52 protein-coding genes and 1 pseudogene (1 of these 53 running past the window's edge) are annotated in these 56924 nt (G+C 64.7%); 28 read left to right on the top strand and 25 right to left on the bottom strand.

Annotated features, from left to right (window positions below):
* The 3 genes from sufU to AC5RVB_RS06110 form a co-directional block, all read left to right on the top strand.
* Positions 1 to 447, top strand: the 3' portion of a protein-coding gene (sufU, locus tag AC5RVB_RS06120) for a Fe-S cluster assembly sulfur transfer protein SufU (RefSeq protein WP_494142223.1). The gene continues 12 nt to the left of window position 1, outside the view; 447 of the gene's 459 nt are visible here — the last part of the coding sequence; its start codon lies off the left edge, out of view; the stop codon is at positions 445 to 447.
* A 140-nt stretch (positions 448 to 587) separates the two neighbouring features.
* The gene (gene gmd, locus AC5RVB_RS06115) at positions 588 to 1616 is read left to right on the top strand and encodes a GDP-mannose 4,6-dehydratase (protein WP_494142222.1); all 1029 of its coding nucleotides are present in this window, start codon (positions 588 to 590) and stop codon (positions 1614 to 1616) included.
* A complete protein-coding gene (locus AC5RVB_RS06110) occupies positions 1609 to 2601 on the top strand; it encodes a GDP-L-fucose synthase family protein (protein ID WP_494142221.1) in 993 nt (330 codons plus the stop codon). The genes gmd and AC5RVB_RS06110 overlap by 8 nt, the downstream gene beginning before the upstream one ends.
* A gap of 43 nt (positions 2602 to 2644) precedes the next feature.
* Here the strand turns inward: AC5RVB_RS06110 and AC5RVB_RS06105 are convergent, their stop codons facing one another.
* Positions 2645 to 3949 (bottom strand): UDP-glucose dehydrogenase family protein, encoded by a 1305-nt coding sequence (locus AC5RVB_RS06105; protein ID WP_494142220.1) that lies wholly within the window; start codon positions 3947 to 3949, stop codon positions 2645 to 2647.
* Between the two features lie 67 nt (positions 3950 to 4016).
* The gene (locus AC5RVB_RS06100; RefSeq protein WP_494142219.1) at positions 4017 to 5651 is read right to left on the bottom strand and encodes a sensor histidine kinase; all 1635 of its coding nucleotides are present in this window, start codon (positions 5649 to 5651) and stop codon (positions 4017 to 4019) included.
* Between the two features lie 158 nt (positions 5652 to 5809).
* On the opposite strand from AC5RVB_RS06100, the gene AC5RVB_RS06095 reads away from it, so the two are divergent.
* Positions 5810 to 6640 (top strand): response regulator transcription factor, encoded by an 831-nt coding sequence (locus AC5RVB_RS06095; protein ID WP_227904279.1) that lies wholly within the window; start codon positions 5810 to 5812, stop codon positions 6638 to 6640.
* Between the two features lie 105 nt (positions 6641 to 6745).
* Here the strand turns inward: AC5RVB_RS06095 and AC5RVB_RS06090 are convergent, their stop codons facing one another.
* From AC5RVB_RS06090 to AC5RVB_RS06075, 4 genes are all read right to left on the bottom strand, one after another.
* Positions 6746 to 8422, bottom strand: a complete 1677-nt coding sequence (locus tag AC5RVB_RS06090; protein ID WP_494142218.1) for a sensor histidine kinase — start codon at positions 8420 to 8422, stop codon at positions 6746 to 6748.
* Between the two features lie 98 nt (positions 8423 to 8520).
* Positions 8521 to 8895, bottom strand: coding sequence for an Hpt domain-containing protein (locus tag AC5RVB_RS06085; protein WP_227904281.1), 375 nt, complete (start codon positions 8893 to 8895; stop codon positions 8521 to 8523).
* A gap of 255 nt (positions 8896 to 9150) precedes the next feature.
* The gene (locus tag AC5RVB_RS06080) at positions 9151 to 9612 is read right to left on the bottom strand and encodes a VanZ family protein (protein WP_227904282.1); all 462 of its coding nucleotides are present in this window, start codon (positions 9610 to 9612) and stop codon (positions 9151 to 9153) included.
* Positions 9613 to 9614: 2 nt separating this feature from the next.
* Positions 9615 to 10193, bottom strand: a complete 579-nt coding sequence (locus AC5RVB_RS06075) for an arsenate reductase/protein-tyrosine-phosphatase family protein (protein ID WP_227904283.1) — start codon at positions 10191 to 10193, stop codon at positions 9615 to 9617.
* Between the two features lie 213 nt (positions 10194 to 10406).
* Between AC5RVB_RS06075 and AC5RVB_RS06070 the strand changes: the two genes are divergently transcribed.
* From AC5RVB_RS06070 to AC5RVB_RS06050, 5 genes are all read left to right on the top strand, one after another.
* Complete coding sequence (locus tag AC5RVB_RS06070; RefSeq protein ID WP_227928929.1) at positions 10407 to 10919, top strand: alternate-type signal peptide domain-containing protein; 513 nt, start codon at positions 10407 to 10409, stop codon at positions 10917 to 10919.
* An 85-nt stretch (positions 10920 to 11004) separates the two neighbouring features.
* Positions 11005 to 11556, top strand: a complete 552-nt coding sequence (locus tag AC5RVB_RS06065) for a hypothetical protein (protein ID WP_227904285.1) — start codon at positions 11005 to 11007, stop codon at positions 11554 to 11556.
* A 17-nt stretch (positions 11557 to 11573) separates the two neighbouring features.
* On the top strand, positions 11574 to 12368 hold the full coding sequence (locus AC5RVB_RS06060; RefSeq protein ID WP_494142217.1) for a signal peptidase I: 795 nt from the start codon (positions 11574 to 11576) through the stop codon (positions 12366 to 12368).
* Positions 12368 to 13279, top strand: a complete 912-nt coding sequence (locus AC5RVB_RS06055) for a hypothetical protein (protein WP_227928930.1) — start codon at positions 12368 to 12370, stop codon at positions 13277 to 13279. Before AC5RVB_RS06060 ends, AC5RVB_RS06055 begins: the two co-directional genes overlap by 1 nt.
* Positions 13276 to 13890, top strand: coding sequence for a hypothetical protein (locus AC5RVB_RS06050; RefSeq protein WP_494142216.1), 615 nt, complete (start codon positions 13276 to 13278; stop codon positions 13888 to 13890). Before AC5RVB_RS06055 ends, AC5RVB_RS06050 begins: the two co-directional genes overlap by 4 nt.
* On the opposite strand, the gene nhaA is transcribed toward AC5RVB_RS06050, so the two are convergent.
* The 4 genes from nhaA to AC5RVB_RS06030 form a co-directional block, all read right to left on the bottom strand.
* Complete coding sequence (gene nhaA, locus AC5RVB_RS06045; RefSeq protein WP_494142215.1) at positions 13887 to 15260, bottom strand: Na+/H+ antiporter NhaA; 1374 nt, start codon at positions 15258 to 15260, stop codon at positions 13887 to 13889. The genes AC5RVB_RS06050 and nhaA overlap by 4 nt on opposite strands.
* A 173-nt stretch (positions 15261 to 15433) precedes the next feature.
* The gene (locus tag AC5RVB_RS06040; protein WP_227904289.1) at positions 15434 to 15655 is read right to left on the bottom strand and encodes an SCO4848 family membrane protein; all 222 of its coding nucleotides are present in this window, start codon (positions 15653 to 15655) and stop codon (positions 15434 to 15436) included.
* Between the two features lie 8 nt (positions 15656 to 15663).
* Positions 15664 to 16167 (bottom strand): DUF2505 domain-containing protein, encoded by a 504-nt coding sequence (locus AC5RVB_RS06035; protein WP_227904290.1) that lies wholly within the window; start codon positions 16165 to 16167, stop codon positions 15664 to 15666.
* A gap of 109 nt (positions 16168 to 16276) precedes the next feature.
* Entirely contained in the window at positions 16277 to 16954 is a 678-nt protein-coding gene (locus AC5RVB_RS06030; RefSeq protein WP_227928931.1) for a hypothetical protein, read from the bottom strand.
* A 304-nt stretch (positions 16955 to 17258) separates the two neighbouring features.
* On the opposite strand from AC5RVB_RS06030, the gene AC5RVB_RS06025 reads away from it, so the two are divergent.
* On the top strand, positions 17259 to 18929 hold the full coding sequence (locus AC5RVB_RS06025; RefSeq protein WP_494142214.1) for a M28 family metallopeptidase: 1671 nt from the start codon (positions 17259 to 17261) through the stop codon (positions 18927 to 18929).
* Between the two features lie 195 nt (positions 18930 to 19124).
* Positions 19125 to 22724 carry a transcription-repair coupling factor gene (mfd, locus tag AC5RVB_RS06020; RefSeq protein ID WP_494142213.1) on the top strand — a complete coding sequence of 1200 codons (3600 nt, stop codon included), beginning with the start codon at positions 19125 to 19127 and terminating at the stop codon, positions 22722 to 22724.
* Positions 22725 to 22755: 31 nt separating this feature from the next.
* Here mfd and AC5RVB_RS06015 read toward each other — a convergent pair whose 3' ends face one another.
* From AC5RVB_RS06015 to deoC, 3 genes are all read right to left on the bottom strand, one after another.
* The gene (locus tag AC5RVB_RS06015; RefSeq protein WP_227904294.1) at positions 22756 to 22893 is read right to left on the bottom strand and encodes a hypothetical protein; all 138 of its coding nucleotides are present in this window, start codon (positions 22891 to 22893) and stop codon (positions 22756 to 22758) included.
* 161 nt (positions 22894 to 23054) lie between these two features.
* Positions 23055 to 23306, bottom strand: coding sequence for a hypothetical protein (locus AC5RVB_RS06010; RefSeq protein WP_227904295.1), 252 nt, complete (start codon positions 23304 to 23306; stop codon positions 23055 to 23057).
* A 41-nt stretch (positions 23307 to 23347) separates the two neighbouring features.
* A complete protein-coding gene (gene deoC / locus AC5RVB_RS06005; RefSeq protein WP_227904296.1) occupies positions 23348 to 24022 on the bottom strand; it encodes a deoxyribose-phosphate aldolase in 675 nt (224 codons plus the stop codon).
* 497 nt (positions 24023 to 24519) lie between these two features.
* Here deoC and AC5RVB_RS06000 point away from each other — a divergent pair, with 497 nt between their 5' ends.
* The 3 genes from AC5RVB_RS06000 to AC5RVB_RS05990 all read left to right on the top strand — a co-directional run bounded on the left by AC5RVB_RS06000 (position 24520) and on the right by AC5RVB_RS05990 (position 27722).
* Positions 24520 to 25548, top strand: coding sequence for a hypothetical protein (locus tag AC5RVB_RS06000; RefSeq protein ID WP_494142212.1), 1029 nt, complete (start codon positions 24520 to 24522; stop codon positions 25546 to 25548).
* A 156-nt stretch (positions 25549 to 25704) separates the two neighbouring features.
* On the top strand, positions 25705 to 26151 hold the full coding sequence (locus tag AC5RVB_RS05995) for a DUF7793 family protein (protein WP_227904298.1): 447 nt from the start codon (positions 25705 to 25707) through the stop codon (positions 26149 to 26151).
* A complete protein-coding gene (locus AC5RVB_RS05990; RefSeq protein WP_494142211.1) occupies positions 26148 to 27722 on the top strand; it encodes a putative bifunctional diguanylate cyclase/phosphodiesterase in 1575 nt (524 codons plus the stop codon). The genes AC5RVB_RS05995 and AC5RVB_RS05990 overlap by 4 nt, the downstream gene beginning before the upstream one ends.
* Before the next feature lie 15 nt (positions 27723 to 27737).
* Here the strand turns inward: AC5RVB_RS05990 and AC5RVB_RS05985 are convergent, their stop codons facing one another.
* From AC5RVB_RS05985 to AC5RVB_RS05975, 3 genes are read right to left on the bottom strand one after another with little or no spacing between them, the layout of a single operon-like run.
* Positions 27738 to 28295, bottom strand: a complete 558-nt coding sequence (locus AC5RVB_RS05985) for a dihydrofolate reductase family protein (protein WP_494142210.1) — start codon at positions 28293 to 28295, stop codon at positions 27738 to 27740.
* Positions 28296 to 28312: 17 nt separating this feature from the next.
* Positions 28313 to 30082, bottom strand: a complete 1770-nt coding sequence (locus AC5RVB_RS05980; protein ID WP_290245397.1) for a phospho-sugar mutase — start codon at positions 30080 to 30082, stop codon at positions 28313 to 28315.
* Positions 30083 to 30124: 42 nt separating this feature from the next.
* Positions 30125 to 30925 (bottom strand): purine-nucleoside phosphorylase, encoded by an 801-nt coding sequence (locus AC5RVB_RS05975; RefSeq protein WP_227904302.1) that lies wholly within the window; start codon positions 30923 to 30925, stop codon positions 30125 to 30127.
* A 93-nt stretch (positions 30926 to 31018) separates the two neighbouring features.
* Between AC5RVB_RS05975 and AC5RVB_RS05970 the strand changes: the two genes are divergently transcribed.
* Positions 31019 to 32425 (top strand): NAD(P)H-quinone dehydrogenase, encoded by a 1407-nt coding sequence (locus tag AC5RVB_RS05970; RefSeq protein ID WP_227904303.1) that lies wholly within the window; start codon positions 31019 to 31021, stop codon positions 32423 to 32425.
* Between the two features lie 179 nt (positions 32426 to 32604).
* The gene (locus AC5RVB_RS05965; RefSeq protein WP_227904304.1) at positions 32605 to 34023 is read left to right on the top strand and encodes an MFS transporter; all 1419 of its coding nucleotides are present in this window, start codon (positions 32605 to 32607) and stop codon (positions 34021 to 34023) included.
* 74 nt (positions 34024 to 34097) lie between these two features.
* On the opposite strand, the gene AC5RVB_RS05960 is transcribed toward AC5RVB_RS05965, so the two are convergent.
* The 6 genes from AC5RVB_RS05960 to AC5RVB_RS05935 form a co-directional block, all read right to left on the bottom strand.
* Positions 34098 to 35903, bottom strand: coding sequence for an acetyl/propionyl/methylcrotonyl-CoA carboxylase subunit alpha (locus AC5RVB_RS05960; RefSeq protein WP_494142209.1), 1806 nt, complete (start codon positions 35901 to 35903; stop codon positions 34098 to 34100).
* Positions 35904 to 36457: 554 nt separating this feature from the next.
* Positions 36458 to 37093, bottom strand: coding sequence for a Maf family protein (locus tag AC5RVB_RS05955; protein WP_494142208.1), 636 nt, complete (start codon positions 37091 to 37093; stop codon positions 36458 to 36460).
* A gap of 118 nt (positions 37094 to 37211) precedes the next feature.
* Positions 37212 to 38663: a dicarboxylate/amino acid:cation symporter gene (locus AC5RVB_RS05950; protein ID WP_227928941.1), complete on the bottom strand. Its 1452-nt coding sequence runs from the start codon at positions 38661 to 38663 to the stop codon at positions 37212 to 37214.
* A gap of 181 nt (positions 38664 to 38844) precedes the next feature.
* Complete coding sequence (locus AC5RVB_RS05945) at positions 38845 to 40572, bottom strand: DUF885 domain-containing protein (protein ID WP_227928942.1); 1728 nt, start codon at positions 40570 to 40572, stop codon at positions 38845 to 38847.
* 45 nt (positions 40573 to 40617) lie between these two features.
* Positions 40618 to 40851: an acyl-CoA carboxylase subunit epsilon gene (locus AC5RVB_RS05940; protein ID WP_227904310.1), complete on the bottom strand. Its 234-nt coding sequence runs from the start codon at positions 40849 to 40851 to the stop codon at positions 40618 to 40620.
* Positions 40848 to 42443 (bottom strand): acyl-CoA carboxylase subunit beta, encoded by a 1596-nt coding sequence (locus AC5RVB_RS05935; protein WP_494142207.1) that lies wholly within the window; start codon positions 42441 to 42443, stop codon positions 40848 to 40850. The genes AC5RVB_RS05940 and AC5RVB_RS05935 overlap by 4 nt, the downstream gene beginning before the upstream one ends.
* 250 nt (positions 42444 to 42693) lie before the next feature.
* On the opposite strand from AC5RVB_RS05935, the gene AC5RVB_RS05930 reads away from it, so the two are divergent.
* From AC5RVB_RS05930 to AC5RVB_RS05905, 6 genes are all read left to right on the top strand, one after another.
* On the top strand, positions 42694 to 43551 hold the full coding sequence (locus AC5RVB_RS05930; protein WP_227904312.1) for an SDR family oxidoreductase: 858 nt from the start codon (positions 42694 to 42696) through the stop codon (positions 43549 to 43551).
* 81 nt (positions 43552 to 43632) lie between these two features.
* On the top strand, positions 43633 to 44496 hold the full coding sequence (locus AC5RVB_RS05925; RefSeq protein ID WP_494142206.1) for a biotin--[acetyl-CoA-carboxylase] ligase: 864 nt from the start codon (positions 43633 to 43635) through the stop codon (positions 44494 to 44496).
* A gap of 48 nt (positions 44497 to 44544) precedes the next feature.
* Positions 44545 to 45114 carry a PH domain-containing protein gene (locus AC5RVB_RS05920; protein WP_227904314.1) on the top strand — a complete coding sequence of 190 codons (570 nt, stop codon included), beginning with the start codon at positions 44545 to 44547 and terminating at the stop codon, positions 45112 to 45114.
* The gene (locus AC5RVB_RS05915) at positions 45107 to 46255 is read left to right on the top strand and encodes an adenylate/guanylate cyclase domain-containing protein (protein WP_227904315.1); all 1149 of its coding nucleotides are present in this window, start codon (positions 45107 to 45109) and stop codon (positions 46253 to 46255) included. The genes AC5RVB_RS05920 and AC5RVB_RS05915 overlap by 8 nt, the downstream gene beginning before the upstream one ends.
* A gap of 126 nt (positions 46256 to 46381) precedes the next feature.
* On the top strand, positions 46382 to 47191 hold the full coding sequence (locus AC5RVB_RS05910; RefSeq protein ID WP_227904316.1) for a PP2C family protein-serine/threonine phosphatase: 810 nt from the start codon (positions 46382 to 46384) through the stop codon (positions 47189 to 47191).
* Between the two features lie 42 nt (positions 47192 to 47233).
* Complete coding sequence (locus tag AC5RVB_RS05905; protein ID WP_227904317.1) at positions 47234 to 47554, top strand: DUF6457 domain-containing protein; 321 nt, start codon at positions 47234 to 47236, stop codon at positions 47552 to 47554.
* Positions 47555 to 47564: 10 nt separating this feature from the next.
* Here the strand turns inward: AC5RVB_RS05905 and AC5RVB_RS05900 are convergent, their stop codons facing one another.
* A complete protein-coding gene (locus AC5RVB_RS05900; RefSeq protein WP_227928947.1) occupies positions 47565 to 49907 on the bottom strand; it encodes an FdhF/YdeP family oxidoreductase in 2343 nt (780 codons plus the stop codon).
* Between the two features lie 287 nt (positions 49908 to 50194).
* On the opposite strand from AC5RVB_RS05900, the gene ligA reads away from it, so the two are divergent.
* Both ligA and AC5RVB_RS05890 read left to right on the top strand, forming a co-directional pair.
* Positions 50195 to 52435, top strand: coding sequence for an NAD-dependent DNA ligase LigA (gene ligA, locus AC5RVB_RS05895; protein ID WP_494142248.1), 2241 nt, complete (start codon positions 50195 to 50197; stop codon positions 52433 to 52435).
* On the top strand, positions 52432 to 53226 hold the full coding sequence (locus AC5RVB_RS05890) for an inositol monophosphatase family protein (protein WP_290245387.1): 795 nt from the start codon (positions 52432 to 52434) through the stop codon (positions 53224 to 53226). The genes ligA and AC5RVB_RS05890 overlap by 4 nt, the downstream gene beginning before the upstream one ends.
* Here AC5RVB_RS05890 and AC5RVB_RS05885 read toward each other — a convergent pair.
* On the bottom strand, positions 53223 to 53837 hold the full coding sequence (locus AC5RVB_RS05885; RefSeq protein ID WP_494142205.1) for a GNAT family N-acetyltransferase: 615 nt from the start codon (positions 53835 to 53837) through the stop codon (positions 53223 to 53225). The genes AC5RVB_RS05890 and AC5RVB_RS05885 overlap by 4 nt on opposite strands.
* Positions 53838 to 53893: 56 nt before the next feature.
* Positions 53894 to 54658: a class I SAM-dependent methyltransferase gene (locus AC5RVB_RS05880; RefSeq protein WP_494142204.1), complete on the bottom strand. Its 765-nt coding sequence runs from the start codon at positions 54656 to 54658 to the stop codon at positions 53894 to 53896.
* 143 nt (positions 54659 to 54801) lie between these two features.
* On the opposite strand from AC5RVB_RS05880, the gene AC5RVB_RS05875 reads away from it, so the two are divergent.
* The 4 genes and pseudogenes from AC5RVB_RS05875 to AC5RVB_RS05860 form a co-directional block, all read left to right on the top strand.
* Positions 54802 to 55248 (top strand): TraR/DksA family transcriptional regulator, encoded by a 447-nt coding sequence (locus tag AC5RVB_RS05875; protein WP_227904323.1) that lies wholly within the window; start codon positions 54802 to 54804, stop codon positions 55246 to 55248.
* 117 nt (positions 55249 to 55365) lie between these two features.
* Complete coding sequence (locus AC5RVB_RS05870; protein WP_227904324.1) at positions 55366 to 55860, top strand: GNAT family N-acetyltransferase; 495 nt, start codon at positions 55366 to 55368, stop codon at positions 55858 to 55860.
* Between the two features lie 209 nt (positions 55861 to 56069).
* The gene (gatC, locus tag AC5RVB_RS05865; RefSeq protein ID WP_146363477.1) at positions 56070 to 56366 is read left to right on the top strand and encodes an Asp-tRNA(Asn)/Glu-tRNA(Gln) amidotransferase subunit GatC; all 297 of its coding nucleotides are present in this window, start codon (positions 56070 to 56072) and stop codon (positions 56364 to 56366) included.
* 8 nt (positions 56367 to 56374) lie between these two features.
* A pseudogene (locus tag AC5RVB_RS05860) lies at positions 56375 to 56839 on the top strand (amidase); the annotation flags it as partial.
* Positions 56840 to 56924: the final 85 nt, after the last annotated feature.

The raw sequence follows: 56924 nt of genomic DNA, 5'->3' as shown, positions 1-56924 counted from the left end.
CTGCAGCAGCTTTACCAGCAGATCATTCTGGAACACGCCAAGCAGCGCCGTGGCGACGGGCTGGCGGAGGCCCCTGCCGGAACTGCGGTAGGAGAGTCCCACCAACTCAATCCCACCTGCGGTGACGAGATTACGCTGCGCGCCGTCGTCGATGGATCCACCGTGGACGGGATCAGCTGGGAAGGGCAGGGCTGCTCCATCTCGATGGCCTCAGCCTCGGTGCTGACCGGGATGATGACGGGCCTGAACCGCAGCGAGGCAGCCGGGCTGGTTGAGGAGTTCAGGACACTGATGCGCTCGCGCGGCAGCATTGAACCGGATGAGGAAGTGCTGGGTGATGCTGCCGCTTTTGCCGGCGTGGCCCGCTACCCGGCGCGGGTCAAGTGCGCCATGCTCGCCTGGGTGGCGCTGGAGGAAGCCCTCGCCAAGGCGGTGCCGGCGGCCTAGCGTGCGACGCCCCCTGTAGGTATTGCGGCAGCCGGGGCAGGTACCTAACACTCTTCCGGGAAGGCCGGACCTGAGATTGGCTTCAGGTATCTCGCCGCCCGTTCCCAAAAGGGCCGGCCTCATTCTCTCGGGGGGACATTTTGCCTAAGCGCGCAGTGATTACCGGTATCACGGGGCAGGACGGCTCCTACCTTGCGGAACTCCTGTTGAAGAAGGGGTACGAGGTTCACGGTCTTATCCGCCGGGCCTCCACGTTTAACACGTCAAGGGTGGAGCACCTCTACGTGGATCCGCACGACCCCGATGCAAAGCTGTTCCTGCACTACGGGGACCTCAGCGACGGTTCGCGCCTGGTGACGATGCTTGCGAGCCTGCAGCCGGACGAGGTCTACAATCTTGCCGCCCAGTCCCACGTGCGGGTTTCCTTCGACGAGCCGGAACACACAACGGACACTACGGGCATGGGCACTGTGCGGCTGCTTGAAGCCGTCCGGCTGGCGGGCATCGACACCAGGTTCTATCAGGCATCATCGTCCGAGATGTTCGGTGCTACTCCGCCTCCGCAGAACGAGGCGACACCGTTCTACCCGCGGTCACCCTACGGTGCCGCGAAGGTCTACAGCTACTGGATTACCAGGAATTACCGTGAGGCGTACGGCTTGTTCGCCGTAAACGGGATCCTCTTCAACCATGAATCCCCACGGCGCGGAGAGACGTTCGTGACCCGGAAGATCACGCGGGCTGTGGCCGCCATCAAGGCGGGACAGCAGCAGGTCCTCTACATGGGCAATCTGGACGCCGTCCGTGACTGGGGCTACGCCGCCGAATATGTGGAGGGCATGTGGCGCATGCTGCAGGCCGACGAGCCCGAGGACTATGTGCTGGCCACGGGCGGCAGGTACACCGTGCGGGATTTCCTGACCATTGCCTTCGAACATGCCGGCCTCGATTGGGAGGAACACGTGAAGTTCGACGAACGCTACCTTCGTCCTACGGAAGTTGACGCACTGGTTGGCGATGCTTCCAAGGCGCAGGATGCGCTCGGGTGGAAGGCCACGGTGCACACTCCCGACCTGGCCCGCCTTATGGTGGACGCGGATATCGAGATGCTCAAGCATTCGGGCCGCACCTGGATCGATACCGTGAACCTGGATTCCTGGAATGACTGAAAGAGCCCGGAGGCACGACGGTACGGGCTTCGAGCCCGGCAGCCTCGATCGGGACGCGCCCTTCTATATCGCGGGACACCGCGGACTCGTCGGGTCGGCTATTTGGCGCAGACTCGAATCCGAGGGTTTCTCCCGTCTAATGGGCCGGACCTCTGCCGAACTTGATCTCCGGGACCGCGCCGGCGTCTTCGAGTATTTTGCCCGGACCGCTCCCCGCTATGTGGTGCTGGCCGCAGCGAAGGTGGGCGGCATCCTGGCCAACGCAACGTATCCGGTGGACTTCCTCACGGAAAACCTGCAGATTCAGCTCAATGTTATGGACGCCGCCCGGGAACACGGTGTGGAACGCCTTCTTTTCCTGGGCTCGTCCTGCATCTATCCGAAGTTTGCGGAGCAGCCCATTCGTGAGGAGTCACTGCTCACCGGTCACCTGGAGGAAACCAACGACGCGTACGCGATAGCAAAGATCGCCGGCATCACACAGCTCCAGGCCGTTCGGCGCCAGTACGGACTGCCCTGGATCTCGGCCATGCCCACCAACCTTTACGGGCCGGGCGACAACTTCTCGCCGGAAGGGTCCCACGTTCTGCCGGCCCTTATTCGCCGCTACGATGAGGCTGCACGTGAGGGCCGGGCCAGCGTGACCAACTGGGGGACAGGCTCGCCCCGGCGTGAATTCCTGCACGTGGACGACATGGCTGCTGCTTGCCTTCATCTGCTGGAGCACTATGACGGACCTCAGCAGGTCAATGTGGGAACGGGCTCGGACATCACCATCCGGGAGCTCGCCGGTCTGGTCGCGGAAGCCGCGGGCTATACCGGGGACACCGAATGGGACAGCTCAAAACCCGACGGAACGCCCCAGAAACTCCTTGACGTCTCCAAACTGTCCGAATCCGGGTGGACGGCGAAGATCAGCTTGGAGGACGGCATCCGGGACACGGTGTTATGGTTCCGGGATCATCTGGCCGCGGTGGGAGGCTAGTCCCGGCCCCGGCCAGATCCCGTTCAGCGGCCTAAAGGGCCGGTCAGGGCCGGCCCATGCTCCGGTAGGTCCACCCGGCAGCCCGCCATGCTGCCGGGTTCAGGATGTTCCGGCCGTCGATGAAGTTTTTCTCCGCCACCAGGGTGCCCGTGGATTCAGGGTCCAGATTGCGGTACTCCTGCCATTCGGTCAGCAGCACCACCGCGTGGGCATTAAGGAGGGCATTTTCAGTGGCCGGTTCGTAGTTCAGCTCAGGGAAACGGCCCTTGGCGTTCTGCAGCGCCTCAGGGTCAGTCACGGTTACGGTGGCACCCTGGAGCTGCATCTGCGCTGCGGCGCTGAGGGCGGGGGAGTCCCTCACATCATCGCTTTCCGGTTTGAAGGCGGCACCCAGAATGGTGATCCGCTTGCCGAGCAAGGAACCGCCGCAGATTTCCCGGGTCATTTCCACCACCTTCGATCGGCGGCGCATGTTGATTGCGTCCACCTCACGCAGGAAGGTCAGAGCCTGGTCCGCGCCCAGTTCCCCCGCGCGGGCCATAAAGGCGCGGATGTCCTTGGGCAGGCAGCCGCCACCGAAACCGACGCCGGCGTTTAGGAAGCTTCGCCCGATCCGTTCGTCCATGCCGATGGCGTCGGCCAGGGCCGCGACGTCTGCTCCGGACGCTTCGCAGACCTCCGCCATGGCATTGATAAAGCTGATCTTGGTGGCGAGAAAAGAGTTCGCTGCGGTTTTGACCAGTTCCGCGGTGGCGTAGTCCACCACCATTCTTGGGGTGCCCGTGGACAGCGGGATGGCATAGACCCGGTCCAGGGCGGCGACGGCGGCGTCGGCATCGGTGCCGGGCACTCCGTAGACGAACCGGTCCGGATCGAGCGTGTCCTGGACAGCATGGCCCTCGCGCAGGAATTCGGGATTCCAGATGAGGACGGCGCCCGTTGCCTCCAGCTGAGGTGCCAGACGTGCAGCGGTTCCTACCGGAACCGTGGATTTACCTACCACCACGCTGCCCGGTTTCAGGTGGGGCACCAGGCCATCAACCGCGGCGTCAACATACCGCAGATCCGCCGCGTACTCGCCCTTCCGCTGGGGTGTGCCCACACAGACGAAATGAACGTCGGCGCCGGCGGCAGCGGCCGTGTCGGTGCTGAAGCGCAGGCGTCCGCTATCGAGGGCTTCGGCAAGCAGTTCGGGCAGGCTGGGTTCAAAAAAGGGCGCCCGTCCGGCCGCGAGATCCGCGACCCTGGTGGCATCGACGTCGATCCCCACCACGTCATGGCCCAGCCGGGCCATGGACACTGCGTGGACGGCACCCAGATAACCGCAGCCAATAACGGAAATACGCACTGTTCCCCTATGTTCATCGCGCTTATGCAGACCGGAACAACCATATCCTGCGTGCTGCGCCCGGTGATCAGGGCAGGTTGGGAGGCAGCTCCACCCGGAAGGTGGTGCCAACACCGATTTTTGAGCTGAAGGAAATACGTCCGCCGTGGGCTTCCACAATTGATTTGGTGATCACGAGACCGAGGCCCACACCGGGTATTGCGGCTTTCTTGACCTGGCCGGTCCGGAAGAACTTGGTAAAGACCTCCCGCTGATCGGCCTCGCTCATGCCTATACCGGTGTCCTCGACCTCCAGTAGCAGGTTTCCTTCCTCCCGGCGGGAACGCACCGTGACCCTGCCGCCGTCGGGCGAGTACTTGATGGCGTTGGAGAGCAGGTTGTCCAGGACCTGGGAGATCCGGGCCGGATCCACCGTGGCCAGCAGGTCCCTGGCACAATCGCAGTCCAGGTCCACACCAACGGCCGCGGCGCGGGGGCCGGCGGAATCCAGGGCTACGCGCACCAGTTCGGCAACGTCCGTCTCCGAACGGTGCAGGTGCATGGTTCCGGAGGCAGTGGTCAGCAGGTCCGCGACCAGCAGCAGCAGGCGTTCGGCGTTGCGCTGGGCCACCTGCAGGGCACTTTGCAGACGCGGCGGGATGCCGGGGAGCGCCTCGTCATCCAGCACCAGGTCCAAATAGCCGATGATTGAGGTCAGCGGGGTCCGCAGTTCATGCGAGACGCTGGAGACAAAGTCCTCCCTGGCGTTCAGCGCGTTGACCATCTCCGTCACGTCGCTGTAGGCCAGGACGGAGCCGGTGAATATGCCGTTTTCCCGCATGGGCCGGGCGCAGACGGCCAGGGCACGCTGGCGCTCGCCTGTTCCCACCCAGATCACGACGTCGGAAAAGGCCTCCTCCCGCATGGCGCGCTGGGAGGGGCGCAGGTCTACGGATAACGGCGTGATCTGGTCCAACCCGTAAATTCTCGCCGCACTGTCCGTGTCGCCGGCATACAAAAGCCCGGCCAGGGCATGGTTGGTGCGCTGCCTGCTGTTCATGAGGATGGTCCGGCCGGTGGCGTCCACGGCCATAACGCCCACGTCCACGGTCTCAAGCACCGCGTCCAGCAGCCGCGACCGCCTCCTGGTTTCCTGCAGGCTGGCCTGCAGCTCTGTTTCGATGGCGATCAGCCGTTTGTGCTGCGCGGTGGTATCGGTTTCCATGGTCGAGGCCACCACACAGATACCCAGCATCACAAAGGGAATCAGGAGCGGGGCCGCCAGAGTGTCCACGCTGGGAAAACCTCCGGCCTGAAAGAACAACGGGGTCCACAACACCAGCGTGGTGCAGAAATAACTGAGGAACCATGCCAGACGCGGAGCGGCGCCGGACCAGGCCATCCAGAAAACGGGAAAAACAGCAAGGAAACTCAAACCAATCACGGAGTTCCGGCCGTCGAAGTAAAGGCCTCCCACCACGGCGAAATCCAGCACTGGAATGCACCAATAGGCAAGGGGTGGGAATTTGTCCCAGGGGACCGCAACACACGCCACGGTCAGAACGGCAAGAAGTGCCACGGCAAAATGGAACCCGGCATTCCCGTAGAGCGTGGGGTCCACCACTGCCGTAATGAGAAGCGCCACGGCAACCGCGATCAGAACCGGCAGCTGGCTTACCAGTAACCGGTACCGCAGGCTGAGCTGATTAAACTGAGAGGTCATGCCCGTCAGGGTTGCCACTTGGTCTTTGAGACTGGACATGAAAAAGGAAACCCCCGGATTCCTGTAGAGATAGCTCAGATTATAGGGGTGCTCCTGTAGAATACCGAGCTAGGGGAGCGGGGAATCAGAAGGTCTCGCAGGACAGGAAAAAATACAACATGGAAATTCAACGTGTAGCCGTCATCATCGAAGATGATGCGGATATCCGCGACCTGCTTAATGCCGTGCTCCAGCAGTCGGGGTTTAAGGTCTTCACCGCTCCCAACGGCTCAGCGGGCGTTGAAGCCGTTCGGCTGCACAATCCCAGCGTGGTTACGCTGGACCTGGGTCTGCCGGACATTGACGGGTTTGAAGTCATCCGGCAGCTGCGGCAGTTCAGCGATGCGTACATCGTGATGCTTACTGCCCGGGCGGAGGAGCTCGACACCCTGATGGGGCTTGAAGCCGGTGCGGATGACTACATCACCAAGCCCTTCCGGCCGCGGGAACTGCGGGCCCGAATCTCCGCCATGCTCCGCCGTCCCCGCGGCGAAGCCGCCGCCGAACCCGCAGATTCCGCCACGCCTGCCCCCGGCGCGGCCGTCTCCGCCAATGTCCCGGCGGCTCCTGCCTCCGCTTCCTCCTTCACCGCAGCACCGGTTTCCGCCCCCGCGCCCGCTCCGGGCACACTGGCGCATAACGGCCTGACCCTGAACCCCGGCACACGCACCACGGAAATTGACGGCCTGAATGTTGAGCTGACCCGCACGGAATTTGACCTCCTTCACGCCCTCCTGGAAGGCGGCCGGCTGGTCCGCACAAAGACGGACCTGGTGCGGAGGCTGCGGGGCGAGGAATACGACACGGGCACTTTCATCAGCGACGCGGATGAGCGGACGGTAGAGGTGCATGTAGGCAATCTCCGCAGGAAGCTGGGGGATGATTCGAAGGCACCCCGCTGGCTTGAGACCGTCCGCGGCGTTGGCTACCGGCTGGCACCCCAGGGCTGATCCGCCGGCAAGATTCCCTTAGGGGGAGCAACCGGTACGAATCCTGTGCCGGGCACGCTGGTCCGGGCCGTTGCCGGCCGTAGCCGTCGGGCACTGCCGAGTCGGTTACACGACGGCAGGAAGCTCCACCGTGAAGCTGGTGCCGCTACCCAGGGTGCTCTGCACCCGGATGCTGCCGCCGTGCGCTTCCACAATGTCTTTGCTGATCGCCATGCCCAGTCCTACGCCGGGGATGCCGGCCTGCCGGACCGCGCCGGTGCGGAAGAACTTGGTAAAGACCTCTTCTACGTCCTCTGCGGTCATACCCATGCCGGTGTCCGCCACACGGAAGACCACGCGATGTGCTTCCTGCCAGGCGGTCACGGTAACAGTGCCGCCGTCGGGGGAGTATTTGATGGCATTGGACAGCAGGTTATCCAGTACCTGGGCAATGCGCTGCGGGTCCGCGACCAGCGGCAGTTCCGCGGGGGCCTCATCCAGTACTTCGACGCCGATCTCCCGCGCCCCGGCCTGAACTGCACCGACGCTGGTATGAATAAGGTCCGCCAGGCACGTGGGCTGCAGTTCCAGGGACAGCTTCCCTGACGCCGCGGTCAGAAGATCCGAGACAAGACGCAGAAGCCGCTCGCTGTTGCGCAGCGCAACCCGCAGGGACACCGGGATGCTGCCCTGCAACCGGGTGTCCTCGGCTTCGTCAAGCGCAAGTTCCAGGTAGCCCATGATGGATGTGAGCGGAGTACGCAGCTCGTGCGAGACGCTTGCCACGAAATCGTCCTTGGCAGCGAGGGCGTCAACCAGCGCCGTGACGTCGGAGAGGACGATCACCGCTCCGTTGAATCCGCCGTTGTTGTCCCGCATCACGGCCGCTGAGGTGTTCATGGCGATCTGGCCGCCGGGAGGCCCCAGCCACAGCTGGACATCACGGAAGTCGGAGCCCATTAGGGAACGGGCCACCGGGCGCTGTTCGGCGGGCAGGGGCGTGGAGCCGTCGAGGGTATAGAGGAGCAGATCGCGCTCGTGCGGGTTGGAGATTCCTTCCGGCAGAGCCTGTTGCTGCAGCAGCTGCTGGCGGCGGTTCATGTGCCGGGGTACACCGTGTTCATCCACCAGAAGGATGCCGACGTCGATGGCGTTCAACACGTCATCCAGCAGCTGTGATTTCCGCTTGCTTTCGGCGAGTGCCGCTTCGAGCAGGCGGTCTTTGTTCTCCAGGGTTTCACGCTGGGAGCGGATGTCCTCGCGCAGCACGGACACGGTCACCGCGACGCCGAGGCTGACCAGCGGAACCAGGAGCGGGGCGGTCAGGTTCCCACCGTTAACCTCATCGGTTCCAGTCAAAAGAAACGGGTGCCACACCGCGAGCAGAGGGCAGATAAAGCTCAGGTAGCGGGCGGTGACAGGAGAGACCCTGGACCAGGACAGCCAGAATACGGGGAAGACGTGGAGCAGGCTCAGCCCGGTAAGGATGCCGGCGCTGCCGTGATGAAGCTGGGCGATGGCAACGAAATCAAGCAACGGAATGATCCAGTAGGACGGGTACCAGACACGGTCCCACGGGATGGCGATACACGCGGCCGTCACCACGGCCAGGGTCACCAGTCCGGCAACAAACTCCGGGTTCTGGAACACTTCAGGCAACTGCCAGGCGGCAAGGGCGCAGATGAGCCCCACAACAATAACCAGGGGCGCCTGGCTAACCGCGGTGCGGTAGCGCAACGGCAGTTGGTGGAACTGGGAGCTGATGCCGAAAAACTTCAGCGTCGACTGCGATAACTTCGACATCCGTAACCCCCTGTAAGCACAACAGGGTCTAACGATACCGGGAGGAAGACACCCGGAATGACCGAGCGGTTTGGTGGCTTGCGAAGTGAGGGCGGCAGTTAGGCGGGGGAAAAAAGTCCGGGCTCACTGAGATACGCCATGGTTTCGATACCGCACGCATCAACGGCCACTACCATTTCCGTCAGACCGTTAAGGTCGCGGCGGGCCACGAGGTCCTGCGCGGCGGCGGCCAGTGCGGAGAGCCGTACCGCCCCGGCCATGTGGCTGGAAATCTTGATGCTGAGGACCACATCCATGGCAGCGTCAAAGTCGGGGCGCGCGACGGCCTGCTCCAGGCGGGTAAATCTGCTATCCCACATGGCCACAAAATTGGAGACAAACCGGCGGCAGGACTCGGCGCCAACCTGATCGCTCAGCCCGCGTAGCTTGTCCATGGAGATCAGCTGCGCCTCAAGGTGCTCCAGGGACGCCATTAGGGCGCGACCCTGCTGCTGGTGATCCGGGAACGGCGGACGGCAGCGACCAGCGTCTGCAGCGTTGCCGGTGCAGTGGCGGGCGGGCTCGGATGCCCGTCCGGTGGAGACTGCGGGGGAGGGGGAGACAAACAAAATATCCTTCGGAGGGTGGGGCCGCCGCGGGGCGCTAGGATCCTGGTCGGAGCCGGCCGGGTGCTCCCGGCCGATACCCCACGGTCTCACCCAAACCTCAGGAAAACTTGCCTGCAACGCTCAAGATCGAGGCAATATTGCAGTCCGCCGTGTTTGGGCTTCTCTCCGGCGCTGTGCAACGTATACGGCCAGAGCCCCAAGCGCAGCGCCCGCTGAATTGGCAAGGATGTCCTGGGCAGTGGCATAACGGGCCGGCAGAAGGAAATGCTGCACGGTTTCAATGGAACAGGAGGCAGCCACACCGGCGACGGCGGCCAACCAGGCGAAACGCCCGGGAAGGCGTGCGGCGGCGAACACGCCAAAGGGAACAAACAACACAACGTTCGCGGCAGACTCCACCAGCGGGTAGCCGACCCAGCCCGGGACGCCGGCGGAATGCAGGCCGGTGAGGAGGTGCTGGATCATGCCCGCAGATCCGGCGTCCACAGGCGAGGGCCAGAACACGATGAGGGTGAGTGCACCTGCATAGAACAGGAAAAGGAACGTCAGGCGTCTGCCCCGTCGCGGCTGCGGGATGGCCATGTTCACCGGTAGCGGCGTTCCCAGGCGAGCAGTTCATTCACTGCAGGGGTGAGCTGGCGGAGCATTTGCTGGTAGACAGCGTCGCTGCGGCGGTAGGGGTCCACCACATCATCTTCCTGCGGTCCGGCAGGATGGACGCTGCGCAGCATCAGCGCCCGGGCGAGGCCCTGCTGCCATCGCTCCTTGGACGGGGCGCCCGGGTCGGCGTCGACAAGCGGCAGCAGGCGGGCCAATTCTCGCAATGTAAAGGTACGGCGCAGCAGGCCGGGCGCCAGTTCCACAACGCTGCTCCGGTGACCCCGGGTCAAAGCAAGTACCAGGTCCTGTTCCGGGAGTATCGCCTCCGTGAGCTGCCGGGCGGTAAAACCGGTGGGATCTCCGCCGAAGATATTCACGAAACCTGCCACATGCGGTTCGATGTCCGCGCCCACGAGTGCGCCCGTGCCGGCGCTGGTGACCGAGAACTCGCCGGGGGCCATCTGGTCCAGCCCTGCCTGGAGCAGGCGTTCAGCGAGGGGGGAGCGGCAGATATTGCCGGTACAGACGGTCAGGATACGGAACGGTTCGGTGGTTGCTCTCATGTCACCAGGCTTCGGTTGGGGCCGGTTTTCCGGCTCTGGGGCAGCCGGTTTAGCTGGTGTTGAGGTTACCTTGTGTGGCGCTTGAGCTTTGCCGGAATGTTTCACGAACACTGTGTTTGGGCGGCGTTGTTTCTTGAGGGGAGGGCAGCAAAGTAATACCCAGCGGCAAGGAAAACCTTCCACCGCCGAAGTCTTTCGAACAAGGGGAACAACATGAACAAGATGGCCAAGGGTGCAATGGCAATCGGCGTCGGCGCGGCAATGCTGCTGGGCGGCGGCGGAACCCTCGCCCGCTGGAACGCGACAGAGGCTGCCAACGCCGGCACCATCGTCACCGGTAACCTGGACGTCACGGCGGCCAAGGGCGTGTGGACCAACACCAAGGGTGTGGTCATCGCGAACATCAACGATTACCGCGTGGTGCCGGGCGAGGCCCTTACCTTCACCCAGACGCTGGACGTGGACCTTCAGGGTGCCGAAATGAAGGCAACTCTCGGCCTGAACAAGCTGCCGGAAGGCACCTCGAGCAACATGTCGTTCTCCACGCCCACCCTGAAGCAGAAGGGCCAGCCGGTAAACCCGATGAGCCTGACCCAGGCCAACGACGGTGAAATGACGGCTTCCACGACCTTCACCTTCAAGGACACCGCCGCCGGTCAGCAGGACGTGAACACCCGGATCGACCTGGGCGACATCAACTACGTCCTGAACCAGGTCGCTAAGTAACCCTTCGCAGTTCCCCCTTGTTCCAACCCCGGTTGTGCGCGCCGCGCAACGCGACGCGCACAACCTGTTTCCTGGAGAAGAATCCGTGAAGAGCCTTCGAGCACTGAAAGCAGCCGGCCTGGTCCTGGCCGCCGTGGTGCTCGGGCTGATGACGGTCCAGGGAAGCTACGCACTGTGGAACGCCTCAGCACCGCAGAACGCCGGCACCGTCCAGACCGCCGACTTCAACGTCACGGTCAACGAAGCAAGCATGGCCCAGACGCCTTCGCTGGCCCTGAACCTTGAGGGCCTGACCCGCGGAACGGCTGTTTACACGTCCCTGCGGGTCACCAACGCCGTCAACGTCAGCCCCGGCTCACCGCTGGTACTGCAGCCGGCAGTCTCGGCTCCGGTCCCCAGCAGCACCTTGAACGGAAACCTGACGGTGACCACCGCCGTCGTACAGGGGAACTCAGCCTGCACTGCGGGCCTGGCATATCGGACCGGTACGCCGGCGCTTCCCGTGCTGGCAACAAAGGCCACCCAGACCATTTGCTTCAAGGTCGCACTGCATCAGAACACCCCGGCAAACCTTCTTGGCAAGCCGGTCAGCATCCCCGTGAACCTCAGCGTGGCGCAGCTCGCGCCGGCAGCTTAGTGATGGATAGGAAAACCATGTCGAGTGGCCGCAGGACAGCAGATAAGCCCGCCAGCCCGTTGAGCTTCATCGGAACCGGCCTGAGCTATATTGCCCTCTGCGCCACGGCGCTCATCGCCCTGGTCCTGGTAGTGGTTCCGCTGGCCACCGGTTCCCAGACCTACAGCGTCCTGACCAGCTCCATGGCACCGAAGTACGCTCCGGGTACGTTCCTGGTAGTAAAGCCCGTCCCGTTTGAGGAACTGCGTGTGGGCGACGTCATCACCTACCAGATTGAGTCCAACGACCCCGCCGTGATCACCCACCGGATCACTTCCATGGGGGCAACCCAGGATGGTACGCCCACGCTTATCACCAAGGGCGATAACAACGACATAACCGATCCCAAGCCGGTTCTTGAGGTACAGGTGCGCGGCAAGCTCTTCTATGCAGTGCCGTATGTAGGCTTTGCCGCCAATGCACTAGGCAACTCGGACCGCGGGGCAGCCATGCAGTGGGGTGCGGTAGCCCTGCTCGGTTACGGTGTGGTCACCATGGTCCGCGGAGCCCTGGCCAAGAAGCGCGGGGAAGGCGAAACCCCTCAGGATGGCACGGGAACGGATGAACCGGGCCTTGATTCCTCCGACGGTGGGGATTCCTCCGACGGTGGAGCCGGCGCTGCGTCCCGGTCAATGCCGGGCAGCGGAGCAACGGTTACGGACTCCTATGACCACCTGGAGACGGACGATCCGATCCTGGAAGAGTGCGATCACTGCACCCACGACGCCGCTCACCGCCACGGCAGTGCCACCCGGAAGCCTGTTGCCGTCTAATGACCTTCTCCAAGCCGTTGTGGCGCCGGCTGGTGCTCGGTGCGGTGACCGGAACTGCTGCCGCGGTCACCTTTGGTGGAATCCCCGCGGCATCGGCAGCGGAGAGCTACCTCAGTTTCAGCACCGACGGCACCAATTTCACCTCCACCCTGGCACGGCCCGTCTTTGATCAGAACCTGACCCTGGTTCCCGGAACATCCACGGCCGGAACCATCTGGGTGCGCAACGACGGCGATGACGCCGCCTACCTTTCCGCCGGTGCGGTAGCCACCCGGATGGACCCGCAGCTGGCGGGGATGCTCGGCGTCAGCGGATCGGCTCCTTCCCGAAACGGAAAGCCGGTTTATCTGGGCCCCGTCGGGGAATGTGCGGAGCTTTACCGCGGGTGGGAAATCCCCTCCGGGGATGCCGTGCGGGTAGCCCTCACCGCCGGACTCTCCCCGGACGCGCCAAACGAGGCCCGCAACCGCAGCGCCGGATTCAACGTTGTTTTCCATCTCCAGGCCATGGACGGCACCGGCACCGCCCCCGGGGCCTGCGACGCCCTGGACACTGATGCCGGGACCCCGGTTGCCCCGCCGGAAGATGAAAACGCCGGCAGCAGTACGGGTACGGACACCGGGGACGCGCAACCGTCCCGGTCCAACCAGCCGGCGGCCGGCCGGGCGCCGGAGGCTGCACTGGCCGGTTTTCCCGCCACCGGGATAGGACCTGGGCAGGCAGTGACATCGCCGGAGTTCAACAAGATTCTCTCGCCGATGGACTCGGGGCGCCCGGTGCAGGCGGTGCCTGCCGGTTTCCAGAGCACTGTTGAACCCATCATCCGTTCGCTCTCGGGTACTCTCCTGATAGTGATGTCGGTGGCGTTTTTCGCCGCCGCGGGGATCCGACTACGAAGCAGGGGCCAATGAGCAGGAAAACGCAGCAGGGGGCTGCGGAACACCCTGAAACCGGCGACGGCACGCGTCCGGGCGTGTTCGGCAGGCTCCGCAGGCAGCCGGGCTTCCGGACCGCCGTGATCGCGTTCATCGTCACGGTGGTCCTGGGATTGGGTGGCACTGCCGCCTACGCCTACTGGAGCGCCTCTACGGCAGCAACCATCACGGTGACGCCGAAGGCGAAACTGGGCACGCCGCCGGCGAAGTTCGACTGCTACGAGATGCTCACGCCGAACGAGATCCGCTGGCCTGTGGTAAGGGATGCCGACAAGGACGTGGTGTACCTGCTGACCTTTACGGTGGACGGCATCACGAAGTCCTATGCCCTCCCCAACAGTGACCGATACGTGCGGCATGGGGAGGTAGTGCTTCAGCCCTCGTCCATCAGCGCCCTGCAGGGTGCTTTCGGCCAGACCGCCCTGAAACGACGGACAATGACTGTCTCGCTGCGGACTGCAACCGTCAACCTGAACGTGGCTTCCCTGACGCCTTTTACTGAAGCGGACGTTGTGGAACAGAGCACACGGCAGGAAATGACTATGTTCTATGTGACCACCGGGTGGGCAAACTACCCCTGCCGCTAGCCGGCTTCGCCTTCCTGGTACACATCCGGAATGCCGTCCTTGTCATCATCGCGGCGCTCTTCGGCCTCGATGGCTCGGTAGCGGCGGTTCCGCACCGTGAGCAGGGCTGAGGCGATGAATGCCGCCAGCACGGAGGCCGCGAGGATACCCACCTTGGCGTCGTCGTTATGCGCTGAACCGACGGCGAAGCTGAGGTCATTGACCAGCAGGGAGACGGTGAAGCCGATGCCGGCCAGGATGCCGATGCCCAGCAGGTCAACCCAGCGCAGGTCCGGGTCCAGTTTGGCCTTGGTGCCGGCGGTGATGCCCCACGTGGTGAGCAGGATGCCGATTGGCTTGCCGAGCACGAGGGCAATGATGATGCCGATGGCTACCGGGTCGGCCAGTACGCGGCTGAGCCCGTCCCAGCCGCCAATAGCGACGCCGGCGGAGAAGAACGCGAAGATCGGCACCGCGATGCCGGTGGAGATGGGACGGAACCGGTGCTCGAAGATCTCCGAGAGCCCCGGTGCTTCCGGGTTGGCAGGCAGCTTCTGCCGGTCCGGTCCGCGGCGCAGTACGGGGACGGCGAAGCCCAGCAGCACACCGGCGACGGTGGCGTGGACACCGGATGCATGCATCAGCGCCCAGGTGGCCAGGGCCAGCGGCAGCAGGATGACCCAGGCGGGCCAGATACGGGTACCGAAGAACCGGGGTACGCGCTGGACCAGAACGGTGAACGCGGCCAGCGGCAGGAGCATCCAGAGCAGGTAAAGGGGCTGGACGTTGTCGGAGTAGAACAGGGCGATGATGGTGATGGCGATCAGGTCATCCACCACGGCCAGGGTCAGCAGGAAGATGCGCAGGGCACTGGGCAGATGGGAGCTGATAACCGCCAGCACGGCAAGGGCGAAGGCAATATCAGTGGCGGTGGGGATGGCCCAGCCCCGCAGGCCGTCGGAGCCGGCGATCAGGTTGACGGCCACGTAGATCAGGGCGGGAACAACAACTCCGCCGAACGCTGCGGCAATCGGCACGATCGCCCGGCGCATGTCCCTAAGGTCGCCGGCGACGAACTCCTTCTTCAGCTCCAGGCCCACCAGGAAGAAGAAGATGGCCAGCAATCCGTCCGCTGCCCAGGCGCCAATGCTCAGTTCCAGATGCCAGGGCTCGTAACCGATTTCGTAGTCGCGGAGAGCGAAGTAGGTGTCCGAGGCGGGGGAGTTGGCCCAGATCAGGGCGGCAACGGTCGCTATCAGGAGGAGGATGCCGCCAACGGTTTCCTTACGCAGGATTTCGCCGATGCGCAGGGTCTCGCCGTAGCTGGACCGGCCAAGGACGGTTCGCGGGCTCGGCGGCTTGGAGGGCAGGTTCTGGGGCTCAGTGGCCATTAATCAGGTTCCTTACGGATTCGGGTACGGCAAACAATTGCCGACCAGACTTCCCGGCGCACCGCAGACCAGTCTACCCGGTCTCACCGGGTATGTGTGACCGGAGGCTACCGGCCGGGCAGCAAAACGCCCCGGCAGGCATACCCGGCCGGGGCGTTGGATGTTGCTGTGGACTAGCCGACCAGGGCGCGGATACCAATCACGATGGTGGCCAGGCCAAAGACCATGGCGGTGCTGATCTTCATCAGGTTTACGGTCATGTATCGGGTGGCGGCACCGTTTTCATCGCGTGCCTTGGGGGACTTGAGGACGTCCTTCAGGAAGGCCGGCCAGACCAGGATGGACCACAGGCCGGCAATAATCAGGATGATTGCAAGGGGGGCGGGAAGGCTCATGGCGGCGGTTAGCCCTGCCGGCTTTCGATCCACTTGCCGGCCTGTCCGGCCTGGATGGTCAGCGCCTTGCCGATCATCGGTTCCGCAGCCTTGGCAATCTTGTCGCCGAGGAACGGGATGGAGGAGCCAACCTTGCCGTCTACATCCACGCGGGTGCCTTCGGCCACGGTGACCAGACGCTGTACCGCGTTGACCTTCAGGGGCACTCCGCCAACGGACAGCTCAACGGTTGCCTCGCGGGACCCGTCAGCAGCCGGTGCTGCCCATTCTTCCTTCTGGGTCACGGTGAGGGTGGCACCAACAAATTTCTTGGCGATGTCCGGGAGCCGGTCGGTGGGCATGGTGCGTACGGCGGTGAGCACAAATGCGCCGGCGGTGTTGCCTTCCACCAGGGCCGAGACCAGGGAGCCGCCCACGTGCTCGCTGATGCTGCGCAGGAACCCCTCGTCGGCAAACGTGTCCGTCACGGTGACGACGTCGTAGGGCAGGATGGTTGAAGCGTTCAGGGCCATGGGTCCTCCAGATGTGGGTGTGATGCCGGATGAATGCCGCAGGCGCTAGCCTGCCTACCGGCCAACCCTCATCCTAAACCGAGCACACAGCCGCCCATAAACAGGGAACCTAGCGGCCCAGGTTTACACATCCCGCAGCCTCACCCATTCCGTTGTTGCCGGTCACCTCGTAAATGAGGAGGGACTCACCGTCACCGTTGTCAGGCACCGTCCACGGCACGGTGCTGCTCACCGTGGCGTTGCCCGAGGGATCCGTGGTGAAGTCCAGGACGAGCCCGCCGCTGCCGGCATCCTGCGGGTCGACTTCCTCCTCCCCGGCGTCGGAGGCTGAAGCGCCACAGGCTTTCTGGTGCAGGCGGCCGGTGTAGCCGGTGTCCGGCTGGAAACCCTGTGCCTGCAGTTTCACCGTGGTGTCCGCTTCGGTTTCGGACACGGTGAGGATGGCCTCGGCATCGTCGGGGATTTGGGCGGTGTTGTAGGTGCTGGCGACGGCGCCGTCGCAGTAGCTGCCGAAGGTGCCCTCGATCAGGCCGTCCGGGCCCGGCGTCGCATCGCCCCCGCACCGGTCCGGGCTCACGGTTTCGCCGGGTATTCCGGCTGCCTGGCAATCCTGCTCGCCGGGACTGTTCGGAGACACGGTATCGCAGGAGGAAACGGCAGAGGGCGTTCCCGACGCCGGGCCGGTGGTGTTCTCCCCGCTACTGTCTCCGCTGCCGCCTGCGCACCCGGCGACGCCGAGCGCGAGTACCGCCCAGCCGGTGGCCCAAAGGGATGCTTTGCGTGCCATGGGGCAATCCTCCGTATCTCGACCAGTACGTGGCCCGTGCCATTTCAGGGTGGCAGGGCCCTGATCGAAAAACCAGATGTCCCGGCCCTCCGGGGTGCCCTGTGCCCCAGAGCGCCAAACCTGCCCACCCTAGGCGCCCGCAGGCCGGAAGGGTAGCGGACAGGGCAGTTTGTGCGTCAATAGCAGCCAACCCTGCGCAGACGTGCTTCCGCGCTTACCCAAGGCGATAGGAGTGCCGTAGTTTCGGCCTCACGGCGCCGACGGGGCACCGTATAAGCGCGGGGGATTCACTCTTAGGGGAGAAATGAACACGAGAAAAACACTGCGGACGACGGCGTTCGCGGCAGCTTTCCTGCTGGCGGCAGCGGGTGCGGCACCGGCGGTAGCCGGGGATAACCCCAGGGGCGGGGGCCCGGGCATGCAACAAGCCGGGGATGCTGCTGCTGGCAAGGGCAATCCCGGTAAGGCGAACCCCGGTAAGGGGAACCCGGGCAAGGGCAACCCCGGCAAAGGGAACCCGGGCAAGGGTCATGGGAAGCCCGACGCCAGTGAGAAGCTGCGGCAGAAGGTCACTGTGAAGAACGTGGTGCGCCACCTGGATGCCCTGCAGGCCGCGGCGGACGCCAACGGAGGCAACCGTGCCGCCGGGACGCCGGGTTATGAAGCCTCCGGCCGGTACATCGAGCAGCAGCTCCGCAAAGCCGGCTACAAGCCGGTGCGCCAGCCCTTCTCCTACGAGCAGTTTGAACTGGAGAGCGAGACGCTGGAACAGGTGAGCCCGAACGCCCGGACCTACACCGCCGGCACGGACTACTCCACCATGAGCTACTCCGGGCCGGGGAACGTCACCGCTCCGGTGACGGCCGTGGATGTGAACCTGACCGGTGACCGCGCCTCCACCAGCGGCTGTGAAGCGGCGGACTTCACCGGGTTCACGCCCGGCGACATTGCCCTCATGCAGCGCGGAATCTGCAGCTTCGAAATCAAGGTGCAGAACGCCGCCGCCGCCGGCGCCTCGGCGGCAGTGGTCTTCAACCAGGGCAACACCGTCCCCGGAGAGGACCGCACCGGGCTGCTCAACGGCACGGTGGGCACGCAGCTGTCGGCCATCCCCGCCGTCAGCGCCACCTTCGCTTTGGGTGAGGAACTGGCCGGAACGCCGGGAGCCGTGCTCCATCTGGACGTCGCATCAGGGGTGCGGGTCATCGAGTCCTTCAACATCCTGGCGGACACCCGCAGCGGCGATCCGGACCGGACCGTAGTAGTGGGCGCCCACCTGGATTCCGTCACCGAAGGGCCGGGCATCAATGACAACGGCACCGGCTCGGCAGCCACCCTGGAAACCGCCGTCCAGCTGGCCAAGACCAAGCCCGAACTGCAGAACCGGGTCCGGTTCGCCTTCTGGGGCGGGGAAGAGGACGGGCTGGTCGGCTCGGAATACTATGTCTCCCAGCTGGACGCGGCCGGCATTGCCGGCACCCTGCTGAACCTGAACTTCGACATGGTCGGCTCACCGAACTTCGGCCGCTTCATCTACGACGGCGACGGCAGCGCGTTCGGTACGAAGGGACCCGCGGGATCGGACGTGATCGAGGCGGTCTTCGAGGACTACTTCGCCTCGCAGAACCTCACCAGCGCCCCGACAGCGTTCAGCGGCCGGTCCGACTACGCCGGCTTCATTGCCAACCGCATCCCCGCCGGCGGACTGTTCACCGGTGCCGAAGGACTCAAGACCGCCGAGGAGGCAGCGCTCTTCGGCGGCACGGCAGGCGCCCCGTACGACGCCTGCTACCATGCCGAGTGTGATGACATCACCAACGTGAACCGCACCGTCCTGGACCAGATGTCCGACGCCGTGGCGCACGCCGTCGTGACCTTCGCCCTGACGGAGGAGGAGTTGCGCTCCGGGGCGCAGGCCCGGCAGCAGTCCGTCCCGGCGGAGAGCGACTACCGGGGGCATCAGCTGCTGAAATAGCGCCATCACATGCGCCGGGCACGGCGGAAACACGGCGGGAGGCTGCGCGTGCGGCCTCCCGCCGTCGTGCGTTTTCCGCTCTGAGCGGGAGCGGTCCATCCGGCTGCCGGCAACGGGTAGGGTGGAAGAAAACCCCGGGGTTCCGTCTGTGAACTTCGGGTATTTGCGTTGCGTCGTGAAGGAGAAAACACCCCCATGAGCCTGAACGGACTGCGTGCCGCGCTCGCCGAGGATCCGTCCTACGCCAGGGTGAAAACCCTTTCCTCGCGGCCGCCCGAGCGGCGAAGCGAGGATTTGCAGATCGGCGCCCCGCAGGGGATGCGGGCAGCGCTGTTGGCCGAGGTAGTGGACGGCCTCGCCGCATCCGGAACCGGCAACGGCGCCCCGCCGGTGGTCCTGGCCGTCACCGCCACCGGCCGTGAAGCCGAGGACCTGGCCGCTGCGCTGCGCAGCTATCTGCCGCTGGCCGGCATCGAGGAGTTCCCCAGCTGGGAGACCCTTCCGCACGAACGGCTTTCCCCGCGCTCGGACACCGTGGGCAGGCGGCTTTCGGTGCTGCGCCGGTTGGCGCACCCGGACACGTCACCGGTACAGATTGTGGTGGCACCCGTGCGCGCCGTTGTCCAGCCGCTGGTTGCCGGGCTGGGCGAGCTGAAGCCGGTGTCCCTGAAGGTCGGGCAGGAACAGTCCTTCGACTCCGTGGTGTCCGCCCTCGCCGAGGCCGCCTATGCGCGCGTGGACATGGTCTCCCACCGCGGCGAATTCGCCGTGCGGGGAGGCATCCTGGACGTCTTCCCGCCCACCGATGACCACCCCATCCGCATCGATTTCTTCGGCGACGAAGTGGACTCCATGCGCTGGTTCGCTGTTGCTGACCAGCGGACCCTCACCGGTGAACACATCACCCACCCCACCGAGCTCTATGCCCCTCCCTGCAGGGAAATCCTGATCACCCCGTCCGTGATGAGCCGCGCCGCCAAGCTCAAGGACCAGATGCCCGCGGCAGCGGACATGCTGGAGAAGATTGCCGGCGGCATAGCTGTCGAGGGCATGGAATCCCTGGCACCGGTGCTGGTGGACTCCATGGTTCCGCTGATGGGCGAGCTTCCGTCAGGTTCCATCGCTGTGGTGATCGAGCCTGAGAAAGTGCGGGCACGCGCCCACGATCTGGCGGCCACCAATGAGGAGTTCCTGGCCGCGGCGTGGGCGACGGCCTCCGACGGCGGTGCCGCGCCGCTGGATCTCTCCGCCGGACTCGCGGCGGACCTTGATGCCGCCAGCTTCCGCTCGCTGGCCGACACCCGCACCGCCGCGCACGCCAACAGTGTTGCCTGGTGGTCCATCACCTCGTTCAACCCCGATGACGAGACCGTGCTGGACATCGATACTTTGACCATCAATGCCCGTGAACCGCGCGGCTACCGTGGCGATGTGGCCGAGATGATGGAGTTCATCGGCGGGCGTGTCCGCGACATGTGGCGCGTAGTGGTGGTTACCGAGGGGCCCGGGCCCGCGTCCCGTCTGGCCGAGCTGTTCCGCGAGAACGACATACCGGCAGCCCTCGTGGATTCCGTCGACACCGAACCCCAGCCGGGGGTTATCGCCATCACCACGGCCAGTGCAGGCCGCGGCTATGTGTTCGACACCCTCAAGACGGGATTGCTGACCGAGGCGGACCTGCTGGGCCGTGCCAGTGCCTACTCCACCAAGGACATGCGAAAGATGCCCTCCAAGCGGCGCAACGCGGTGGATCCGCTGCAGCTGCAGGAAGGCGACTTCGTGGTGCATGAGCAGCACGGTGTCGGTAAATTCATTGAACTCATCCAGCGTTCCACCGGCGTTGGCGCGAACAAAACCGTGCGTGAATACCTGGTGCTCGAATATGCGCCGTCCAAGCGCGGTGCCCCCGGGGACCGGCTGTTTGTTCCTACCGACCAGCTGGACCAGATCACCCGGTACGTGGGCGGAGAAACCCCGGTCCTGTCCAAGATGGGCGGCTCCGACTGGGCCAAGACGAAGAGCCGGGCCCGCAAGGCGGTCAAGGAGATTGCGGGGGAGCTCATCCGGCTTTACTCCGCACGAATGGCATCCAAAGGCCATGCCTTCGCCTCGGACACCCCGTGGCAGCGGGAACTGGAGGAAGCTTTCCCTTACGTGGAGACGCCCGACCAGCTCACCACCATCAACGAGGTGAAGGCGGACATGGAGCGCGAGGTGCCCATGGACCGGCTGGTCTCCGGCGACGTGGGCTACGGCAAAACCGAGATTGCCGTCCGGGCAGCCTTCAAGGCCGTGCAGGACGGTAAGCAGGTCGCGGTGCTGGTACCCACCACACTGCTGGCCCAGCAGCACCTGGAGACTTTCGCCGAGCGCTTCTCCGGCTTCCCCGTCCGGGTCCAGACCCTGTCCCGTTTCCAGACGGCCAAGCAGGCCCGCGAGGTGGTGGAGGGCGTGAAGAACGGTTCGGTGGACGTGGTGATCGGCACGCACCGCCTGCTCTCCTCCGAGGTCCAGTTCAAGGACCTGGGCCTGGTGATTGTGGATGAGGAGCAGCGCTTTGGTGTGGAGCACAAGGAAGCGCTGAAGAAACTGCGCACCAATGTGGACGTGCTGGCCATGAGCGCCACCCCGATTCCCAGGACCTTGGAAATGTCCCTGACCGGAATCCGCGAGACCTCCACACTGGCCACCCCGCCGGAGGAACGCCACCCGGTTTTGACCTACGTTGGGCCCTACACGGATAAGCAGGCCTCCGCGGCCATCCGCCGTGAGCTGATGCGTGAGGGCCAGGTGTTCTTTGTGCACAACCGGGTTTCCTCGATTGACCGGACCGCCGCGCACCTGCAGGAACTGGTGCCGGAGGCGCGGATCGCCGTCGCGCACGGCCAGATGAGCGAGTCCAAGCTCGAGCAGATCATTGTGGACTTCTGGGAGAAGCGTTTTGACGTGCTGGTGTGCACCACCATCATTGAAACCGGCCTGGACATCTCCAACGCCAACACGCTGATTGTGGACCGGGCGGACCACTTCGGCCTCTCCCAGCTGCACCAGTTGCGCGGCCGGGTGGGCCGCGGCCGGGAACGCGCCTACGCGTACTTCCTCTACCCCTCGGAGAAGCCGCTGGGCGAGGTGGCGCTGGAACGCCTGAAGGCAGTTGCCACCCACAATGAGCTCGGCGCCGGCATGCAGCTGGCCATGAAGGACCTGGAGATCCGCGGCGCGGGCAACCTGCTCGGCGGTGAGCAGTCGGGCCACATTGCCGGGGTCGGGTTTGACCTGTACATCCGGCTGGTGGGCGAAGCCGTGGCGGACTACCGCGGCGAGGCCGAGGAAAAGGCCGCCGAAATGAAGATTGAGCTGCCCGTCAACGCCCATCTCCCTCATGACTACGTGCCGGGGGAGCGGCTGCGGCTGGAGGCCTACCGGAAGCTCGCCTCGGCCATCACCAACGAGGCGATCGACGAGGTCCTGGCCGAGCTCGTGGACCGTTACGGCGAGCCGCCGCAGGAAGTGAAGAACCTGATCGATGTGGCCCGCTTCCGGGTGGATGCCCGCGCAGCAGGCCTCACCGACGTCGCATTGCAGGGCAACTTCATCAAGTTTGCACCGGCAGACCTGCCCGAATCCCGGACCATGCGGCTGCAGCGGATGTACCCGGGGGCCCAGGTGAAACCGGCGTTGAACGCCGTGCTGGTGCCCAAGCCGAAGACTGCGAGGATTGGCGGACGCGATCTGGTGGACGCTGAGATCCTGGCTTGGGCCAAACAGGTGCTGGAGGCGGTCTTCAAGGAGTAACCGGCGGCACGAAGCCGGGCGGGCAACCCGGCTAGCCGGTAAGGGCAACCACGAAAAGCACGGCGGCAGCCACCACACAGGAGGCGAGTACCGCGTAACCGACGAACGTGATGCGCTGCTGCCGTGCCCTGTCCCGGCGCCATTCCCTGCGGGTCATCATGGTAGTCATGTGCAGAATCTAGGGAAAAGCCGTATGGGGCGCTAAGAGTAGGACCTACCTGCCTGCTAACGGGCACTACCTAGTGCTTGGACCGTGCCACTACCTGGTGCTTAAACACTGATGCACCCGGACCGCCTCGGTCCGGGTGCATCAGTGTGTGTCGGTGGTACTTACTCGTTGTGCGAGTAGCCCTTCGCCAGCTCCGTGGTGGTGTCGGAGCGGCCGATGCTGAAGGCCACGAGGTAGACGGCGGTGCCGACTACCAGCAGGATCGCCATGGGCCAGACGTTGCCCAGGGTCAGCCAGTTCAGCGAGTACAGAGCGCCGCAGAAGAGCGCGAAAAGTACGGTAAAGGTGATGAGGTTGCTGACCAGATGGCCCTCACCCGAGTGCGTCGGCTGCTTCGACCGTGTTCCAACCATGGGAGTTCTCCGTTTCAAAAAGTGTTCTGTAGCTTCGCGGGTCAGTAGTCCGACGTGGCTTTGCTTCCCTTAACAATAGCGATTCCTGAGCTTGCTCCGATACGCGTGGCTCCGGCATCGATCATTGCCTGGGCGTCTTCGAGCGAACGCACCCCGCCCGAGGCCTTCACGCCGAGGTCGGGACCGACGGTGCGGCGCATCAGGGCAACGTCCTCAGCAGTGGCACCGCCGCCGTTGAATCCGGTGGAGGTCTTGACGAAGTCCGCCCCGGCCTCAACGGATGCCTCACAGGCAAGGACTTTCTGCTCGTCATTGAGCAGCGACGTTTCGATGATGACCTTCAGGATGCCGCCGGCAGCATGCACTGCGTCGGCAACGGCGGCAATGTCGCGGACCAGAGCGGTTTTGTCATTCCGGCGGGCTGCGGCAATGTCGATGACCATGTCGATCTCGTCCGCGCCGTCCTGGAGGGCGCCCTGGGCTTCAAACACCTTGACTTCGGTGGTGGTGGCGCCGAGCGGGAACCCGATGACGGAGCAGGTGAGCACACCGCTGCCCTTGAGCGCAGTGCGGACAGTGCCGACCCAGAGGGGATTCACGCAGACGGACTTGAAACCATATTCCGCTGCCTCGGCGCAGACCTTAAGGATGTCCTCGCGGCTGGCCTCCGGCTTCAGGAGCGTGTGGTCGATGTAAGAGGCAATAGGGGTAGGCATGAATCCATTTTGCCATAGGGCAGCGCGGTTAACGGGATGCGAAGATTTCCGGGGCCGTGGGGCCTGCACGTGAAACAGCAATGGCCCGGATTCCCTAATTCGAAGGGAATCCGGGCCATTGCATCTAATTCGTTATCCGTTCGGCCACATGCCGAAAGGCTTAACCACGTTGTTAGAAGGAGAAAGCGGCGACGCAGCCGCCGTTGCCGGCGCCGCTACTCCTGCTCCTGCAATAACAGCGGCCAGTACAAGAGCTGCACCCAGTTTCTTCATTCTCTACCCCTAAAATCGGTGTAACTGTAACTACGACTCTCGAAGTATAGCTATACAAACGTTCAACCGAATATCCTCGACTGGGGACTTGTAGAAAAACTGAGGACAAGTTGATCTACGGTTGTCACACCCGAATCAGGAGGCCCCAGTTTATCGCGACGTAGTAACGCGTGCGGCTAGAGTTCAGGTTATCGATGGTTATCACAGCGAGAAAGCACCAGATAATGGATAGCAACACAGCGTTCATCCTTAACGAATACCGTGCCCGACAGGCCGAAGAGAGCAAGGACTATGGCTCGGCGATCCAGTATTCCCTAGCCGCTGCTGCTAAGGCGGCTGAAGTGGATGACAGTTGGGGGTTCTGTCGCATGACCATAAACGCGGCAGAACTCCAGCTCGCACTCGGTCTTATGGATGATTGCATCGCGCTCTGCGCCAACCTATTCGAGACTGAGGCAATTAGGAAGTACCCGGACTATGAGTCACGTGCGAAGGTTCTCGTCACCAGGGCCATGCATAACCGTGGCCAGATGGGGGACGCCCTCGAGTCTGCTCGCGAAGTGTCGAGACTTCCCACGCAGGGCTTGTCGTCGGAAGGGCGCTTGAGCGTCCAACATGTTCTTGTGGCGGCTCTGGCAGAGGAGGGGGACACAGAATCGGCGTGGGCAGAGGCCGTGCGTCTGGCCGGCATGCTGGATAAGGAGCCGCTGCCTCGTGTCGCAGGAATGGCGTATTGGGCGATAGGAAACGCGGGGTTCATGTCAGGCCGGGTCGATGCCGGATTGAATTACCATCGATTGGCGGCAGAATCGCTTGCCATGATTGACGATGTCAGTCTTTGGGGACTTTTCAACAAGGCCTCCGCACATATGCGGTTAACAGCAGGCCTAGTCACTCAGGAAACCGTAGAGTGCATTGAGCGTGCAGAGGTCGCCTACGAGGTGGTCCGGGTGACTGAAATAGACGGTTACGAGATTACAATCACGCGGGCATGGTGGGAGCTCGAGACTGGAAATCCTAACAAGGCTGACGAGCTGCTGATTCCGATAGAGGCCAAAGTAGCCGGTCCTTACCCCTTCCTCCTGGGGCGCACGCTCCAGTTGCGCGCCCGCTGCCTCGACGCACTGGGGCAGGAAGCTGCTGCCATGGAATGCGCGCAGAAAAGCGAACGCATCTTTACCGAGGTAGGAGCCGAGGTGCTGGCGGCCGATTCGCGGAAAATTAGAGACGCCCTTGGGCAGTCGGCTCGATAAGGCGAGACACGTCGCGACAATAACTCGATATTTAAGCATCGAGGGCGCACAATACAAACAGGGTTACAGGTCTGGTCAGGCAAGCTCCAATCCGTCCTCCAGACCGAAATGGCAAATCCGCTGCATTGAGGTCCTGCGCGGCGACTTGGGGGAGCTATGGCAAGACAGAATACGGTGCAGGAAAGCAGTCCCGGGAACCATCCGGAACGTATGGACGCCGCAGAGGAGATGCGTGCGGAACCGCTCGCGGAGAGTGCCCGGGTGGGTATGACAGCGGACGGCAAAATCACGCTGGTACTGCCGCCCGGACAAGTGGTTACCGGAGCCATGGCTGCAGAAGCAGCCCAGGAGATCGAGAACCTGGCCGGCGTCCGGCGCCTGCCGCTGCTGCTCACCCTGACAGGTGTGGAATCCATTTCCCGTACCGCCCGGGACATTTTCAGTGCAGCCCGTTCCCTGTCCGCCGTTGCAGTGATCGGCATATCTCCCGTGGACAGGGTGATAGCCAATTTCCTGCTGGGCGGTGAAGTCCAGCCCTGCCCCACACGGTATTTTTCCCGTGAAAAAGACGCACTGGATTGGCTGAAACGGCACGCACCATGACAGACGCACCAACTGAGTCCGGCCAGCTGCCGGAGGACCCGCGCCTTGACCGGATTGTCGAGGGCATTGTCAGCATCGCTGCCGGGAACCTGACCTCCAAGATCCCGGTTTCCCCTGCCCGTGACCAGATCGATGCTGTCAGCACCGGCATCAATCTGCTTGCCTCCGAGCTGGACGACATCTACCAGGACATGGAGCAGCGGGTGGAAACCCGGACGCTGGAACTCCGTGAAGCTCACAGGCAGATGCAGCGCATGGCCCTCTCCGATCCCTTGACCGGGCTGGGCAACCGCATCGCACTGATGCAGCATGTGCAGCAGGCACTGATGAACTGGGATGGCGGCCCATCGGCGCCCGGCGTGCTGATGATCGACCTTGACGGCTTCAAGGAGATCAATGACAGCTTCGGGCACCACGCGGGGGACGTGGTGCTGCAGGAGGTGGCAGCACGCCTGCTTGCCTCGGTGCCGGAGGGGAGCTCCGTTGCGCGGCTGGGCGGCGACGAGTTCGCCGTGCTGGTTCCCGCCGTCGGGCGCCTTTCTGCCCGCGGAGTGGCCGAACGGATCCAGAATGCACTGGGAATCCGGACCAAGGTCGAGGAACTGGATGTCTGGCCGCGCGCCAGCATCGGCGTCCACGTGGCAGAAACGGGCCAAACCGCTGACGACCTGCTGCTGTGCGCCGATACCGCTATGTACGTTGCCAAGGAAGAAGGGCCGGGTCTGGTGCGGTCCTTTGAGCCGGTCATGCTGTACGCCCGGCAGCTGCGGCGTGAAATGGCCTCTGAACTGCGCAGCGCAGTGGAGCGTGACGAGCTGCGTCTGGTGTACCAGCCCGTTGTTGATCTGGTGACGGGCCACATGCAGGGCGTGGAGGTCCTGGTCCGCTGGCAGCACCCGGCCCAGGGCCTGGTAATGCCGGACATGTTCATCCCCCTCGCGGAGGAAAGCGGTGCGATTCTGCAGATCGGACGCTGGGTGCTGCGTAAGGCGCTGGAACAGCTCGCCGAGTGGCGCAGGCACGCAGAGCACCGGGAAGATTTCCACGTTCGGGTCAACGTCAGTGCGGCCGAGCTGCAGGCCATGGACCTGGTGGACTATGTCCGCTCGGTCCTGCGCGACACGGGGGCATCACCCCAGGAGCTGGTCCTGGAAATCACCGAGAGTGCCTTTGTGGGCAGCGGGGATGTGGAGACCTACTCAATGCGCTCGCTCAAGGCGCTTGGCGTCCGCCTGGAGATTGACGATTTCGGCACCGGCTATTCCTCCATCAGTTACCTGCGCCGGCTGCCTGTGCACACGGTCAAGGTGGACCGGACGCTGATCGCGGACATCTGCGGTGACGAGGGACAGCTGAAGTTCGTGGACGCCGTGCATCAGCTGATCCGGGCGGCCGGGATGGAAGCGGTGTTCGAAGGGATCGAGACAGAACAGCAGGCGGGGAAGCTGCGCGACATGGGATGCTGCAGCGGACAGGGCTACTACTTCAGCCGGCCCATCAACGAGAAGCAGGTAGGCACCCTCCTTGCCAGTGGCAGCCGGCTGCCGCTGGCAACCGAACTGGTTGCCTAGGCGACCGCCCGGACGTCAGTTCCGCACGAGGTAGCGCAGAAACACCACCCCGTTACCCAACCGGCGCTCCTCCTGCAGGTCCAGCTCCAGCCGCAGCCCCGCAGGCAGGAAATGCCGGCCACCGCCGACAATCACGGGGGAGAGCAGCTGCTGCAGTTCGTCAACGAGCCCGCTCCGCAGCGCCTGGCCGGCGAGTTCCGCTCCGCCCACTGAGAGAGCGGCGTCGGACTCCGCCTTGAGCCGTTGCACGGCGTCCGGATCGAACTCACGTTCCAGACGGGTGAGCGGCGCGGAGACTCCGGCGAGGGAGCGGGAAAACACCACCTTCTCCGCTCCCCGCCAGATGCGGGCATAGTCCTGCACGGCCGCCGGTTCGTTCCCTGTCTCCACGGTGTCCCAATAGGACATCACCTCATACATCCGCCGGCCGAGGAGCTGCGTGCCGACGCCGCGTTCCAGGTTGTTGACGAAGCGGTGCACTTCCTCATCGGGCATGCTCCAGTCGAAGGAACCCGACTCGTCAGCGACATAGCCGTCCAGCGAAGTGATTGCCGTATAGATCAGCCGTCCCATGCCGGCCTCCTGCCTGGTTACAGTCCCAGGGCCGCCCTGACATCTGCGAGCACGGCATCCAGCGACTCCCGCGCCTTGGACCGCGCCGCCGGCAGGTCGTCTGCCGATCCCACAGGTTCAATGACTTCGAGGTAGCACTTGAGCTTTGGCTCGGTTCCGCTGGGACGGATGATGACCCGGGTGCCATCCCGGGTAATGTACCGCAGGCCGTCTGTGGGCGGCAGGCCGTCCGCGCCTTCGGCCAGATCGACGGCGGTTTCCACCGGCGAGCCGGCGAAGGATGCGGGCGGGTTCGCTCGCAGCCGGTCCATCATTTCCGTGAGGAGGGCAAGGTTGTCCACCCGCACCGAGAGCTGGTCACTCTGGTGCAGCCCGTGCTCCAGCGCCAGGTCGTCGAGCTCATCGAACAGCGTCCGCCCGGCGGCCTTCAGCGAGGCTGCCAGCTCCGCCAGCAGCACACCGGCGGAGATGCCGTCCTTGTCACGGACCAGGCCCGGGGCCACGCAGTAGCCCAGCGCCTCTTCGTACCCGTAGGTCAGCTTGGGCACCCGGGAGATCCATTTGAAGCCGGTGAGGGTTTCCTGGTGAGCGAACCCGGCAGACTCGGCGATGCGGGCCAGAAGACGGGAGGAGACAATCGAGTTCGCGAAAACCACATTCGAGCGGGTTTTCTCGCCCCGAACCTTCCAGCGTCCGGCGGCAATCCTGCGGGCTATGTGGCGGCCCAGCAGGGCACCCACCTCGTCACCGCGCAACATCCGCCATTCATCCGTGGCGGGATCCTTTGCCGCGACAGCGGCGCGGTCCGCGTCGGGATCATTGGCCAGCACCAGATCCGCGTTTCGTTCCTTGGCCAGCTTCAGTGCCAGGTCCAGGGCACCGGGTTCCTCCGGGTTGGGGAAGGCCACGGTGGGGAAGTCCGGATCGGGCAGGGCCTGCTCCGGCACCAGCTTCACCTTGGTGAACCCGGCACCGCGCAGCACCGCGGTCATGGTCTCTCCGCCGACGCCATGCATCGGTGTGAGGACAATGTCCAGGTCCCGTTCCGGGTAGCCCTCGGCATGCATCAGCCGGTCCACCGCTCCAATGTAATCCGCAATCAGGGACTCGGACACCTCGGTGTAGCCGTCCGGTGCCAGGTCGATGGAGCCCAGCGGCGTCGAGTAGTCAATCCGTGCCGCGATCTCGGCGTCGTAGGGTGTCACGATCTGCGCGCCGCGGCCAGGCCCCTTCACGGTGCGTCCGCCGAGGTAGACCTTGTAGCCGTTGTCCAGTGCGGGGTTATGGCTCGCCGTGACCATTACACCGGCATCCGTGTCCAGGGCGCGGACCGCGTAGGCCAGCAGCGGCGTCGGTAGCGTGCAGGGCAGCAGGAAGGTTTCGATGCCTGCCGCGCCGAAGACCGCAGCGGTTTCCAAAGCGAAATCCTTGGATTTGTGCCGGGCGTCGTACCCAATGACCGCGCTTGGGGTCCAGTTGTCCCCGGCGGTCTCCTGCAGGAAGGAAGCGATGCCGGCAGCGGTGCGCCGCACCACCACCCGGTTCATCCGGCGCGGGCCGGCGCCAAGGGCGGCCCGGAGCCCGGCGGTGCCGAACTCCAGTGTGCCGGCGAACCGGTCTGCCAGGTCCAGGGCAGCTGCGGCAACTTCGTCCTCTGTGCCTTCACCGCCTTCAAGGGTGCGCAGGAGTGAGCGCAGCTCGCGGGCGGTGTCCGGATCGGGGTCACTGTCCGCCCATGCCCGCGCAGCGGCGGTGAGTGCGTCCAGTTCAACGGGGTTGCTAGTCATGATGTGTACCTACGATTGGGGTGGCCGGTTGAAGATTGCCGGCTAGATGCGGTTGATGATCTCGGCGAGCAGCTTGGAAATACGGGGACCGGCAGCCTGTCCGGCCTCCAGCACTTCCTGGTGGCTCAGCGCCACCGGGCTGATGCCCGCGGCGAGGTTGGTTACCAGGGAAATGCCGAAAACCTCCATGCCGGCGTGGCGGGCTGCAATGGCTTCCAGTGCGGTGGACATTCCCACGAGGTCCGCCCCGATGGTCTTGGCGTAGCGGACTTCGGCGGGGGTCTCATAGTGCGGCCCGGTGAACTGGGCGTAGACGCCCTCATCCAGGGTGGGGTCCACGCTGCGGGCAACGTCCCGCAGGCGTGAGGAGTAGAGATCGGTCAGGTCCACGAACGTGGCACCTTCAAGCGGCGACGTTGCCGTGAGGTTCAGGTGGTCGCTGATCAGCACCGGGGTGCCGGGCTGCCAGTCCGGGTTCAGCCCGCCGCAGCCGTTGGTCAGGACCATGACCTTGGCGCCGGCTGCTGCCGCGGTCCGGACACCGTGGACGACGGCGCGGACACCCTTGCCCTCGTAGTAATGGGTGCGGGCGCCGAGCACCAGTGCACGCTTGCCGTCAGTGGTGAGTACGGAGCGGATGGTGCCCACATGGCCCTGCACTGCGGGGGCCGAGAAACCGGGAATATCCGCGGCGGACAGGGTTGCGGTGGTCTCGCCGATCAGCTCGGCCGCTTCCCCCCAGCCGCTGCCGAGGACCAGGGCGATGTCATGGGAGGGCACGCCAGTGTGCTCGGCAATGTAGTCGGCGGCCTGCTGGGCAAGTTCAAATGGGTCGTTAGTCACTTAACCAACCTACCGTGTAATGGATGGGGGCTGGGCGCACTGCGAAAGGGCACCGTTTGAGCGCCGTCACTGGATGGGACAGAATAGAGCCTTGTGACGAGCCAACTAGATTTTACTGCCCGGAAAATTGCGATTCTTGGAGGAGGCCCCGGCGGCTACGAAGCTGCTCTGGTAGCGGCTTCCCTCGGAGCGGACGTAACCGTTGTAGAGCGGCAGGGCCTGGGCGGCTCCGCGGTGCTGACCGACGTTGTCCCCTCCAAGACGCTGATCGCGACGGCGGACGTGATGACACGCCTGACCGCTGCACGAAACCTCGGAGTGGAATTCGGCGACGTCGAGTCCCCGGTGTACGCAGACCTGAAGGTGGTCAACCACCGTCTGCTGGCACTGGCCAAGGAGCAGTCAAATGACATCCGCCGCACCCTTGAGCGGGTGGGAGTGAAGGTCAAAATCGGCGACGGCCGGCTGCTGGACAACCACACCATCGAGGTCACGGCAGCGGACGGCAGCGTGGAAACCGTTGAAGCGGAGGCGCTGCTGATCGCCACCGGTGCGAACCCGCGCGAGCTGGAGACATCCATGCCCGACGGCGAACGCATTTTCACCTGGAAGCAGATCTACAACCTGACCGAGGTGCCCGAACACCTGATCGTCATCGGCTCCGGTGTGACAGGTGCTGAGTTTGCTTCCGCGTACAACGGGCTGGGCACCAAGGTCACGCTGATCTCCAGCCGCGACCGCGTGCTGCCGGGCGAAGACGCCGACGCCGCCGTCGTCCTCGAGGACGTGTTCCAGGCCCGCGGCATGACCGTCCTGAACCGTTCCCGCGCAGATTCGGTGAAGAATACCGGCCAGGGCGTGCTCGTGACGCTGTCCGACGGCCGCACCGTGGAAGGCAGCCACTGCCTGGTGGCCGTGGGTGCCATCCCCAACACCGCCGGAATCGGGCTTGAGGAAGCCGGCATCCAGCTGGATGACCGCGGACAGATCAAGGTCGACGGCGTCTCCCGCACCACGGCGCCGAACGTCTACGCCGCAGGTGACTGCACCGGCGTGTTCAACCTTGCCTCCGTGGCCGCCATGCAGGGACGTATTGCCGTGGCCCACCTCATGGGCGACGGCGTGAAGCCGCTCAAGCTCAAGCAGGTGGCCTCCAACATCTTCACGTCACCGGAAATTGCCTCGGTAGGCGTCAGCGAGTCCGACGTCGCCGAAGGCCGTTATCAGGGCGACGTCATCAAGCTCTCGCTGCACACCAATGCGCGGGCCAAGATGATGGATGTGCAGGAGGGCTTCGTAAAGATCATTTCGCGCAAGGGCTCCGGCACGGTAATTGGCGGTGTAGTGGTGGGACCGCGTGCCTCCGAGCTCATCTTCCCGATTGCCATTGCCGTCTCGCAGAAGCTGCACGTGGATGACCTGGCGAACACCTTCACGGTCTACCCGTCCCTCACCGGTTCCATTTCCGAGGCTGCACGGCGCCTGCACGTACACATGTAGCGTTCTACGCTTGTATATCCCGCGCCCGGGACGGAATATCCGTCCCGGGCGCGGGTTTTTTTGTGCCGTCTGCGGCTCCGGAAAGAAACATTAGTCCAATATGTGGACACGAGTCTCAGATAACGGACGCGGGCTCCTACGATGTGGATACTTCAATTCCTCTTGCGAAAGACCACCAAATGTCTACTACGAATCCCTCCACGGCGCAGGCGCCGGCAAAGGCCAATTCCAAGAGCCGCGTGGTAGTTGCCAGCCTTGTTGGCACCTCCATCGAGTTCTACGACTTTTACGTCTATGCGACCGCCGCCGTCCTGGTCTTCCCCAGGCTGTTCTTTCCCAATGCGGAGGGCGCAACGGCCCTGCTGAGCTCGTTCGCGGTCTTCGGGGTCGCCTTCATTGCCCGCCCGCTCGGGTCGATCATTTTCGGACATTTCGGTGACAAGGTCGGGCGCAAGGGAACCCTGGTGGCATCCCTGCTGACCATGGGCATTGCCACATTCCTCATCGGCTGCCTGCCCACCGCCGAGATGTCCGGCTGGTCCTTCTGGGCTCCGGCCCTGCTGGTGGTTATGCGCTTCGCCCAGGGCCTGGCGCTCGGCGGCGAGTGGAGCGGTGCAGCACTGCTGGCCACCGAGAATGCGCCGGCCAACAAGCGCGCTGTCTGGGGAACCTTCCCGCAGCTGGGTGCTCCCATCGGATTCATCCTGGCCAACGGCCTCTTCCTGATCCTCAGCATCAACCTGGACAACGAGCAGTTCGATTCCTGGGGTTGGCGTGTCCCGTTCCTCGCCAGCGCCGTGATGGTCATCATCGGCCTGTACGTACGCATGAAGCTGGTGGAAACCCCTGCCTTCCAGAAGGCCGTGGACTCCGGCGAAGTCAGCAAGCTGCCGTTGGGCCGGGTCTTCCGGTTCAGCTGGCGCGCCATGATTGCCGGCACCTTCATCATGCTGGCCACCTACGTGCTCTTCTACCTGATGACCACGTTCACCCTCTCCTACGGCACGGCAGCGAAAACCGAGGAGGCGGCCCGTGCGGCCGCTGAAAAGGCAGGCAAGATCTTCGACCCCGAGTCCTTTGCCCCCGGCCTTGGCTACGCCCGCAACGACTTCCTGATCATGCTGATTGTGGGTGTGGTGTTCTTCGGCATCTTCACGATGGTCTCCGGCCCGCTGGCTGAAAAGTTCGGCCGCCGCAAGACGCTGCTGGCCGTGACCGGGGCCATCTTCCTCTTCGGGTTCAGCTTCGCTCCGCTGTTCGACGGCGGCACCGCCGGTGTGATGACCCTGCTGATCATCGGTTTCACCCTGATGGGCCTGACCTTCGGTCCCATGGGTGCCATGCTGCCGGAGCTCTTCCCCACGAACGTCCGATACACCGGATCAGCCATTGCCTACAACGTTTCTTCCATCCTGGGCGCAGCCGTGGCGCCGTTCATTGCCGTCGCCCTGTGGCAGGCAGCGGACGGCAGCCCGTGGCTGGTGGGCATCTACCTCAGCTCCATGGCCGTACTGACCCTGATTGCCCTGTTCGTCACCAGGGAGACCCGCGACGTCGATTACGAGAACAACTCAAGTGAGACCGTGAAGGCTTCCTAGGTCCGTTCACATGCGAAAGGCCCGGCTCCCCGAACAGGGGGAGCCGGGCCTTTCGTATGTGGCGCTGTCCGGGCCTAGTCCCGGATGGAAGCGATGACCGCGCCGGCGGAGACCGTGGCGCCGGGAGCTGCCGTCAGACCGGTGACTGTGCCGGACTTGTGGGCCGTGATGGGCTGCTCCATCTTCATGGCCTCCAGCACCACCACCAGGTCACCCTCACGGACAGCCGACCCGTCTTCCACGGCCACCTTGACGATGGTTCCCTGCATCGGGGACGTCAGGTCATCACCGGCGGCTGCAGTGGAGACGCCACCGCGGGAACGCTTCCGGCCCTTGCCGTTGGAGCCGTTGCGGGCACCGTTGGACGCTGCCGGTGCACCGAGGCCCGCCGGCAGCACAACCTCGAGGCGTTTTCCGCCCACTTCCACCGTCACGCGGCGGCGCTCGTCGTCGTCGTTCGCCGCGCCGGCCTCGCCGTCCCAGACCGGAATCGTGTTGGCGAAATCCGTCTCGATCCAGCGGGTGTGGACGCCGAACGCGTCCTCGGCGGTGAACGCCGGATGCGCAGCAACGCTGCGGTGGAAGGGCAGCACGGTAGGCAGACCGGCCACATCCATTTCCGCCAGTGCGCGGCGGGCACGCTGCAGTGCCTGCTGGCGGGTGGCACCGGTGACAATGAGCTTCGCAAGCATGGAATCGAAGTTCCCGCCCACCGTTTCACCGGCTTCAATGCCGGAGTCCACACGTACGCCGGGGCCGGTGGGCAGTTTGAATGCCGTGACCGTGCCGGGTGCGGGCATGAAGTTGCGCCCGGGATCCTCGCCGTTGATGCGGAATTCAAAGGCATGGCCGCGGATTTCGGGGTCGTTGTAGCCCAGGGCTTCGCCGCGGGCGATGCGGAACTGCTCCCGGACCAGGTCCAGGCCCGTGACCTCTTCGGATACCGGGTGTTCCACCTGGAGCCGGGTATTCACCTCGAGGAAGGAAATGGTGCCGTCCGTACCCACGAGGAACTCGCAGGTTCCGGCGCCCTGGTAGCCGGCTTCCTTGAGGATTGCCTTCGAGGCCGCGTAAAGGCTGGCGTTCTGCTCTTCGGTGAGGAAAGGCGCAGGAGCTTCCTCAACAAGTTTCTGGTTGCGGCGCTGCAGGGAGCAGTCACGGGTGGAAACAACCACAACGTTGCCGTAGGCATCGGCCAGGCATTGGGTTTCCACGTGGCGGGGCGCGTCGAGGAAACGCTCAATGAAGCACTCGCCGCGGCCGAAGGCGGCTGTGGCCTCACGGACGGCCGATTCGAACATTTCGGGGATTTCCTCGCGGCTGCGTGCCACCTTGATGCCGCGTCCGCCGCCGCCGAAGGCAGCTTTGATGGCCAGAGGCAGGCCATGCCGGTCGGCGAAGTCCAGCACGTCCTGTGCGGTTTCCACCGGGTCCGGGGTGCCGGGTACCAACGGGGCACCGACCTTGGCGGCAATATGGCGGGCCTGGACCTTGTCTCCGAGGGAGGAGATGGCGCTGGGCGAGGGGCCGATCCAGGTGAGGCCGGCGTCGATGACGCGCGCGGCAAACTCCGCATTTTCGGACAGGAAACCGTACCCGGGATGGATGGCATCAGCGCCGGAGCGGGCAGCCGCGTCCAGGATTTTGTCCATGTTCAGGTAGGATTCGGCAGCAGTGCTGCCGCCCAGTGCATAGGCTTCATCGGCCAGGCGCACGTGCAGGGCATCGCGGTCGGGATCCGCGTAGACGGCAACGGCCGCAATGCCTTCGTCCCGCGCGGCGCGGATGACCCGTACGGCAATCTCGCCGCGGTTGGCAATGAGGATCTTGGTGAGTGCCTTGGCGGCTGTCGCGGAAGGCTCGGGGGTGTTCTGGCTCATTGGTGCACTGGCTCCTTTTGATCTGTTCGGAGCCTAGCGCGGTTTTGTGGTGATGAGCCATAATGCGTGCTGTTTCTGCGTGGGAGGTACCGGATAGTTGTGGGGATTCTACAAAGGTGGCGTCGTTGCCGCACCCTTCACCCTGCCGACCGCTGAACCGCTGGGGCTAAGTCGCGGGAGGTTGCGGGCTTCGGATCTCCGCGTTCCCAGCGGCTCCATCCGGGTGCCTGCGGGCGGGTCGTTTCGTCTTGCGGCCAGCTGCCGGCCGTACATCGATCTGACCCTGATGCCGTCGTGAGCCATTCCACGGCTGTTGCCCGCACCTGGTTGGACTGCGCCGGGATGCTGACACGGAATGAACCCATAGTGATGGCAGACCAGATTGTCAGTGAGCACCGTCGGAGCTTTGGTCCACCGCGCCTGGTCCTGGTCCCGCTCAAAACCGCCCAGCAGGCCATGACCAGGGGCCTCAGCCGGCATCGATAGTACAGATAACGCGCTTTTGGACACCGGATAAGGCCGTTATCTGTACTACCGGCGGGTGTTGAAGCGGGTTACTTCCAGAGGTCGATAATCCGGACCCCGGCGCTGGCCAACAGCTGGCGCAGCGTGGAGACGGAAAGCCCGACGACGGCGTGGGGATCGCCGTCGACTCGCTCGATGAACGCGCCGCCGAGGGAATCGATGGTGAAGGACCCCGCCACCTGCAGCGGCTCACCCGTAGCGATGTACGCCTCGATTTCATCTTCGGTGAGTTTCGCGAAGTGCACCTCGGCGGAACTCACGGCTCCGAGAGTCGCTCCCGAGCCGTCCTCATCCGTGTCGCGGCAGTCCACCAGCCAGTGTCCGGTGTGCAGGACGCCGGAGGATCCGCTCATGCGGCGGATCCGTTCGCGGGCAACGTCAGCCTCCCAGGGTTTGCCGTGCGCTTCGCCGTCGAACTCGAAGACCGAATCGCAGCCGATCACCAGGGCGCCCTCGGCGTCGGGACGAGCAGCCACGGCCTCGGCCTTGGCGCGGGCCAGCAGCAGGGCGGTGTCATGCGGATCGGTGAGGCCATAGCGGGCGGTGACGGCATCTTCATCCACGTCCGACACCAGGACGGAGTGGGAAATGCCGGCATCGGTCAGCAGCTTGGTACGGGCGGGGGAGGCGGAGGCCAGAATGAGGCTCAGGTTCGGGTTGGTCACGGCATCCAGCCTAGTGCTGGCGCGAACCGGCACGGTAACCGGTGGGGAACAGCGTTAAAACGCCGAACGCCGGGCCGCCCGGTAAATGGGCGGCCCGGCGTTCGGGATGCGGGGTGGATCAGCTCCGGGATTCGGTGACCTGGGCCGTATCCTTGGGGGCAGCATCGCGGGGTGCCGCGTCCTGGCGTACGTCCACCTGCGGGACCTCGATCTGCTCGGAGTCGTCGGCGAAGGGATCGCCCTGTCGCTTGGCGCCGTAGAGACCGGCATCAAGCAGCCCGTTGCGCTTGGCCACCAAGGTGGGCACCACGGTCTGTCCGGCCACGTTCACGGCGGTCCGGCCCATGTCCAGGATCGGGTCGATGGCCAGCAGCAGGCCGACGCCGGCCAGCGGCAGGCCCAGGGTGGACAGCGTCAGCGTCAGCATAACGACGGCGCCGGTGGTTCCGGCGGTCGCGGCCGAGCCCAGGACGGAGACCAGGGCGATCAGCAGGTACTCCTTGAAGCCCAGATCGATGCCGAAGAACTGTGCCACGAAGATGGCCGAGACGGCCGGGTAGATCGAGGCGCAGCCGTCCATCTTGGTGGTGGCGCCCAGCGGCACGGCGAAGGAGGCGTAGGCGCGGGGGACACCCAGGTTGCGTTCGGTGACCCGCTGGGTCAGGGGCAGCGTGCCCACGGAGGAGCGGGAAACGAAGGCCAGCTGGATGGCGGGCCAGGCGCCGGAGAACCACTGGCGGATGGAGAGGCCGTGGGCCTTGATCAGCACCGGGTAGACGCCGAACAGCACCAGTGCCAGGCCGATGTAGACGGTCAGGGCGAACATGCCCAGGGAGCCGATGGTGTCCCAGCCGTAGGTGGCCACGGCCGTGCCGATCAGGCCGACGGTGCCCACCGGAGCCAGGCGGATGATCCACCACAGCACCTTCTGGATGACGGCCAGCGCGGAGGCGTTCAGGTTAAGGAAGGGCTCTGCGGCCTTGCCCACCTTCAGGGCTGCGATGCCGACAGCGATCGCGATGACCAGGATCTGCAGCACGTTGAAGCTGACGCTGGTGGTCAGCGCACCGGATTCAGCCATCTTGGAGCTGGCACCCAGGCCCAGGAAGTTCGCCGGGATCAGTCCGGTCAGGAAGCCGAGCCAGCTGCCCTGGCTGCCCTGGTACTCCTCGGCCGGTTCAACATCGGCGTTGCTGCCGGGCTGCAGCAGGACACCGAGCAGGATGCCGATGACCACGCTGATCAGTGCCGTGATGGCGAACCAGAGCAGGGTCTGCCATGCCAGCCGGGCCGCATTGGAGACGGCGCGCAGGTTGGCGATGGAGCTGACGACGGCGGTGAAGATCAGCGGCACGACGGCGGCCTTGAGCAGCGACACGTAGCTGGTGCCGATGGTGTTCAAGGTGGTGGTCAGCCAGTTCGGCTCGTCACCGGCCGTGCCCATTGACTTGGCCAGCAGGCCCAGGGCCAGGCCCGCAATGAGGGCGGCAATGATCTGCGGTCCGAAGGAGGTCACCCATCGGGGCAGCCGCCGGGCGGGGGTTTCAGGGGAGGAGGTCTGTGAGGTCACGGAAAGACTCTAGCCGGAGTCCATTACCAGACGGGCGCGAAAGTTGCGAAATATTACGCCGGCAAACCGCAGTTCAATCAGGCTCGGGAGGTCAGGATCCGCGCCGGATCTGGGCAGCGGGGCAGCGGCCCGGGTTATTCCCCGGGCCGCTGTGACCAATATCCCTGTTTGACCGCCGAACTCAGTCGTCCAGGAGTGCCCTGCGCAGGGTGTCCAGCCCCACCGAGCCCAGCTGAAGCGCGCGGGTATGGAACGCCTTGAGATCAAAGGCGTCGCCTTCACGGGTGCGGACTTCGTCCCGGATCTGCTCCCAGAGACGCTGGCCGAGCTTGTAGGAGGGGGCCTGTCCCGGCCATCCGAGGTAGCGGGTGAACTCGAAGTTCAGCTGCCCTTCGCTGATGGACATGTTCTGCCGAAGGAAGTCATAGCCCTTTTCAGCGGTCCAGGTACCCTCGCCCCAGCGTGCCGGAATTTCCAGTTCCAGATGGACGCCGATGTCGAAGACCACCCGGGCGGCACGCATCCGCTGCGCGTCCAGCATGCCCATCTTGTCGCCGGGATCGCTCAGGTAGCCCAGCTGGTCCATCAGCCGTTCGGCGTAGAGCGCCCAGCCTTCCCCGTGTCCGGAAACCCAGCAGACATTGCGCCGCCAGGCGTTGAGCAGCCCGCGGGCAGCAGTCGCCGTCGCAATCTGCAGATGGTGCCCGGGAACGCCCTCATGGTAAACCGTGGTGGTTTCAGCCCAAGTGGTGAAAGTGTCTTCACCGGCGGGGACGGACCACCACATGCGTCCGGGGCGGGAGAAGTCCTCGCTGGGCCCGGTGTAGTAGATGCCGCCCTCCTGGGTGGGGGCAATCATGCACTCAATGCGGCGCATGGGTTCGCTGATTTCGAAGTGTGAACCGGCCAGGTCCTCAACGGCGCGGTCCGCCAGTCCCTGCATCCAGGCACGCAGCTCCTCGGTGCCGTGCAGCTGGCGGGCCGGGTCCTTGTTGAGGATGGCGACGGCTTCCTCCACGGTGGCGCCGGGGCGGATCTGTTCGGCAACGGCTTCCTGCTCGGCGATGATGCGGTCCAGTTCCTCCACGCCCCACCGGTAGGTTTCCTCCAGATCGACAGCGGACCCGAGGAACTGGCGGGAAAAGAGGGCATACCGTTCCGGGCCCACGGCGTCCTTTTCCGGGGCTGCGGGGAGCAGTTCGTCTTCAAGGAAGGTGGCCAGGTTGAGGTAGGCGCGGCGGGCGCATTCGGCGCCGGTGCGCAGTTCCGCACGCAGCCCCTCGGACAGCGGTTCCCCGCCGGGCAGGGCTGCGTTGGTTGCCAGGGCGTCGAAGTACCCGCCGTCCTCGGCGTAGGCAGAAGCCTGCTCAATGACGATCTTCACCTGCCGGCGCGCAGCCACGAGCGAACGCTCCAGTCCGCTGCGCAGGCTGGTGATGTATCCGGCGACGGCGTCATCAACGTTGTTCAGCCGGCCGGCAATGTGGCGCCACTGCTCTTCGGTTTCCGTGGGCATCAGGTCAAAGATGCTCCGGATTCCCTGTGCCGGGGAGGCGATGTTGTTCAGGTCGGCAAGGTCCCAGCCGGACTCGTGGATCTCCAGATCCAGGCCCAGCCGTTCATGCATGGCGTCCAGTGTTACCCGGTCCACGTCATCCGCCGGTTCCAGGCCGTCCAGCCGGCCGAGGGTTTCGCGGATGGCTTCGGCAGAGGATTCCAGTCCGGCAGGCGAATAATCGGCGTACTCGGTCTCCCTTCCCGGGATGCCCAGGGAAGTGGCGAAGGACGGATCCAGCTGCAGGAGGGTGTTGGTGAACGCATCGGCAACGGCGTCGATGGCGGTCGGCTGGCGGACCGGAACATGGCCAGCGGCGGGCAGAGACTCGGAAGATGATGTCTGTTGGGTCACAGACGGTAGCCTAACCGCACACCGGGTGCAGGGGCCTAATTCATGTCAGCGGAAACTGCGCCGCCATGAACCCGGACCCGGTGTGGGTGCAAGGCTAAGCATCCGTCGCCGGGCCCACGCCCGGTATGGCTGCCGGACGGCCGGGGCCGGAGCCTGCGAACCAAGCCCGGCGACAACGGCCGTCAGCGCTGCCAGCTCTTCCGCCGTGGGGTTGCCGGCCAGCACGGAGAGCAGTGGTTCGGCCGCTGCCGGTTCCAAAGGTGCGTTCTCGACACTCACAGCGGCATGTTCCCGTGCTTCTTGGCGGGCAGGGAAGCCCGCTTGTCCCGCAGGGCCCGCAGTCCGCGGATCAGCTGCAGGCGGGTGTCGGACGGGGCGATGACGGCGTCCACGTAGCCCAGCTGGGCCGCCTGGTACGGGTTGAGCAGTTCGTCTTCATACTGCTCAATGTATTGGCGCCGGACCTCATCAACGTCTTCCCCGGCGTCGGCGGCGGCCTTCAGCGGTGCACGGTAGAGGATGTTCACGGCGCCCTGGGCGCCCATGACGCCAATCTGCGCGGTGGGCCAGGCCAGATTGATGTCCGCGCCGAGCTTCTTGGAGCCCATCACGATGTAAGCGCCGCCGTAGGCCTTGCGGGTAATGACGGTCAGCTTGGGCACGGTGGCCTCGGCATAGGCGTAGAGCAGCTTGGCGCCGCGGCGGATAATGCCGTTGAACTCCTGGTCCTTGCCCGGCAGGAAGCCCGGAACATCAACAAAGGTCAGGATGGGGATGTTGAACGCGTCGCAGTTGCGCACAAAACGGGCGGCCTTCTCGGACGCGGCAATGTCCAAGGTGCCGGCGAACTGCATGGGCTGGTTGGCCACGATGCCCACCGTGTGCCCTTCTATCCGGCCGTAGCCGATGATGACGTTGGGCGCATAGAGGGCCTGCATCTCCAGGAAGTGCCCGTCATCCAGCACGTTTTCGATCACGGCACGGATGTCGTAGGGCTGGTTTGCGGAATCCGGAATCAGTTCGTCCAGCGCCAGGTCCGCGTCGGTGACTTCCGGATCCTGCTCGAAGGCCGTCAGCGGTGCCTCGGCAAGGTTGTTGGAGGGCAGGAAATCCAGCAGTTCCCGGACAAACTCGATGGCGTCCTCTTCATCGGAGGCGAGGTAGGTGGAGGTGCCGGTGTTGGCGTTGTGCTGCCGGGCGCCGCCCAGGGTTTCCATGTCCACGTCTTCGCCGGTGACGGTCTTGATGACGTCGGGTCCGGTGATGAACATGTGTGAGGTCTTGTCCACCATGACCACATAGTCGGTAAGCGCGGGGGAGTAGGCAGCCCCGCCGGCGGAGGGGCCCATGATCAGGGAAATCTGGGGGACGACGCCGGAGGCATGGACATTGTTGTGGAAGATATCGGCGAACATTGCCAGCGAGGCGACACCCTCCTGGATGCGGGCACCGCCGCCGTCGAGGATGCCGACCACCGGGCAGCCGTTGCGCAGTGCGAATTCCTGGACCTTGACGATCTTCTCGCCGTTGACCTGGCTGAGTGAGCCGCCGTACACAGTGAAGTCCTGGGCGTAGACCGCCACGGGCCGTCCGTCCACTGTGGCGTAGCCCGAGACCAGGCCGTCGCCCAGGGGCTTTTTCTTCTCCATCCCGAAGGCGGTGGACCGGTGCACGGCCAGAGCATCGAATTCCACGAAGGACCCGGCATCCACCAGCAGCTCAATGCGCTCACGGGCGGTGTGCTTGCCGCGGGCATGCTGCTTCTCGACGGCGGCAGGCCCGGAGGGCACCTCGGCCTCTGCCTGGCGGCGGCGGAACTCCGCGATCTTCCCCGCCGTCGTGTGCAGGAACAGGTCCTGATCAATACTCAAAGGTGGCCTCCGGTGTGCAGATTCAGACCCTGTCCGGCCATCCGGGGGAGGCGGCCGTCCAAGGCGTTAAGTAGGTTCCGCACAAAGAATGTGACGGTTCACCCAGTCTAGTGAGCCGGTCCGCCGGGAGTGAGTGTAGAAAACCTACAATTTGTATCCATGACGGTTGGTTGGACGCCGTCCGGACGGACACGGACGCGTCGATGTTACTCACTAGTAACATCGACGTGAGGTGCATTACCCTCATGCTATGAGCATCCCCAACAACACTCCGGAAACGACGTCGCGGTCCCTGGCCGGACGCACCATCCTGATGTCCGGCGGCAGCCGCGGTATCGGACTTGCCATCGCGCTGCGTGCAGCCGCGGACGGCGCCAACATCGCCATGCTGGCGAAGACGGCAGAGCCCCACCCGAAGCTGGAAGGCACTGTCTACACGGCGGCCGAGCAGCTCGAAGCTGCCGGCGGCAAGGCACTGCCCATCATTGGTGATGTGCGCCGCGACGAAGATGTTGCACGCGCCGTGGAGGAAACCGTGAAGCAGTTCGGCGGGATCGACATCGTCCTGAACAACGCCTCCGCCATTGACCTGTCCGGCACCGACGCCGTGACCATGAAGAGCTATGACCTTATGGCGGACATCAACACGCGGGGCACCTTTATGCTCTCGAAGTTCTCGCTGGAAGCCCTGCGCCGGTCCGACAATCCGCACATCCTCACCCTGTCCCCGCCACTGAACCTGGATCCGAAGTGGGCGGGCAATTACCTGGCCTACACCATGGCCAAATACGGCATGTCCCTGACCACCCTGGGCCTGGCGGAGGAGCTGAAGAACGACGGCATTGCCGTGAATTCCCTGTGGCCGGTCACCGGCATTGATACCGCTGCCATCCGCAACATGCCCGGCGGGGAGAAGCTGGCCGCGGCCTCGCGCAGCGCCGACATCATGGCTGATGCCGCCCATGCCATCCTTACCCGGCCCAGCCGCTCTTCAACCGGCAACTTCTTCACCGATGAAGAGGTGCTGCGCCAGGAGGGCGTGACCGACTTTGACCGCTACGCCCCCGGCGTACCCGCAGAGAAGCTGATGCAGGACTTCTTCCTCTAAACCGCTCCGTCCTGAGCCGGGCGCCCGGGAATGTCCGGGCGCCCGCGTAAGATCGAAGGCATGCAACTGCACTACTCCAGCATGGAAAGACCGGGCCTGGACCCGGACCGCCTCAGGGCGGCGCTGGTGGCCCCCAACGGGCCTTACGCCGCGTTGGACGTGGTGCAGGAAACCGGGTCCACCAACTCCGACCTGGCGGACTCCGCCCGCCTGCGCCCCTCGGCAGCGTCCGACCTCACGGTCCTTACCGCCGAACTGCAGACCGCAGGCAAGGGGCGCCTAGACCGGAGCTGGGTTGCCCCCGAGCGTTCCTCACTCTTTGTCAGTGTGCTGTTCCGGCCGGTAAATGCCGAAGGCCGTCCGCTGCCCACGTCCTCCTACCGCTGGCTTTCCCTGCTTGCGGCCCTGGCCATGGCTGAAAGTGTGGCCGCCCGCACCGGCGTCGAAGCCCGGTTGAAGTGGCCCAACGACGTCATGGTGGACAACCGTAAACTTGCAGGCGTCCTGGCCCAGCTCGTCCCGTTTTCCGACGGGTCGCCGCCGGCCGCAGTGGTGGGCACAGGCCTGAACGTCAGTCTCACCGACGAAGACCTGCCGGTGCCCACGGCAACCAGTCTGCTGATGGAGTATGCCTCCACCACTGACCGCAACATCCTGCTCCAGGACTACCTGCTGGCTCTGGCCGAAAAGTACCGTGCCTTCTGTTCCGTGGACGGAGATCCGGAGGCCGCATCGGACGGGCAGGCATCTCTGCGGGAACAGATCATGGCCCGCCTGTCCACCCTGGGCCGCGATGTCCGCGCGCAGCTCCCCGGCGGCGGCGTCCTTACCGGCCGGGCCGTGGCACTGGCCGCCACCGGTGCGCTGGTCATCGTTGACGGTGCCGGCGCTCCGCACACCGTCTCTGCGGCCGACGTGGTACACCTGCGCGCCGAGCCGGCATGAGGCCGGCCCGTTGAGTCCGGTACTTCCCGCAGCCGGGAGGGCAGCCACGTGCGTGTAAGGCTCTCTCAGGGGGAGTACATCATTGCCGCCGGGCGCCCGCATGCACGTTCGCTTTGGAAACCGCTGGCCCTGGCGGGGGCAACCGGCGCGGCGGCAGGGTATGCGCTGGGCTGGCTGGGCAGGGATACCCTGCCCGGCCAACTGGCGGAGTGGAGCCCGTACCTGCAGCCCGCCGTCGTTGTGCTGGCCCTGCTTGTGCTGCTGCGCTACTGTCTGCCGCCCGTACTTCGCTGGTTTACCGGCCGGATCATCCTGACCGACCGCAGGCTGGTCCGCCGGCAGGGAGTGCTGCTGCGCCGGGAACACGAAATTGCCCTGGCAGCGATCTACCAGCTCGAGATCAGGCAGACGGTCACAGACCGGATGCAGCGCAGCGGCACCCTCGTCCTCGACCTGGGCCACGGCCGGATTATGCAGTATCCGGCGGTGCCGGAGGTACACCGTTTCCGGTCCCTTGTGGTTTCCGCCATAGGCCAGCTGCCACTGACTGCCATGTTTGATGGTGTAGATATTGAGGGAGACGGGGGATACGACTATGAAGGGAGGGACTATGACTGACGCCGGCCACGGTGAGTCCGGACCCGCGAGCCATCCCGAACCGATGACGCTGTCCCTGCCGGCGGTCAAGCCGTCCCGGCCGGACTATTCAATGGCGGACACCGGAACCGAAATAGACCGCGAGGATGTCCGCCGGCTGGAAGCGCAGCTGATCGGCGGACCCCGCACCCTGAAGCGCCGCGAAGCGGCTGCCGAAGCCGGGGTGTCCCTGCTCTCTGCCCGCAAGCTTTGGCGTGCCATGGGCTTCCCCAACCTTGACGACGACGCGGTCTTCTTCACGGAACAGGACCGGGAGGCCCTGAGCACCGTGATTGAGCTGGTGCGCGATGAGCAGCTCACCGAGGAAGCCGCGATTTCCATCATGCGATCCATCGGCCAGATGACAGACCGAATGGTTGTCTGGCAGGTTGAGGCACTGGTGGAGGAGATGGTGTCCACCCGCGGCATCACCGATGCTGAGGCCCGCAGGAATCTTGTTGCCGCACTGCCGGCCCTGATTGAACCGCTGGAAAAAACCCTCGTGTACGCCTGGAAGCGCCAGCTCAATGCTGCCATCCAGCGTCTGGCCCTGCGCGCGGAGGCCGGACTGGCCAGCCATGACGGGAGCGCCTCGGACGACGCGCCGCTGCCGCTGGCACGCGCCGTCGGTTTCGCGGACCTGGTCTCCTACACCAGCCTGTCCCGCCAGATGAACGAAAAGACCCTGGCGCAGATGGTCCAGCGCTTTGAGCACAAATGTGCCGAAATCATTTCCGTGGGCGGCGGACGGCTGGTCAAGACCATCGGCGACGAAGTCCTCTTTAACGCCGAAACCCCCGAGGCCGGCGCGGAGATTTCCCTCGCCCTCGCGAAGGCCTTCACTGAGGATGAGCTGCTTCCCTCCGCCCGGGTTTCGCTGGTATGGGGGCGCGTCCTGTCACGTCTGGGCGACATATACGGTCCCACCGTCAACCTCGCCTCCCGGCTGACATCGCTGGCCGAACCGGGGACAGTCCTCACGGATGCCTCCACTGCGGCGGCGTTGAAGGATAATCCCCGATTTGTGCTGATTCCGCACCAGCCGCGCAACGTGCGAGGGTTCGGCGAGATCCATCCGGTAACCCTGGCCCGGGGCACCGGTTCCGGGCTTGTCCTGGATTAGCCGCGCATCGAATGGCCGACGCGCCATTTCCACCGGACCGCCGGGTGCCTGCCGTCGGTTAGTGTATGGAGAGATACTGTAAGACGGATCACCTAGTGAACAAACAGCTTTCCGGACAGGGCGTGAATGAACTCCGACGAAACGACATCCCCGGATACCGGCCTGCATGCAGTGTTTGGTTATGCTTCCGATCGCGGTCTGCGGCGCGAGTTGAATGAAGACTCACTGATCGCCGCAGACCCGGTCTTTGCCGTGGCGGACGGCATGGGGGGACACGAAGCGGGTGAGGTAGCCAGCAGCATCTGCGTCCGCACGCTGGGTGATTCCCCGATAGTGGGACAGCATCTGCCCGACTTCTCCGCGGAGCAGCTCAGGGAACTGCTGCTGGAGGCAGACCACCGGATCCGGGAGGCTACCGGAGGCCGGGCCGGCACAACGCTGACCGGCGGTGTGCTGGTAAGTGCCGACGGCAAACCTCACTGGCTGGTGTTCAACGTGGGTGATTCCCGCACGTACCGGCTCAGCGCCGGAAAGCTGGACCAGATCACCGTGGACCACAGCGAGGTGCAGGAACTGGTGGACCTGGGCCAGATCACCCCTGACGAAGCACTGGTCCATCCCCGTCGGCATGTGGTCACCCGTGCCCTGGGCACCGGCAACGACGCAGAAGCGGACGTCCGGCTGGTCCCGGCGGAACCTGGAGACCGGCTGCTGGTGTGTTCGGACGGACTGACCGGCGAGGTATCCGACACCCGCATCCTGGACATACTGGCCTCTGAGGCCAATCCGCAGGACGCCTGCGCCGCCCTGGTCCAGGCTGCCCTGCGGTCCGGGGGCCGGGACAATATCACCGCACTGGTGGTGGACACCGTGGGCGGAACCGTTGGACCCGAGCCCGTAGCCGTTACGCTCACCGGTGAGGCCGGCTACGAATAACCACCGAACCTCTGTGAACACCGCCTATGCGAAGGAGCCCCGATGAGCACCCATCCGGACGAACTGGAACAGCGCCGCCTGAATGACTGGAGCCGGCGCCTGACCCAGGCGCTGCAGATCCTGGACCTCGAGGTGGACCCGGCCATGCTCGTTGAGCTTGGCGAAAAATCCGGCCGCACGGTGGCACCCAACGCGGGCGTGGTGAGCGCCTTTATGGTTGGGTATGCTGCCGGGCTGACCACCACCAGCGGACGGAAGTCAGCGGAAGAAGCCGTGAAAAAAGCAGCGGACACCGCCTTCCAGCTGGCTGAAACCGGCCTGGAGGGGCCGGACCAGCCAGGCTGGAAGGGATCCGCGCAGTAACTGCGGCCGGTTACGCCGGCGCCGGGGTACGCCGCATCTTGTCTTCGGCGCCGGCGCCGGCTGCAGCCTCCACCCGGACCAGTACCGTCTTGGACACCGGGGTGTTGCTGCCTTCGGCCACGTGGTCCATGGGCACCAGCACATTGGCTTCCGGATAGTACGCAGCCACGCACCCCTTGGGCGTGGGGTAGGACACCACACGGAAACTGCGCAGCACGCGCTCTACGCCGTCGTGGTGGACGCCGTGGATGTCCACGTACTGGCCGTCCGCCAGGCCGAGTTCCGTAATGTCTCCGGCGTTCATAAACAGCACGTGCCTCCCGCCCTTGATGCCCCGGTAGCGGTCATTGTGGCCGTAAATGGTGGTGTTCCACTGATCGTGTGAACGCATGCTCTGCAGCAGGAGCGTCCCTTCCGGACGCTGGACAGCCTCCAGGTCATTCACCGTCAGCACGGCCTTGCCGGTGGGAGTGCGGAAGGTCCTGGAATCCCTCGGTCCGTTGGGCAGCACGAAACCGCCCTCATGCCGGATCCTCTCGTTGTAGTCCTCGCAGCCTTCCACCACCCGGGAAATGGAATCGCGGATCAGGTCATAGTCCTTTTCGAAGCCCGCCCAGTCGGCGTCGATCCGGTCCCCGATCACCCGGGCCCCGAGCCGGGCAACCAGGGCAGGTTCGGAGAGCAGGTTCGGCGAAACGGGATCCACTCCGCCATGTGAGGCATGCACTACGCAGACCGTGTCTTCCACGGAAACGAACTGCCGGCCTGTCTCCTGGATGTCTATCTCGGTGCGGCCCAGGACCGGGAGGATCAGGGCTTCCTTGCCGGTGACCAGATGGGACCGGTTGAGTTTGATGGAGATCTGCACGGACATGTCGGTCTTTTTCATGGCTTCTTCAGCCAACTGGGTATCCGAAATGGCGGAGATCAGGTTGCCGCCCAGCGCCATAAAGAACTTGATGCGTCCGTCCTGCATGCGGTGGAAGGTTTCAACCGCGTCGGCTCCATGCTCCCGCGGGGGATCGAAGCTGAATTCCTTGCCCAGGGCGTCAAGGAAAGTACCCGGCATCTGCTCCCAGATGCCCATCGTCCGGTCACCCTGCACGTTGCTGTGCCCGCGGATGGGTGCGGCACCGGCGCCGGGCTTGCCGATGTTTCCCCGCAGCAGCAGCAGGTTGATGATTTCCTTGATCGTGGCAACGCCCTTTTTCTGCTGGGTGATGCCCATGGCCCAGGTGATGATGACTTTCTCGGCCTTGAGGTAGCGCTCTGCGAGCTCGTCGATTTCCTCTGCACGCAGCCCGGTGGCTTCGAGCACTTCATCGTCATCGAGGAAGGAAAGATGTTCCTTGAGGTCTTCCAGGCCTTCGCAGTGCTTCTCGAGGAACTCATGGTCCAGCACGGTCCCCGGGTTCTTTTCTTCGGCTTCAAACACCCGCTTGGAAATGGCCTGCAGCAGGGCCATGTCCCCGCCAAGCCGGATCTGGAGGAACTGGTCTGCCAGCTCCGTGCCCTTCCCTGCGATGCCGCGGGGCTTCTGCGGGTTCTTGTACCGCTTCAGACCGGCCTCGGGGAGGGGGTTCACAGCTACGATGCTGCCACCGTTCCGCTTGCAGTTTTCCAGTGCCGTCAGCATGCGTGGATGGTTGGTGCCGGGGTTCTGTCCCATCAGGATAATCAGATCTGCCTGGCCGAAGTCCTCATAGGTCACCGTCGCCTTGCCGATCCCAATGGTCTGGCCCATGGCCCAGCCGGAGGACTCATGGCACATGTTGGAGCAGTCCGGCAGGTTGTTGGTGCCGTACGCCCGGACAAACAGCTGGTAGAGGAACGCCGCTTCATTGGAGGTCCGTCCGCTGGTGTAGAACGCTGCCTCGTGCGGGGAATCCAGGCTCTTGAGCCGCCGGGCCACAATGTCCAGTGCCTCGTCCCAGCCCACCGGGCGGTAATGGTCCTCACCTGCGGGCTTGTACAGGGGCTCGGTGAGCCGGCCCTGCATGCCCAGCCAGTATTCGGTGCGGTCGCGCAGTTCGGTGAGGCTGTGTTCGGCCCAAAAGTCGGAAGAAATCACCACCGGCGTGGCTTCCCACGTGACGGCCTTGACGCCTTCCTCGCAGTATTCGAACGGGCTGCGGTCCTTGGGGTCGGGCCAGGCGCAACTGGGGCAGTCGAAGCCGTGCTTCTGGTTCATGCGGAACGTGGTTCCCAGGGCCCGGGCCAGACCCATCTGCTCGATGGCCGGTTTCATGGAGTGATACACCGCCGGCAGCCCGGCGGCCCACTCCTTGGGCCGCGATTCGACCTGGATGTCCTTTTCGTTGACGTCCTCTATCCGGGGTTCTTTCCTGGCCACGCCGCACTTCCCTTCATCGCTTCACTGCGCGTCCGTCCTGGCCCGCGAACACAGTTGCCTAGCATCAGGCCTAGCAGTCCCGCGGGTCCGCCGCAAGCACCAAGGCCGCACAAGGCAAGGGCGTGGCGCCCCGAGACGGCGGTGCCGGGCCCCCGACACGGCGGTCGGCGGACGCCGGCAGGCACTGCAGCGCCGCCGTCGCCTGCCCGGCGGTGATGCACCGCTGACGCAAGCGCACACTATGCGGCAAGATTGGTTAGGTGAGCACAGCCAAGACATCCCCGGAAATCACGGACACTGAAGCAGCCGTTGAATCGGTCAGCACGGACACCCCGCCCGCCGGGGACCTGCGCGAGGAATATGACGCGCTCGCGGACCAGGTGCGCCGCTACCGTTTCGCCTATTACAACGAAGACTCCCCGCTGGTCTCCGACGCTGAGTTCGACCGGCTCTACCGCCGCCTGGAAGAGATCGAGGCGCTGCACCCGGAGCTGGTCACCAACGATTCACCCACCCAGGAAGTGGGCGGTGAAGTCTCGGCGGCCTTTGCCCCGGTGGAACACCTGCAGCGGATGTACAGCCTGGAGGACGTCTTCTCCCTGGATGAGCTGGAGGCATGGGTCCGCAAGACCGAAGGGTCCGTAGCCAACATTGCCCCCGGCGCCCGGATCAAATGGCTGACCGAACTGAAGATCGACGGGCTTGCCGTGAACCTGCTCTACCGCAACGGCGAACTGGTCCGGGCTGCCACCCGCGGCGACGGGACCACGGGGGAGGACATCACCCACAATGTGCTCACCATCGCCTCCATCCCGCGCACGCTCAAGGGTGAAAACCTGCCTGCGGAAATGGAAATCCGCGGCGAGGTATTCATCCCCTCGAAGGACTTCGCGCACCTGAACGAAACCATGGTCGAGGCGGGCAAGGCGCCTTTCGCCAATCCCCGCAACGCCGCTGCCGGCTCCCTGCGGCAGAAGGACCCCGAAGTCACCGCCAGGCGTCCGCTAAGCATGTACGTGCACGGCATCGGTGCCCGCGAGGGCCTGGACGTGGCCAGCCAGTCCGAAACCTATGACCTGCTTCAGCAGTGGGGACTGCCGACGTCGCCCTATTACAAGGTGCTGGACACTTACGAAGAGGTCCTGAAGTACATCGCGGAGAACGGCGAACACCGGCACGACCTCTCGCACGAAATCGACGGCATCGTGATCAAGGTGGATGACTTTGCCCTGCAGCGTGCCCTGGGCAACACGTCCCGGGTGCCGCGCTGGTCCGTGGCGTACAAGTACCCGCCGGAGGAAGTGAACACCAAACTGCTGGATATCCGGGTGAACGTGGGCCGGACCGGCCGCGTCACCCCCTACGGCATCATGACACCCGTGCTGGTCTCCGGCTCCACCGTGGAGATGGCCACCCTGCACAACCAGGACGTGGTGAAGGCCAAGGGCGTCAAGATTGGCGACACCGTGGTGCTGCGCAAGGCCGGCGACGTGATTCCCGAAATTGTGGGCCCCGTCGTCGCCCTCCGAGACGGCAGCGAACGCGATTTCGTTATGCCCACGCACTGCCCGTCCTGCGGCACCGAGCTGAAGCCGGCCAAGGAAGGGGACGTGGATATCCGCTGCCCCAACGCCAAATCCTGCCCCTCGCAGCTGCGTGAACGCGTGTTCCACCTGGCCGGCCGCGGTGCCTTCGACATTGAGGCGCTGGGCTGGGAGGCAGCTATTGCCCTCACCTCACCCGCCGAGCCGGAAAACCCGCCGCTGACCAGTGAGGCCGGCCTGTTCGACCTGAAAATCGAGGACCTGGCGGACGTGCGGATTGAACGGCCCAAGCGTGTCAAAGGCGTGGTGGACGGCACCGAACTCGTTCCGTACTTCTACACCAAGGGCACCGCCAAAAAGCCGTCCGTTGCTTCCGCCAATACCCGCAAGCTGTTCGAGGAACTCGAGAAAGCCAAATCCCAGCCACTTTGGCGGGTCCTGGTGGCACTGTCCATCCGGCACGTGGGCCCGACGGCGGCCCGCGCCCTCGCCGGCGCCTTCGGGTCGATGGAGGCCATCCGTGCTGCCACCGAGGAGCAGCTGGCGCATGTCGACGGCGTCGGCCCCACCATCGCCGCAGCCCTGACGGAATGGTTCGCCGAGGACTGGCACCGCGAGATCGTGGATGCCTGGGCCGCCGCCGGTGTGCGGATGGCCGACGAACGGGACGAGTCAATGCCCCGCACACTCGAGGGCCTGACCGTTGTTGTCACCGGCACATTGCCCAACTTCAGCCGGGACGAGGCCAAGGAAGCCATTCTCACCCGCGGGGGCAAGGCCTCCGGGTCGGTCTCGAAAAAGACCGACTACGTGGTGGCCGGGGAAAATGCGGGCACCAAGCTGGAGAAGGCCGAAGCCCTGGGCGTCCGGGTCATTGACGAAGACGGCTTCCGGATCCTGCTGGCCGAAGGGTCCGTCCCGGAGGACGGGGCAGGAACCGATGGGCAAAACGAGGAAGACAAACCGGAAGAAGGTACCGAATGAGCCCGCTGCCTGACGCGGCCGATCCGCTGGAATTGCTGGAAGTTGCCCGCGAGGCCGCCGCTGCGGGAGCGGCTGTGCTGGCGGGACGCTCGGTCGCCGGCCTGAATCCGGTGAACAAAAGCGCCGACGGAGACTGGGTCACCGAATTTGATACCGCCGCAGAGATTGCCGTGCGGGAGGTCCTGGCCCGCCTGCGTCCGCATGACGTTGTCACGGGGGAGGAGCTGGAAGCGGCCGTCCCATCCAATCCGTCAGGCATCCGATGGTCCATAGATCCGCTGGACGGCACCACCAACTTCATCCGCAACATTGTCTACTACGCCACCTCCGTGGCTGCGGTGACCGACGACGGCGAGTGGCTGGCCGGCGTCGTCCACGCCCCGGCGCTGGTCCGGGTGTACTCGGCCGCCCGCGGGAACGGGGCCTGGCTGTCCGAGCACGGCAGCGTCCGCAAGCTCTCCGGCCCCGATCCGCAGCGGGTGGGGAAGCTGCTGGGTACCGGGTTCTCCTACAACGCGGAGGTCCGGTCCGAGCAGTATGCGGCCTTGCCGGAGCTTGCCGGGCAGTTCGCGGACGTCCGTCGGCTGGGATCCGCCGCGCTGGACCTGTGCATGGTGGCCGACGGCACGCTAGACGCCTATATCGAGCGCAGCCTCAACGAATATGACTATGCCGCGGGCGCCTTGATCGCCGAGGAAGCCGGCGTTCCCGTTCAGCGTCCGCCGCGGCCGGCCAACGACGCCGAACGTGAGGACGCGGTGACTGTCGCCGGAGCTGCGCTGCTGGGCTAGGTGTGGAGCCGCGGTTCCGCCACGGCACTTCCGCCGGCGGGGGATGCCCGCCATTCTTCGGCCAGGAGGGCGTAGCGGAGGTCATCCAGCCAGCGCCCCGAACGGTGGAGGGACCCCTGGCGGGACCTCCCCTCACGCCGCATCCCCGCTTTTTCCATGACCCGCCAGGAAGCGGTGTTGTCGGCGAAACACTCCGCCACCACCCGGCGCAGGCCCAGGTCCTCGAAGCAGATGCGCAGTAGTGCAGCTACGGCTTCGCTTGCGTACCCCCGCCCGGCGAACTCCGGTGCAATGACGTAGCCAATCTCGGCCTGCGTGTCGCGCGCCAACTCCTCCACCTCCTGCTGCGCCCATGCGTCCTGGCAGGCAAGATAAAGGTCACCGACCAGGGCTCCGCCCAGTTCCACGGCAAAAGTGGCCGCCAAATGCTCCGGCTGCCGGAGCCGCTCCACGAAGGCGTCCACGTCCGTGGGCCGGGCCGTCATCCATTGCGCGACCTCCGGCTTCCGCCGGTACTCATACATGCGCGGCAGGTCGTCGGCTTCGGCGGGACGGATGGTGAGGCGGGGTGTGATGACGGGCCAGCGGGGGCCGGAGGGATTCGCGGTCATGGCACCATGATGGCCTATTGGGTTCCCCGGACGCGGTTGGCGGATCGGGCACTCGTCTACCGCCGGGCGGCAACGATGATCTCCCGGCTCACCGCTGCCAGGAACGGCCCGCCGTCCCAGTCCCCGTACCAGTCGGCGGAGCTGAAGCCTGCTTGATGCAGCAGCCGTTCCAGCAGGTCCGCGGGCGGGAATTTGAGGGTGCTCCTGCTGGCGAACCGTGCGCCGTCGGACAGGAACCGGGTGCGGTCCTCGAAGGTCACCAACACGCCGTCGGGGCGGTCCTCCGCCGAGATCAGTTCCCAGTCCACCTCGAGGGTGCCCGCTGAGGATTCCTGCAGCTCAGGTCCGGCGTGGCCGGAATCCCACTCCAGCCATGCCTTCGCTGCCGGGTTCCTTGACTCGAAACAGAAGATGCCGCCGGGCGCCAGCCGGGACCGCACCGCGGCCAACGTCTGCAGCATCTCGGCTTCGGTGAGCAGGCACTGGAAGGCATGGCCCGTCATCACCGCGGCGTCGAAGGGGCCCGCCGGCAGGTCCCCAGCCGTCCCGGGGAGCCAGGTGACCAGTTCGCTGTCCGGCCGGGACCGTGCCGCCTCCAGCATGCCGGCGGCGGGATCAATGCCCGTCACGGCGTGTCCGGCACGCGCCAGCCGGACGGCGAAGCTGCCGGTGCCGCAGCCAATATCCGCGATCCGCAGCGGCTCCTGACGCCCGTTGATCCCACCCAATAGCCCCGCATAAAAATCGGTGTCCCACCGCCCGGCGTTGTCCTCGTCGTACAGCGCCACCAGACGTGGCTCGTTGTAGTGCGCGTCAACCATGGTTTCCTTTGTTTGCCCGGATTCAGGAGGAAGCCTATCGGGATTAAGCCCTGAGGAAAGACCCGCCCTGTCCGGGCCTGTTTCCCAGCCGCACAGCGGATAATTGCATCCCGTGCAGCATCGACTCACAAGGAGGTACCGGCATGCCCCGTAAAGCAACCGCCGCTCCGCGGAAAACTTTCCGCACGGCTCCCGAAACCGGCCCCGCCACGCCTGTGGCCCAGACACCGACGGAACTGGATGCCGCCTACTTCGCCGGCTTGATTGATGAGCGGATAGCGAAGACCCGCGAACAGATTGTGATGCTGACCGATCTGATCCGCGAAGTCACCCTGGCGGCCAAGGACATTCCTGCCGATGATGAGCATGATCCCGAAGGCACCACCGTGTCCGTTGAACGGGCCAACGAAGTGGCCATGCTCGCCGCAGCGGAAAACTCGATGATCGAACTGGTGGAGGCACGGGAACGGCTGGACGCCGGTGCCTACGGAATCTGCGAAAACTGCGGCAACCCCATTCCGGCTGCCCGGCTGGAAATCCGGCCGGAAACCCGCTTCTGCGTGAACTGCGCAGCTGCGCGCCGGCGGTAGGAAAGAAGCCCCTGCCACGGGTGAACGTGTGCCCCCTCACCCCGGTCCCCGGCGGGACCGGGGAGGGGGATAGAATCTACGTGCACTTCAACCTGACCGTAAGGATTCGTAACACGCATGAGCATCACCATCCGGCTTGCCACCGAGGCTGATTTTGAAGATATCCGCCGGATTACCCGTGAGGCCTATCTGCACGGAAAGCACATCGAAGCCGACAACCCCTACGTCAAGGAACTCGAGAACGTCGAGGACCGGGCCAGGCACACCGAACTGTGGGTCGCGGAACTGGGCGGGAAGGTCGCAGCCTCGGCCGCCATCACCTACGCCGGCCAGCCCTACACGGATATTGCCATTGAAGGTGAATTGGAATTCCGCATGCTCGCCGTGGATCCTTCCGTGCAGCGCGGGGGAGTGGGCCGTGCCCTGGTGAACGCCATTGTTGACTACGCCCGGAGCAAGGACGGCATCGAAGCGGTCAGCCTGACCAGCATGACGACCATGCTCAATGCGCACGCGCTGTACCTGTCCCTGGGCTTTGTCCGCGTGCCCGAGCGGGACTGGACCGTTCCCGGCGAAGACTACATCCTCTGGGTCTTCCGCAAGGCCGTCTAACCGTCTGCTTCAAACCCTGCCGGTCCGGCGCCTGGTGGTTCGCCGTATGTACCGGTGAGGCGGGCAACCGCCTCACCGGGCAGCATCTGCTGTACAGCGGCTGTGCGGTGTGTGTCGGCTGCCTCCGTGACCTACCCCCGAACGCCGTAGACTGGAACGGATACCGGTTACATACCGAAACGTTCCTATATAAGACGCATGGGAGACTCATGTCTGAGATCAATCGTGAGGCCGTGGCGCATCTGGCGCGGCTGGCCCACATTGAGATGACCAACGACGAGCTGGACAAGATGGCCGGCGAACTCGATGTCATCGTGGATTCGATCAAATCCGTAAGCGAAGTTGCCGGCGAGGACATCCCGGCCACCTCCCACCCCATCCCGCTGACCAACGTCTTCCGCGAGGACGTTGTGGGGCAGACGCTGACCAATGAGGAAGCCCTGTCCGGTGCGCCTGACAATGCCGCCGGCCGCTTCAAGGTCCCTGCCATCCTGGATGAGGAGTAAAAGCTTCCATGAGTGAACTGATTACATCGAGCGCCGCGCAGCTGGCCGCCAAGCTGGCCGCCCGCGAGGTCACCGCCGTCGAGGTCACGCAGGCGCATCTGGACCGCATCAGCGAGGTCGACGGCGCCGTCAACGCCTTCCTGCACGTGAACACGGACGAGGCGCTGCAGGTAGCTGCCGACGTCGACAAGGCCCGTGCCGCCGGCGAGCAGCTGCATGAACTGGCCGGCGTCCCCATCGCCATCAAGGACCTGATTGTCACCAAGGGCCAGCCCACCACGGCCGGCTCGAAGATGCTCGAAGGCTGGATGAGCCCCTACGACGCCACGGTGATCTCCAAGATCCGTGCCGCGCGGATGCCGATGCTGGGCAAGACCAACCTGGACGAGTTCGCCATGGGCTCCTCCACGGAGCACTCCGCCTACGGGCCCACCCGCAACCCGTGGGACCTGGACCGGATCCCCGGCGGCTCGGCGCACTGACGCAGATCATCATGGCGGACATCATCTCCCCGCGTGAACGCGGCCGCTACATGGGCCTGTTCGGCGCGGTGATGGC

This window comes from Arthrobacter sp. Y3225209 (assembly GCF_059090685.1).
This window is presented reverse-complemented; position numbering and strand designations above follow the sequence as displayed.

What these genes read in the sequence shown, in the direction of transcription:
- AC5RVB_RS06110 (WP_494142221.1), top strand. Translation starts at nt 1,609, where the DNA reads ATGACTGAAAGAGCCCGGAGGCACGACGGTACGGGCTTCGAGCCCGGC.
- AC5RVB_RS06100 (WP_494142219.1), bottom strand. Translation starts at nt 5,651, where the DNA reads ATGACCTCTCAGTTTAATCAGCTCAGCCTGCGGTACCGGTTACTGGTA.
- AC5RVB_RS06095 (WP_227904279.1), top strand. Translation starts at nt 5,810, where the DNA reads ATGGAAATTCAACGTGTAGCCGTCATCATCGAAGATGATGCGGATATC.
- AC5RVB_RS06090 (WP_494142218.1), bottom strand. Translation starts at nt 8,422, where the DNA reads ATGTCGAAGTTATCGCAGTCGACGCTGAAGTTTTTCGGCATCAGCTCC.
- AC5RVB_RS06085 (WP_227904281.1), bottom strand. Translation starts at nt 8,895, where the DNA reads ATGGCGTCCCTGGAGCACCTTGAGGCGCAGCTGATCTCCATGGACAAG.
- AC5RVB_RS06080 (WP_227904282.1), bottom strand. Translation starts at nt 9,612, where the DNA reads ATGGCCATCCCGCAGCCGCGACGGGGCAGACGCCTGACGTTCCTTTTC.
- AC5RVB_RS06075 (WP_227904283.1), bottom strand. Translation starts at nt 10,193, where the DNA reads ATGAGAGCAACCACCGAACCGTTCCGTATCCTGACCGTCTGTACCGGC.
- AC5RVB_RS06070 (WP_227928929.1), top strand. Translation starts at nt 10,407, where the DNA reads ATGAACAAGATGGCCAAGGGTGCAATGGCAATCGGCGTCGGCGCGGCA.
- AC5RVB_RS06060 (WP_494142217.1), top strand. Translation starts at nt 11,574, where the DNA reads ATGTCGAGTGGCCGCAGGACAGCAGATAAGCCCGCCAGCCCGTTGAGC.
- AC5RVB_RS06055 (WP_227928930.1), top strand. Translation starts at nt 12,368, where the DNA reads ATGACCTTCTCCAAGCCGTTGTGGCGCCGGCTGGTGCTCGGTGCGGTG.
- AC5RVB_RS06050 (WP_494142216.1), top strand. Translation starts at nt 13,276, where the DNA reads ATGAGCAGGAAAACGCAGCAGGGGGCTGCGGAACACCCTGAAACCGGC.
- nhaA (WP_494142215.1), bottom strand. Translation starts at nt 15,260, where the DNA reads ATGGCCACTGAGCCCCAGAACCTGCCCTCCAAGCCGCCGAGCCCGCGA.
- AC5RVB_RS06040 (WP_227904289.1), bottom strand. Translation starts at nt 15,655, where the DNA reads ATGAGCCTTCCCGCCCCCCTTGCAATCATCCTGATTATTGCCGGCCTG.
- AC5RVB_RS06035 (WP_227904290.1), bottom strand. Translation starts at nt 16,167, where the DNA reads ATGGCCCTGAACGCTTCAACCATCCTGCCCTACGACGTCGTCACCGTG.
- AC5RVB_RS06030 (WP_227928931.1), bottom strand. Translation starts at nt 16,954, where the DNA reads ATGGCACGCAAAGCATCCCTTTGGGCCACCGGCTGGGCGGTACTCGCG.
- AC5RVB_RS06025 (WP_494142214.1), top strand. Translation starts at nt 17,259, where the DNA reads ATGAACACGAGAAAAACACTGCGGACGACGGCGTTCGCGGCAGCTTTC.
- mfd (WP_494142213.1), top strand. Translation starts at nt 19,125, where the DNA reads ATGAGCCTGAACGGACTGCGTGCCGCGCTCGCCGAGGATCCGTCCTAC.
- AC5RVB_RS06015 (WP_227904294.1), bottom strand. Translation starts at nt 22,893, where the DNA reads ATGACTACCATGATGACCCGCAGGGAATGGCGCCGGGACAGGGCACGG.
- AC5RVB_RS06010 (WP_227904295.1), bottom strand. Translation starts at nt 23,306, where the DNA reads ATGGTTGGAACACGGTCGAAGCAGCCGACGCACTCGGGTGAGGGCCAT.
- deoC (WP_227904296.1), bottom strand. Translation starts at nt 24,022, where the DNA reads ATGCCTACCCCTATTGCCTCTTACATCGACCACACGCTCCTGAAGCCG.
- AC5RVB_RS06000 (WP_494142212.1), top strand. Translation starts at nt 24,520, where the DNA reads ATGGATAGCAACACAGCGTTCATCCTTAACGAATACCGTGCCCGACAG.
- AC5RVB_RS05995 (WP_227904298.1), top strand. Translation starts at nt 25,705, where the DNA reads ATGGCAAGACAGAATACGGTGCAGGAAAGCAGTCCCGGGAACCATCCG.
- AC5RVB_RS05990 (WP_494142211.1), top strand. Translation starts at nt 26,148, where the DNA reads ATGACAGACGCACCAACTGAGTCCGGCCAGCTGCCGGAGGACCCGCGC.
- AC5RVB_RS05985 (WP_494142210.1), bottom strand. Translation starts at nt 28,295, where the DNA reads ATGGGACGGCTGATCTATACGGCAATCACTTCGCTGGACGGCTATGTC.
- AC5RVB_RS05980 (WP_290245397.1), bottom strand. Translation starts at nt 30,082, where the DNA reads ATGACTAGCAACCCCGTTGAACTGGACGCACTCACCGCCGCTGCGCGG.
- AC5RVB_RS05965 (WP_227904304.1), top strand. Translation starts at nt 32,605, where the DNA reads ATGTCTACTACGAATCCCTCCACGGCGCAGGCGCCGGCAAAGGCCAAT.
- AC5RVB_RS05960 (WP_494142209.1), bottom strand. Translation starts at nt 35,903, where the DNA reads ATGAGCCAGAACACCCCCGAGCCTTCCGCGACAGCCGCCAAGGCACTC.
- AC5RVB_RS05930 (WP_227904312.1), top strand. Translation starts at nt 42,694, where the DNA reads ATGAGCATCCCCAACAACACTCCGGAAACGACGTCGCGGTCCCTGGCC.
- AC5RVB_RS05925 (WP_494142206.1), top strand. Translation starts at nt 43,633, where the DNA reads ATGGAAAGACCGGGCCTGGACCCGGACCGCCTCAGGGCGGCGCTGGTG.
- AC5RVB_RS05915 (WP_227904315.1), top strand. Translation starts at nt 45,107, where the DNA reads ATGACTGACGCCGGCCACGGTGAGTCCGGACCCGCGAGCCATCCCGAA.
- AC5RVB_RS05910 (WP_227904316.1), top strand. Translation starts at nt 46,382, where the DNA reads ATGAACTCCGACGAAACGACATCCCCGGATACCGGCCTGCATGCAGTG.
- AC5RVB_RS05905 (WP_227904317.1), top strand. Translation starts at nt 47,234, where the DNA reads ATGAGCACCCATCCGGACGAACTGGAACAGCGCCGCCTGAATGACTGG.
- AC5RVB_RS05890 (WP_290245387.1), top strand. Translation starts at nt 52,432, where the DNA reads ATGAGCCCGCTGCCTGACGCGGCCGATCCGCTGGAATTGCTGGAAGTT.
- AC5RVB_RS05885 (WP_494142205.1), bottom strand. Translation starts at nt 53,837, where the DNA reads ATGACCGCGAATCCCTCCGGCCCCCGCTGGCCCGTCATCACACCCCGC.
- AC5RVB_RS05880 (WP_494142204.1), bottom strand. Translation starts at nt 54,658, where the DNA reads ATGGTTGACGCGCACTACAACGAGCCACGTCTGGTGGCGCTGTACGAC.
- AC5RVB_RS05875 (WP_227904323.1), top strand. Translation starts at nt 54,802, where the DNA reads ATGCCCCGTAAAGCAACCGCCGCTCCGCGGAAAACTTTCCGCACGGCT.
- AC5RVB_RS05870 (WP_227904324.1), top strand. Translation starts at nt 55,366, where the DNA reads ATGAGCATCACCATCCGGCTTGCCACCGAGGCTGATTTTGAAGATATC.
- gatC (WP_146363477.1), top strand. Translation starts at nt 56,070, where the DNA reads ATGTCTGAGATCAATCGTGAGGCCGTGGCGCATCTGGCGCGGCTGGCC.